This window comes from Chrysosporum bergii ANA360D (assembly GCF_029891735.1).
GTDB classification, from domain to species: Bacteria; Cyanobacteriota; Cyanobacteriia; order Cyanobacteriales; family Nostocaceae; genus Umezakia; species Umezakia bergii.
The window spans coordinates 1-48,604 of sequence record NZ_JANQDH010000117.1 but is presented as its reverse complement, the minus strand read 5'-3'; the positions used below and the strand labels follow the sequence as shown (position 1 = coordinate 48,604).

The window sequence follows — 48,604 nt, the reverse complement described above, 5'->3', positions numbered from 1 at the left end:
CGTTGTAGATGCTTGGGCGCGTGTTTCTTTAGTTGGTATTGAATTACTAGCGATCGAAGCCAGAATCGTAATTGCTTCAGTAGAAACCTACCTGAAATATGCAGAAGCTGTAGGTCTAACTCAGTCCGCAGCAGTTCCTGCATAACAGGAAATAAAATCCACAATAACAGTAGGATCACTATAAATTTATAGTGATTCTATCCAGAAACAAACTTGACAACAAATCGAGGTTAAACACATGGCAGTCGAAAAAACTAACTCTTCCTCCAGCTTGGCAGAAGTTATTGATAGAATCCTAGACAAAGGTATCGTTGTAGATGCTTGGGTGCGTGTTTCTTTAGTTGGTATTGAATTACTAGCGATCGAAGCCAGAATCGTAATTGCTTCAGTAGAAACCTATCTGAAATATGCAGAAGCTGTAGGTCTAACTCAGTCCGCAGCAGTTCCTGCATAACATGATCCACAGTTAATACTAGTTGGTTTCGGGAGAAGCTTATGGTGGCTTTAATGGAAAGAATTAGGGAAGAAAATCGCTTAATGTCAGAAGATGTAAGAAATTTTCTTTCTGGAAGAAAAAATACTAGAATTGCTCAAACCCAAGAGCAAGCAGAACAACTGCATCAGTTCAAGCAGCAACTTGAGCAAGAGACTGATGCGTTCTTAGCAGCTACAGCCCAAGCGCGCATCGCTCAAGCCCAAGCGCAAGCAGAACAACTGCATCAGTTCAAGCAGCAACTTGAGCAAGAGACTGATACGTTCTTAGCAGCTACAGCCCAAGCGCGCATCGCTCAAGCCCAAGCGCAGAGAAAGTCTCTCTATCAATTTCGTCAAGATTTGTTTGCGAGTGTTATGGGTAAATATACCCGTTAGTAAGCACTCTTAAATAAACAATTGGGCTAATATAGTCGAGCCCCTTTATCTTCCGGTTGTCAAACTGGTAATACAAGGGGTTGTGACAGTTTCAGCCAAATCTCATAAATCATACTAAATACTCCCCAAAAATTCTGGTTAGGATATGGTACAGGGAGTTAAACCTGGTTTATTTCAGCCTAGTAATTGAACCAACATCAATAATGTCAATGGTTCGTTACAATTCTCAAGAAAAGTATTTCCTAATGCCTATACAGCAGAAGGGATAGTTAGTACCGCCGTTGTACCCTTAAAGGTTTTACCTTTATAAAGACGAAAACTATTACGCATTTCTAAGTTAGTAGATTTTAGTAGGTTTTCTCAAACGGTTAACTAACAAAATTTAGTACTCTGTTTTGGTGTGAAACATTAGCAAAGTAAATTGACATTGTAAATTCATTGCCAACATTTCGTTTGTCACGAACTTTGCTAGTGTTGTTTTTTACTTACACACAATCTGTTAGCCTGATGTTAGCTAAAGTCCAACACGCTAACTCGGCAAGCTGGATTTGCTGAATTTGTGGTGCAGTTATCCTGCATTGTTTTCATTGTTACCGAAACTCTGGATTAGATCAGTCGAGAGTCAGGTTTAATTCTTTTTTTGAACAAATCATTCCCCAGCCTTTTAGGCTATAAAGTGCAAACATCTTTGATATCTAATTGATTTATGACTACTACCAATACGAATCATAAAAGAGCCGTTCTTCGTGTGCGTCCAGGAAGCTTCGTAATGACACCGACTATTGAGCAGGTAGCAACTAGGGCGTTGCGTTATCTTAAATCAGGGTTCCCCGTTCACTTACGTGGACCGGCCGGAACAGGGAAAACTACTTTAGCGCTGCATATAGCCCACTGTCTTGACAGTCCAGTAATGTTACTGTTTGGGGATGACGAATTTAAAAGTTCTGATTTAATTGGTGGTGAAACAGGCTACACTCGCAAAAAACTTTTAGACAATTACATCCACAGTGTCGTTAAAGTCGAAGACGAGTTAAAACAAAATTGGGTGGATTCTAGACTAACTTTGGCTTGTCGGGAAGGTTTCACCTTGGTATATGACGAATTTAACCGCTCGCGACCAGAAGTTAATAATGTCTTACTTTCAGCCCTAGAGGAAAAAATTCTCAGCCTACCTCCCAGTAGCAACCAGCCAGAATACCTCCATGTTCATCCCAAATTTCGGGCTATTTTTACATCTAATCCTGAAGAATATTGCGGAGTTCATTCAACGCAAGATGCTTTAATGGATAGACTAGTCACTATCAATATGCCGGAACCCGATGAGATAACTCAAATTGAAATATTAATTCATAAAACCAACATGGATTGGGAATCTGCCAATTTCATAGTGCGGTTAGTAAAATCATTTCGTCTTGCTACAGGAGCCGAGAAAACCTCTGGATTGCGGTCTTGTTTCATGCTTGCTAAAGTATGTGTAGAAAATGATATTCACGTCACACCCGAAAATCTAGATTTTCGGGAGATTGCTATAGATGTTTTGTGCAACCGCAGTAGCCTATCTATGGGCGACTCTATAAATATTTTACTGGAGTTACTTAATCCATCTCCAGCAAATATAGATTTAGAGAATGTGGTTTTTGGCGATCAAGAGGTCGATCAGGAAGTTTACAATTACTAAAGTCTGCCAAATCACGCTAAGAGCAATGAATAGGATTGAAAAAACTGCCGTTAGCTTTATTTGGCATACCAACAATAATTTGTGAACACAATTAATCGTTTTTATACTACTCAAGAGTTGAGTTATTTGTGACTTCTACCCCAATATTACCAACACGTCATCAGACAAATTCAAGTCGGAGTATTAACACATCTACTCAAGGCTCTAATTTAGCCGACATTCTCGAAAGAGTTTTAGATAAAGGTGTTGTTATTGCTGGCGATATTTCCATATCCATTGCCTCCACTGAACTCATACACATTCGGATTCGCCTGTTGATATCCTCCGTTGATAAGGCTAAGGAAATTGGTATCAATTGGTGGGAAAACGACCCTTATCTGAGCAGCAAAGCTCAACGCTTAGTTGAAGAAAATCAAGAGCTTCAACATCGACTAGAGAGCTTAGAAGCGCAGATAAAATTACTTCAATCTGCCACAGTCCCAGAGCAACCCCCATTAACATCGAATACTGAAGATGATATGGATGAAAACCAGCCGGAAGTTATGGTCATACCGGAGCTAACTCCATTAGCATCGAATACTGAAAATGATATGGATGAAAACCACCCGGAAATTACTACCCCACTGGATACGCAGATTGATGGATAATGAATGAAAACATACTAGTTATACTAGTTATCCCCATCAACTGGGTAGAGAAAATTGGATTGATTAAGGAAATTTAAAACTGTAGGTTACATCAGAGAAATGGTTTGTAATCCAGATGAAAACTCAAAGGATTTACTAACCAACGCTTCTAAGCCTAAGAATGAAGCGGGTTTAGCTCCTTTATTATTGACTGTGTTGGAGTTGGTGCGTCAGCTGATGGAAGCCCAAGTAATTCGGCGCATGGAACAGGAGTTACTCTCTGAATCTGAACTAGAACAATCATCGGAAAGTTTACAAAAGTTAGAGGAACAAATTTTAAATTTGTGTCAAGTGTTTGAAATTGACCCAGCCGAACTAAATGTAAATTTAGGAGAGTTCGGTACTCTTTTACCCTCTCCTGGGTCTTATTATCCAGGGGAAACTAGTACTCAAGGTTCGGTCCTAGAATTACTAGACCGCCTTTTGAATACTGGAATTGTTGTAGATGGTGAGGTAGATATAGGTCTAGCTCAACTTAATCTAATTCACGCCAAACTACGTTTGGTTTTGACCTCAAAACCAATTTAATTAAAATTCATCAGTGATAAATTTAAGTTTAATCTAGTGCAGCTTATGAGTCTCGGTCTTTACTTGTATGGCATTTTCCCTGAGTTGATTCCTGACACTCTGGCTATTAAGGGAATCGATGAACAACCTGTTTCTAGTCAAGTAGTTGAGGGATTTACTTTTCTATACTCAGAAGCAAATAAGGAGAAATATTTGGCTTCTCGTCGAAATTTATTAACTCACGAAAGAGTTTTAGAAGAAACAATGCAAAAAGGATATAATGTGCTTCTGCCTTTGCAGTTTGGATTAGTTGTTAAAAATTGGGAATCAATCACCATGCAACTAATAGAACCATATAAAGAACAGTTGAAAGATTTATTTCAAAAATTGGCAGGACAAAGAGAGGTGAGCATTAAGATTTTTTGGGATACTAAGGCTGAACTGCAAGCGATGATGGCATCCAATCTTGATTTGAAACAAGAACGGGACAGCATGGAAGGAAAAAGTTTAAGTATGGAGGAAGTGATTCATATTGGACAATTAATTGAAAAAAATTTGATGGCTCGTAAACAAGCTGTGATTGAGGTTTTCTCTCATGAGCTAAAGCCTTTAGCTACAGAAATTTTAGAAAGTGAACCAATGACAGAAGAAATGATTTACAACGCCGCCTTTCTCATTCCTTGGGACAGCGAATCTGTATTTAGCAAACGTGTAGAAGCAATTGACAAAAGATTTGGCGATCGCCTGCGTATTCGCTACAACAATTTTACCGCTCCCTATACCTTTGCTCAACTAACTTAATTACATACGGCTATCAGGAGTTGTCACTATGTTCATGAAAGCTTTACTACTACCAATCATGGGACCCATTGATGGAGTTGTATGGATTGCGAAAAAAATTGAAGAGCGTGCTAACACAGAATTTAATGATCAGGAAAACCTGCATAAACAATTATTGACTTTGCAGCTTTCCTTTGATATCGGAGAAATAACTGAAGAAGAATATGAAGCTCAAGAAGAAGAAATCCTTTTAAGAATTCAAGCTTTGGAAGAGCAAGCCCGGTTAGAGGCGGAATCAGAGGCGCAAGAAGAGGAAGCCTTCGGGGAAGAATCGCAAGAAACCACGCAGGTTGTAGGATATGAAGCTTTAGAGGAAGTATACCAGGCCACGACAGAATACGAACAAGAGGAAAATCAAAACTTAATCTTGTTACCCTAACATAATTAAGTAATAAAAGAAACCTACACTGCTAAGAAAATTTACAGTGCAGGACAGGAAATGTCATCAGTTTAGTATTCAATCTCAAGAACATGGTAGTTCCGCGGTTCAACAGACTCAACGACGGTATTTGGGTTTATCTTACCTGTTTTTTTAGGGTTTTGACTACCTTCAGTATGTATTGAATCATGCTGCTGACGTATTCTATGAATTGTTTTTTCCGTCTCCTCTATCTGTTTATTCAGAGTGACTAAACGTTGTTTCAAGAGGGCGGTTCGTTCTTTTATTCTGTACAATTCTTGTTTAATACGTTCCTTTTCTGTCACCATTTGATATAGTTCTAGTTGAGTTGATGCCTCAGATTTATTTCGAGGCATTGTGCTTACTTTAGGTCTGATAAGGCTGCGATTACGAACGTTTCTCATACTAAATAACTCAATGGTTTTTAGCATTATAACTAACTAAGTTTTCCTTGTAAATGTTTTTTTGAAATTATTAACAAACATAAATTTTTAAAATGGATAGTCGTCTAGGTGAGGTATATGGAATTAGAAAACCTTTACAGTTATGCTTTTTTAGAAAAACCTAGTTTACCATTGATTTTACCACAAGGTGCTGCTAGTCAAGTAATGCTAATTAATGGTAATGGTCTTTCAGCTATTGTTGAGCCAGGGATATCTCTAGAGTCGTTCCAAAATAATGATCAAAAATTAATCGAAATGGCTTTATGTCATGATCGAGTTATTTGTGAAATTTTTCAGCAGATTACAGTTTTACCTTTAAGATTTGGAATCTGTTTTCATTCTCAAGAGAGCCTGCTAACTCATCTAGAAGACCACATAAATAAATATCGCACACAGCTAAAACAAATCAGTGGTAAAACTGAATTTACTTTACAATTGATTCCTCGCAACCCAGAAGAATTACCAGTTAAGGGCAAAGGGAAAGATTATTTTTTAGCTAAAAAGCAACAGTATCAAAACCAAAAAAATTTTAGTATTGCCCAGGCTACAGAAAAACAAAATTTGATTGACTTAATCAGCAAAGTAAATAAATTTCCTGTTGTTATTCAAGAAAAAGAAGAAGAAATCAAGATTCATATTTTGGTGAATCATCAAGATAAGGATTTAATTTTAGAGCAATTTTTAGCCTGGCAAAAAGCTTGTCCACGCTGGGATTTATATTGGGGAGATTGTCTTCCTCCTTACCACTTTATCTGATAAAAATTTCAACTTTCGTAATTTATTTTTGGAAACCTCTTATGAACCAGTACGATTCACTAAACTTAGTTATGTTTAGCGGCAAAGGTGGAGTGGGCAAAACTACCATGTCTTGCAGTTTTGCTCGTTATTGGGCTAGAAATTTCCCAGAAGAAAAAATTTTGTTACTTTCCACAGATCCAGCACATTCTTTAGGAGATGTATTACTTGCAGAAGTAAAAGATGAAGCTTCACAACTAGCAGATTTACCTAATTTGAGTATCAGGGCTTTAGATGCTGAAAAACTGTTGGTGGAATTTAGGGCTAAATATAGTAAATTTTTAGAACTACTAATTGAGCGTGGTAGTTTGGCAGATGGAGAAGATTTAGCACCGGTTTGGGAGTTCAATTGGCCTGGCTTAAACGAATTAATGGGATTGTTAGAAATTCAACGTTTACTTTCAGAAAAAGCCGTAGATCGTATAGTTCTTGATATGGCTCCTTCTGGGCACACATTGAATTTGTTGGGATTAAAAGATTTTTTTGATGTAATTTTAAATTCCTTGGAGTTATTCCAACAAAAACATCGTGTAATCACAGAAAGTTTTACAGGTAGCTATCAAGCCGATGAAGTTGATCAGTTCCTGGTTGATATGAAATTTCAGTTAGCAGAGGGTAGACGACTGCTACAAGATAAAACATTCACAGGTTGCTTAGTTGTGACAGTTGCTGAACCTATGTGTTTAGCAGAAACTGAGCGATTTCTAGAAGATTTAAAAACCCTCAACATTAACTATGCAGGAATTATCATCAATCGCACCATCACAGATCCAGATATAAATGCAGACCGTTATGCAGAACAGCAAAACTTAATTGATCAGTTCTTAAAAATTGCCGATAGTCAGCCTGTTTTTGTAGTACCACAACAGCCAAAAGAACCATTGGGTCCTTTGGCATTAGATGACCTAGCAGGACAAATTCAAACAACTGACACTGTAGAACTACCACCCCCGCCACAAATTCAATGGCCAACTAGAGTTTTACCGAGCTTTACTGACTTTCTAGCCCAGGGATGTCAACTGATTGTAGTGGGTGGTAAAGGAGGAGTTGGTAAAACAACAGTTGCTGCTGCTTTAGGTTGGGGTTTAGCCAGTTGTCATCCTCAGCAAAAAGTTAGGGTAATTTCTATAGACCCGGCTCATTCTTTGGGAGATGCTTTTGGACACAAATTAGGGCATAACCCTACATCATTAACAGCTAATTTAACCGGACAGGAAATTAATTCTGATGAAATATTAGATCAGTTTCGTGCTGATTATCTCTGGGAATTAGCCGATATGATTAGTGGTGAAGGAACACAAACCAATAGTACAGTAGATATTGCTTATCTTCCAGAGGCTTGGCGGCAAATTATGTCTCAAGCTTTACCAGGTATTGATGAGATTCTATCCTTGATCACTATCATGGATTTATTAGACAGTAATCAGCAGGACTTAATTATCTTAGATACTGCTCCCACTGGTCATCTGCTACAATTTCTGGCAATGCCTTCTGCTTTAGGAGATTGGTTATCTTGGATATTTAAACTATGGATAAAATATCAAAATGTTTTAGGTCGAGTTGATTTAATTGGGCGGTTGCGGGGTCTACGTCAACAAGTAGTCCAAGCCCAGAAGAAATTAAAAAACCCAAAACACACTCAGTTTGTCGGTATAATTCAGGCACAAGGCGCGATTATAGCTGAACATATACGCTTAACAGAATCCCTGAAACAAATGGGAATTGAACAACGTTATGTGGTGCAAAATCGCTATACTCAGGGAGTAGAAATTGAAACCAGCTTATTTCCAGAACAAACAATTATTCGCCTACCTGACTTACCTAGGTCTGTGGAACCCCTTACCCGTATTCAAGGAGCTGCAAATCTTTTATTTGACTTTGATTAATCAAGTTAAAATTTAAGCTGAATGTAGCTAACAAAATATATATCTTTGTCACTTCATCTTTTAGTTGATTTTTAGGGGAATGTTATGAGTGATTTATTCAAGGGATTTGAGCAATTCATCGAGCTGGTGAAAACTTTAGAAGAAAAAATTGAAAACGGAGAAGTAAAAACTGATGTACATTTTAATACCCGTTCCTTAAGTAGTATTCCCAGAACAGGGAACATTCCCCGTACCACCAATAGAAGTAGTGATGTTGGTAGTAGCAGAATTCGTACTCCAGCTTCTCCTGTTGACCCTGGTTCATCTGAACCAGATGTAAAACCTGAAGCTAATTCAGGAATGAGTCTTAAAGATGTGGGGGGATTGAGTCAAGAACTCAAAGAACTCAAAGAACTGATTGCTATTCCTTTAAAACGCCCTGACCTTTTAGCTAAACTCGGACTAGAACCCACACGGGGCGTACTGTTGGTTGGTCCTCCTGGTACTGGCAAAACACTGACAGCGCGTGCCTTAGCTGAAGAATTGGGGGTTAACTACATTGCTCTGGTGGGACCAGAGGTCATCAGTAAATATTACGGTGAAGCGGAACAAAGGCTGCGGGGCATTTTTGAAAAAGCTGTCAAAAATGCTCCTTGTATTATTTTTATTGATGAAATTGATAGTTTAGCCCCAGACCGGAGTGCAGTAGAAGGAGAAGTGGAAAAGCGTTTGGTAGCGCAATTATTAAGCCTGATGGACGGGTTCTCTCAAAACCAGGGAGTGATTTTACTCGCGGCTACTAATCGTCCCGATCATCTTGATCCGGCTCTACGTCGTCCGGGTCGGTTTGACCGAGAAATTCAATTTAGGGTTCCTGACAGTAATGGGCGTAAGGAAATTTTGCAAGTCCTGACCCGGACTATGCCCTTGGATAATACTGTTGATCTGGATTTCATTGCCGAGCGCACCGTGGGATTTGTAGGGGCTGACTTAAAAGCTGTGTGTCAAAAAGCAGCTTACATGGCTTTGCGTCGTCAAGTCCCTTCTATTGAAATGCAAATTCCAGAAAACATTGCAGTAGAACAGGCTGATTTTTTACAGGCTCTCAAAGAAGTCAAACCAGCAGTACTCCGCAGCATGGAGGTTGAAGTTCCCCATGTGGAATGGGAAGATATTGGGGGGCTGGAAACCATTAAGCAAACCTTGCGGGAATCTGTTGAAGGCGCTTTGCTATATCCAGAACTATACAAGCAAACAAAAGCCAGAGCGCCTAAAGGGATACTGTTGTGGGGTCCACCGGGTACTGGTAAAACATTATTAGCCAAGGCCGTGGCCTCCCAAGCCAGAGCTAACTTTATTGGTATTAATGGACCGGATTTACTTAGTCGTTGGGTGGGAGCTAGTGAACAGGCGGTACGGGAGTTATTTGCTAAGGCACGGCAAGCAGACCCCTGTGTAATATTTATTGATGAACTTGATACATTAGCCCCGGCAAGAGGGACTTATAGTGGTGATTCGGGAGTTAGTAACCGGGTTGTGGGGCAATTACTCACTGAGTTGGATGGTTTAGAATCGGGGTCAAATATTTTGGTAATTGGGGCTACCAATCGTCCTGATGCTATAGATCCGGCTTTGTTAAGAGCGGGACGGTTAGATTTACAATTAAAGGTGGATTTACCGAATTTAGAGAGTCGGCTCCAGATTTTGCAAGTTTACAATCAGGGAAGACCGTTGTTGAATGTGGACTTGGAACATTGGGCTAAGATGACCGAGGGCTGGAATGGTGCTGATTTAGTATTACTCTGCAATCAGGCTGCTGTGGAGGCAATTCGCCGTTTTAGGTCTCAAGGGGAAACGGATACTGCTGCTATCAAGATTACTGTTGATGATTTCCAATCTTCCTATGAAATTTTAAAGCAGCAACGTACAGTTTAACAAAACAATTCACCTGCCCTTACGGCAGGTGAATTGCCACAAGATCAGAATTAAGGGACAGCCTACTTGATAGCTAATAATTCAACGTCAAAGAGTAAAGTAGCGTTGGGTGGAATCACACCACCAGCACCACGGGAGCCATAACCTAACTCTGAGGGAATGATTAACTGACGACGACCACCTACTTTCATAGTGCTTAGTCCTTCGTCCCAACCTTTTATCACTTGTCCGACACCGATTTTAAACTCGAAGGGACTATTGCGATCGCGTGAACTATCAAACTTAGTACCATCTTCTAAAGTTCCTGTGTAGTGGACTACAACTCTTTGTCCCGGTTCAGGAGTCGCCCCTGTTCCCTCTTCTAGTTCAATATATTTTAGTCCAGATGGGGTGGTGACGACGTTGGCATCAGACATAGTATTACTCGCAATCAAGGTTTGGTTTTTAGTCACAGTGGTGGGTGCTGATGTAGTCTCGTTAAAATTACCGGTGGTAGCAGAGTTGACTTGATTGCCAACTTGTGCTATTACCAAAACTACAACACAGATCAGCATTAACCCCAGGCTGAGGAAAATTGATTTCAAAATGAGTCCTCCCTAATGAGGCAATCTAACATTTTTCAGATTACCAACAGGACACAATTTAGTTTAAATCAGAAAAGACCTGTTAACGCCAAAGTTTATTTTCTAAATCACGCACTTGACGCTCTAAACGGTCAATTCTACCCCGTAGTTCATCCACTTCAGATTGACGAGCCACTCCGAAGTCCTGCATAACATTCCGCATTTGTCGTTGCATTTGTTCTTCCCAGTTGCCCTGATCTGACCGTAATTGCTGCATAACGTCATCTATTACCGCCTTGGCTTGCTCAGGATTAAGTTTACCATCCTTAACCAACTCATCGCTGACTTGCCGCATTTTTTCTGCTACTAGAGAAGTTGTACCAATACCAAGCATCATTAATTGTTGCAACCAGTTGTTACTATCCATACTCCCTTCCTCTTGATGATTTTCCACTAGCTGACTCGGCCTCTTAAGTGTATGTAATCAAGCTATGCTGGAAAAGTGGTCATTTTAGCTTACATCTCTATTTTGGCAAATTCGTAAACATAGAGGGGGAATTAAAGACCGTGGTTGTAGAATTACTTAAGGTTCAGGTGGCTCCAGAAGAACGAGAAAATTACATCCGGAAGGATGCAGAAATTTGGACAGCAGGGCTGGCTAAATTTCCAGGATTTTTAGGAAAAGAAGTGTGGATTAATCCCAAAGACCCCACAGAAGTGATTTTTATCATTCGTTGGGCAACAAAAGAACAGTGGAAAGCCATACCTTTAGAATATTTACAGGTAATTGAAGAAAAGTTCAACCAGACTGTGGGAAAATCCTACCCCATTGTTGAATCAGCCGAATTTGAAGTATTTACACATTCTGAGTCATGAAAATGATTTGAAAGTTGTAGCATAGAAGTCTAGCATCAATTTTTGATTTTTTTATTTTTGAATATATATGTCTGCTACACCTCTTGTTTCTCAGGTTGATTCAGTCCAGTCAGAACTAATTTCTCCTCTCCTAGGCGCTTCCGTTACCGAGTTAACCCTGTGGGTACAGCAGCAGGGACAACCCGCTTATAGGGGTAAGCAACTGCACGACTGGATTTATCATCACGGTGCGCGATCGCTGGCTGATGTTTCTGTCTTTCCTAAACAATGGCGTGCTGAAGTTGCAGCAGTTCCCATTGGCCGTTCAACTATACATCATCGTGCTGTTGCACCTGATGGCACGATTAAATATCTCTTAAAACTCTCTGATGGTCAAACTATTGAAACTGTTGGTATTCCCACTGATAAACGCCTGACAGTTTGCGTTTCTACTCAGGTGGGCTGTCCCATGGCCTGTGATTTCTGCGCTACTGGTAAAGGTGGCTACACCCGCAACCTGCAAAAACATGAAATTGTGGATCAAGTGTTGACTGTGCAGGAAGATTTTCAGCAACGAGTGACCCATGTAGTGTTTATGGGTATGGGTGAACCTTTGTTGAATACTGATAATGTTTTAGCATCTTTGAAATGTTTAAATCAAGATGTTGGGATTGGACAGCGATCGCTTACTGTTTCTACAGTTGGTATTCGCGATCGCATTCGTCAATTAGCCCAACACCATCTACAAATTACTTTAGCGGTGAGTTTACACGCACCTAACCAAGCACTCAGAGAGCAACTCATCCCCAGCGCCCGCCCTTATCCTCTAGAAGATTTGTTAAATGAGTGTCGGGAATATGTGGAAATAACTAAAAGACGCATTTCTTTTGAATATATCCTTTTGGCTGGATGCAACGACTTACCAGAACACGCATTGCAACTGGCAAAATGTCTCCGGGGCTTCCAAAGTCATGTGAATTTAATTCCCTATAACCCCATCCAAGAAGTTGACTACAAGCGACCCAACCGCGACCGCATTCAAGCTTTTCTTAACGTCCTCAAGCAACAAAAAATTGCCGTTAGTGTCCGCTATTCTCGTGGTTTAGAAGCTGATGCCGCTTGTGGACAACTTCGCGCTACTCAATAGGTTTTTAATTCACCTTAGCACTCAACTGTTTCTTCAGATTAATACCTGGGGCATAAGCCTCAATTACCTTGCCAGTTAAGCTGCAATTAATCATTAAGTAGTCGCAACTTGGACATTGTGTCCGAGTTACTTGACTATCAAAAATATAATGACGCTCCGCTTCACTGCCACAATTTGGGCAGTGAATTTTTTGTATGACATTCATTTTTTAACCCCTGGTTGTAATTATTTCTTATTGGACAAAATGGCAAATTAAATCGGCAAAAAAAAATTATTTTCTTAAGGTCAACCAACAGCCCTGAGCTTGGCTAATTGATTTTTTTATTAAAATTTTAGACTTGCTGAGATTTCCATTTTTTGACCTTTGTTACATTATCTCTAATTTAACTTAAAAATATCATCTTTCTTTAGATATATAACTTAATTTTATATTTACACAATACTTATGTTTATAGTGATCCCTATGCTCAATGCCCTGAGATAACTTGATTTTATGGTTATCTGGGACATCTTTTTAAATCTGTTATTGTATTGAAAAATTAACAGATTTAAAATACTGTATCTTTGGTAACAAAACTTATGATTTTAATATTCTGTTAATATTTTGCTAGAAAACTGGCTTTAGTCTTTGTGGTTGGGATGGAAATAACTGTAAATTTCTTCAGCTAACTTAGCCCCAATACCTGGAACCTCAGCAAGTTGTGCGGGTGTAGCTTGTCGGATATAATCAACAGAGCGAAAATGCCCTAAAAGCTGCTTTTGGCGATGGTGTCCCAAGCCGGGAATTTCATCTAAACGCGATCGCTTTAATTGCTGACTACGTTGCTGACGATGAAAACTAACAGCGAATCTATGGGCTTCATCTCTTAACCTCCGCAACATCTGTACCCCTGGTTGTTCTACATCAGTGTTTAAAGGTTGAGATTCTCCTGGTAAAAAAATTTCTTCTCGCTGCTTCGCTAAACTGATAACTCGCAAATCTGCTAATAAATTCATCTCTTGCAAAACAGCAACAACAGAGGATAACTGTCCCTTACCGCCATCAATCATAATTAAATCAGGCCAATCAGGATTACCCACCCTGGGTAAGTGCGGATCTGTGCTATACTTACGAAATCGCCTGTGGATAACTTCCGCTAAACTGGCAAAGTCATCTGAGTGTCCGGCTGTAACTGTAGGATTTTGAATTTTGTAATGGCGATAGTGCTGTTTACCAGGTAAACCATCAATAAATACAACTTGGGAAGCTACAGCATTTGACCCCTGAATGTGGGAAATATCATAACCTTCCATCCGGTGGGGTAAGTCCGGTAAATCGAGAATAGCGGCTAAATCTTCCATAGCTTGATAGTTGCTATCCTCTAATTTCTGCATTCTTTGTAATTCATACTGAGCATTGCGCTCCACCATATCAATCAATTCTGCCTTAGTTTGGCGCTGGGGAGCGAAAATTGTCACTTTTCTCCCCTTACGTTGAGTCAAGACATTTGCCAATATTTCTGCATCTGGTAACTCATACTGGACCAAAATCTCCGTGGGAATTTCCACAGCCTCAGCAGTTTGATAATGTTCTTCTAAAACTCGTTGTAATATCGCTCCTGCTTCTGCTTGGGTATCGGCCATAAATGCCAAACGTCCCACTAATTTACCAGCACGAATCTGAAATAATTGTATACAAGCCCGTTGCGTGTCCCTGGCCAGTGCTAAGGCATCCCGCGAAACTGTATCATCTGGTAAAGAAACTTTTTGATCAGCCGTTAAGGATTTTAAGCCTGTAATTTGATCGCGTATCTGGGCGGCTAGTTCAAAGTTTAACCCTTCGGCTGCGGTTTGCATTTTTGTAGTCAGGATATCAATTAATTCTTGGGTTCGTCCTTGAAACACCATGGCCACTTGCTGCACAGTTTTACGGTATTCTTCTGGTGAAATCAACTGTTGACACACACCCGGACAGCGCCTCAAGTCATAATTCAAACAGGGACGGTCTTTGAAAAGTGGTTGGGGTCTTTGTCGCAATGCAAAAATGCGTTTAGATATGCGTAATATTTCTCGTAATAGACCTGTATCAGTGTAAGGTCCATAAAACTTATCTTTAGGTTTACCTATTTGGCGTTTGCGGGTGATGAAAATTCGCGGATAGTCTTCCGACCAAGTAATACAAACATAAGGATATTTTTTATCATCTTTGAGTAAAACGTTAAAATATGGCTGATGCTGCTTGATTAAGTTGGCTTCTAAGGCCAAGGCTTCCGCCTCAGTATCGGTGACAATAAATTCAATTTCTGTCACCTGCTGAACCATTGTAGTTATACGATGGCTTTTGTGATTGCTATCCCGGAAATAGGAACGAACACGCGATCGCAGTTTCCGTGATTTCCCTATATATATAATGCCATCACTAGCGTCCCGCATTAAATAAACCCCTGGTTCCGGTGGAATTTCAGCGAGACGATTTTCCAGTTTTTCTGGATATTTAATCAGTGGTAGTGTTTGGGCAGATAGAGTCACAGCTAAATTTAGGTAATTTTACAAATATACCCTTCCTTATCTTAACGTGAGTTCGATGAACCCCCCTCTGCTCAAAATGTTATTTCTACACCTGATTAGTTTCTTGTTAATTCTCAATTTTTTTTGTCAAATCAAATTCCTCTATCCAAGCACAACTATCTCGAGAACTGCATATACGTATTAATACGTATAAAACCCTATCTGGTCAGTTTTTTGAACAATTAAGATTGTGTGAATAAATAAATGAATCACACCCAAGATTTTCGGAAGAATTAGAGTATAATTCATGATTAAATTTGCCAAAAAAACACGATGAAAACTCAAATAGGTGCAATCACAATTGGTTTTACTTTGCTGCTGACAGCCCAAAAGAGCATGGCTGCACCACTCACTCTTTATGATGGTACATCCGGTGTTACACCAGACAAATACTCATCATCACCGTGGTTCAATTTTGGGAATGCAAATCCTATTCCCCCCAGCACTTTGGCCACACACTCTGCTAACAATAGTCTCACAACCTTAGATTCGACTGCCGCTAACAGTATATATGCTGGTTACAGTAACTATAATGTTACTCTTGATGTTTCAAATCCTAGCATTCTTACACCCACCACTACAGTCAACCCATCATTTCCCACGTTGGATAGGAATGCAGGTTACCAACTGACTTTTAAAGTGAAAATCAACCAACAAGAGAACGAAGGAACCAATGGTGATTTTCGTGCAGGTTTTAGTGTTCTTGCTTTGAGTAGTGACCAACAAGGGATAGAAATTGGTTTTAGGAACACCGATATTTTTTCACAGAATAATTCCTCTTTTAATTCAATTGGTGAGAAAGTAGATGGTGTTGGCAATTTGCTGACCAACTTGACTACTTATAACTTGAACGTTGCTGGTGACTCCTATACATTAACTAGCGGTAATACCATACTTTTAAACGGCTACCTACGGGATTATACCTCGGCTACCGGGTTTGGAGCAGATGTTTATAGAGCAAGTAACTTCATTTTTCTCGGAGATAACACCACTTCTGCAAAGGCTAACATTGACCTCAAAGAGGTAACTCTAAGCACCAACACTGCTACAGTACCTTTTGAGATTCCAGAAACTGTTGGTATTAGCGTATTAGCTATCACTGGTGGCTTAAGCTATTGGCGCAGAAAGAACAGGTTAAAACAGTTAAAAATTAACACTTAAAAATCTAAACCGTAATCAGTGGGTCATGGGGCTACCGTGTACACACGAATATAGTGGTTCCCTTTGATTAGTGGAATTGCTCGTAGAAGTAGGGAACAGGGAATGGGAAAAAATGAATAACAGTATACGGATTTTTGTTCAAGAATCAAATAGGAGTCCTTTAGAAGAAACTTCCTATGACTGAATCACAAAAGCTATATGGCTCCTCTAGTTTTAAATTGCGCTTTGTAGGATATCTACTATTAATAATGTCGATCCTTGACTTTATTGATATTTTGACTCCCTTTCAATTTATGAATCCTGTTTGGGAATTTCAAACTATAGGCGCATTAGTACAACACTCTCCTCTGCTGTTAATAGCATTAGTATTTATTTTTGTAGGAGGAAAAAATTACCGTCATAAATTTGAAGGTTATTTGTTGCAGTTTTTATCTTGGGGATCTCTCTTAGCTGGAATTTTATTAATCTTACTCATACCTTTAGGTATTACTAATACTTGGCGGATTAACCATCAGAATAATGTGCTGATAACTGATCAGGGATATCAACAACTTGCTCAAGTGCAACAAGTTAAAGAAGTACTAACTCAGGCAAAGTCTAACCAAGACATAAATCAGATTTTCAAAAATTTAAACCCTAATGGGAATATTCCAGAATTTAAAAATGCCCAAGAGGTCAGAAGTCAACTATTATCTCAAATTCAACAGATAGAAACTAATGTCAATAATCAAACTAGAGCAGCACAAGATAATAACCGCAAAAAACTGATTAAAAGTTCTGTAAAATGGAATTTGGGCGCTTTAGTATGTGCTAGTGGCTTTATTTGGATTTGGTATTCTGCACGCTGGCCCCGTTTAGTTAAACGAACATAGCAACTAACTAATAAACTGAGCAATTCTTTCCACAGCAGTTAATAACAAAGGTGGTTCATGTACTAAAGCAAAGCGGACATATCCTTCTCCGCATTTACCAAATCCCGCCCCTGGAGAAGCTGCTACACCAGTTTGTTTAACTAACTCAGTACAAAATCCCACAGAATCTTGATACCAGGGTGCTGGTAACTTAGCCCAAACATACATTGTGGCTTGGGGGATGGGAACTTGCCAACCGATTTGATGTAAAGCAGTAATAAACGCATCACGGCGTTTACGGAAAGTATTGACAACCTCTGTAACCCCCACTTGAGGTCCGGTGAGAGCCGCCATGGCACCGTTCAAGATGCCCCGATACTGATTAAAATCAACAGCTGCTTTAACTTGGCGTAAAGCTTTAATTAACTGGGCATTACCGATGGCGTAGCCTATACGGAAGCCCCCCATATTGTAGGACTTAGAAAGGGTAAAAAATTCAATAGAGATATTCTTGCCGGGGTCGGCTTGCAGCACCGAAGGTGCTTCGCTAGTTTCGGTAAATACCAAATCTCCATAGGGGAAATCGTGAACTAGGACAATATCATGTTGCTGACAGAAAGCTACTGCAGTTTGGAAAAAAGATAAAGGAGCCATGGCCGCAGTGGGGTTATGAGGATAGCTCAACACCATCAGCCGCGATTGAGCCAAAACATCCCCAGGAATATCAGCAAATACTGGTAAAAAATTGTTGTCTGCCCGTAGTGGCATAGGATAAATTTGACCACTAGCCAAATAGACTCCCCCAGCGTGGGAGGGATAACCCGGATCTTGTAACAAAGCAAAATCTCCTGGGTTGAGCAGTGCTAGAGGTAAATGGGCAGTACCTTCCTGGGAACCAATCAGGGGCAGTACCTCAGTTTCCGGGTTAACCGTGATCCCAAATTTTTTTTCATACCAATCGGCTGCTGCTTGGCGAAATGCCTGAGTACCATGGAATAATAAGTAGCCGTGGGTACTGGGGTCATGGAGAGATTCGGCAATAGCCCTGATGACGTGGGGACGGGCTGGTAAATCAGAAGACCCTAAAGACAAATCAATTAACTGCTTACCTGCTGATAAAGCCATAGCCTTGGCTCTGTCCATATCAGCAAATACATTAGATTGCAGGGGTTGTAAACGTTTAGCAAACTGCATATTAGTTATGAGGTATTGACATACTCACCGACATTCTAGGTCGGTGATTCTTAACGGTTTACCGCAACTTCTTACCAACCCGTTTAAAGTCGCGCTGATGCCCCATGCCGACTATTTGTATTTTATGTTGGTATATCAAAAATGGCAAGCTATAGGAACCAAAAAAAAGCCGTCCTAGAAGGACGGGGCTTGTACCTCATTCTTTTGGTCACTACCGCAGGTGGACTAATTACTACTCTAAGTGGGTAGCTAAAAACTCAAGTAATTTATCCTTGCCAATAACTCCCTCAATAGATGCTAAAAGCTCCCTTCCCCGAACTAATATCAAAGCTGGTACTCCTTCTACTTCGTACTGTTCCACTGTTTCGGGATTGGGATCTACTTCCATTTTGACAACTTTCAGGCGATCGCCGTACGTGTTGGACACCAGCTGAATGAGTGGGGTCATCAATCGACAAGGACCACACCAGGAAGCCCAAAAGTAAACCAGCACAGGCTGCTCGGCCTTCAATACTTCGGTTTCAAACTCACTATCAGTTATGCTGATTACACCCTTACTCATGACAGTCTCCTCATGGTGGCATTCATCAAAGTTCACACACAATACTGTATATTAAAAGTGCTGAACATTGTTAGTTTAGAGCATCAAAAGCTATGAGGTAGTCTGGGCATCTGACCCGCTATGATTGTGCAAATAGTAATGCAAAATCCCACAACCTACAGCTGTGGGACTCGCTGAGTGAAAAGACAAGACCTGCCGGCTATGGCATCATCACATTCAATTACATTTGATCCAACTGCCTTTTTAGCGCTTCCAATTCCGAGTCAACCACTTGATTAGGTTTAGAAGCAGTGCTTTCTTTTGGCGGTGGTAGTTGGGCTTGGGGTTCCGGACTAGGCTCGAGCATTTGTGCCTTCAACGCTGCCAATTCATCATCAACATCGCTACTTTCCAGACGGGCAAACTGAGTTTCTAAATCTGCCCCTGCTAACTCTGCTCCGGCTTGAGCGCGAGCTTCTTGCATCAGTACTTTTTCTTCCATCCGCTCAAATGCTGCCATAGCACTGCTGCTATTCATCCCGCGCACCATACCTTCTAGTTGCTCTTGGGCTTTAGCAGAAGTAATCCGAGCTTTGAGCATTTCTTTTTTGGTCTTAGCTTCGGAAATTTTGCTTTCTAGCTGGACTAAGTTCCGCTTCAGGGTTTCTACTTGAGCAGTTTGCTGATCTAGGCTAGTTTTCAGCGCCAGAGCCGTATCGTTATGGGTTTTTTTGCGTTCTAGGGCTTGTCGCGCCAGGTTTTCATCGCCCTTTTGTAGAGCTAATTGGGCATTGCGTTGCCACTTGTTGACTTCATTTTGATTATCATTGTACTGTTTCTCAGTTCGTTTTTGGGCAGCGATGGCCTGAGCTACTCCCTGACGCAACTTTACCAAGTCTTCCTGCATTTCCAGGATGGCTTGTTCTAGTATTTTTTCTGGATCTTCAGCTTTATTCACCAAATCGTTGAGGTTAGCACTGACTACTCGTTTAATCCGATCAAATAATCCCATAATTTTGTTTTCCTTGTAGACTTTATGCGCTTGGTGGTACGGTTCGCTTTTTTACTATTTAATATAGCAATCCTACCCCAATGGTGAGAAAATACGTAGATAAAAATCCTGGTTTTATAAGCATTTGACGCTGCTTGAACTCTCACGTATCATTTAGGATTACTATAGCTTCCTGTAATCATTCCGGTTTGGTTCAGTACCTCCCGACACCCGCTATTTTTTAAGATATATTCTAACTTTGATAATTGCCCACTGTTTAAGATTCTTGATTTTTAGGTAACTTTTGTGGCGGTGCATTTTCAATGGGATGGAAAACCTGTTGTTTCATGGCTGCTAGTTCGGTGTCGATATCACCAGCAGATTCTAGGGAATCAAATTGTTTTTGTAAATCGTCTGTACCCAATTGAGCAATGGCTTCTGATTCTGCTTCTAGTTGCAAAACTTTATCTTCCATCCGCTCAAAGGCATACAGGCTACTGGAGGGGGAACTACTATCCAACATATCCTGAAGTCGGACAGAAGCTTCAGCTGAACGGGCGCGAGCTATGTACATATCTTTTTTAGTTTTCGCTTCGCCAATTTTTAATTCTAGCGATCGCATATCCTTCTTCAGTCTAGCCACCACATTATTTTGCTCCTGGATTTGACTATATAGAGATGTAGCAGTTTTTTGATATGCTTTGCGTTTAGTTAAAGCTTCCCGTGCTAAAACTTCATTTCCCTGTTGTAATGCCAACTGAGCGCGGCGATACCATTCTTCTGAAGTAGATTTCGCTGCTGCTGCTTGTCTTTCAGTGCGTTTTTGAGTAGCGATGGCTTGTGCTACCCCTTGTCGCAATTGCACCAAGTTGTCCTGCATTTCGTTCACTGCTTGTTGCAGGATTTGTTCTGGATCTTCGGCATTGCCTAAGATACTGTTAACGTTAGCGCGAATTATCCCCTGGATACGCTTAATCAGTTCCATATCGGCTCTCCATTCATTTTTTGTTCACAGCGCTTCCCGCCAGACCAGGGACGAAGGAGTGAAAAAAATCAAAACCCCCTCATTGACTGGATGTTTTTTTTCATCCTATCCTAAATTTTTACAATTCATTGTTGCTGAATCCTGGCTTTGAGTCCTTGAGACTGTAGCTGTTTCACCCTTTCTCGTGCTGCTTCAGGGGTTTTTAATGCACCCAGATATATCAAAGTTTGTCCGGGTGATAAATAAGCATCGGGAACTACTTGTTGTGCTGTAGACAGAGCGCCATCGCCTTGATTATCCATGACTATATGATAAAACCCATCTGTTGCTGGTTTTAATTCTGCGTTAGCCTGGGGTGGGGTTGTTGTTTTCTCTGGTAAAGGTTTTGCTGTTGCTGTTGTGGAACTGGAAGCCGTATTTACCGCTGGTACAGGCTGTGACTGTGGTAAGGATGGTTTTATTACCTCTGGGGGAGTTACAGATGGTTGAGTCATGATTGGTCTGGGTGTTGGTTTAACCTTGGGTTGTAAACCAACTATGTCGGTGGGGTTTCTGACTTGGGGAAATTCTTTCGCTGCTAAATTGGGATACTTGGTTATAAATATTTCTTTTGTTTCCGACTGAGGTTGAGCATTATTATCTACTTCTTTGGTGTTTTCCTCTGTGTTGGCGGATGAATCCCCAGGCAAGAACCTACTTAAATAAGAATTAGGATTGAACACCAAGTAACCCAGGGTGACACTGGCTACTAATAGCAGTAAAATGGATCCGATACCCAAAGGCGATAGCAAACTATCCTGAGAATGACTTGGCTTTTTTGGGGACTGTTGTTCATCTGTTAAAGTTCGCAGCAGTGCCTCACTTGATTCCAAGTATTCATTTGGTTGTGAGGCATGATCATTCTCAGCATTAACCACCGCAGGCACAATGCTACTGGCTGAATTAGTTGATGGTGAGTTAAAGTCATCAACTTCAGTGTTAGTTGCGGTTGGGTTCTCTTCCGGAGTCTCATTCAACAGCCATGCAGGCTGAGAGGGTGTATTTTTGTTGAGTAATGGAGGTGCAACTTTGTCCATGGCTGGGTTATCTGGTAAATCTGGGGGTTGTTGTGGTATCTTAAATCCAATTTTTGTGCGTCGGTATCGAGCTAATTCTTGATCTATGGGTACTTCTAAACTGGCCAGGGCTGCGGCTAATGCTGGCTTTATCCCAGATGTTTTCAATGATTTAGTGCCGGAATTTATCAGGGGATTTTGATTCATGATCTGCCTCACATCAAGACTACTGTATTAACTTAAAATCAATTAAGCGCAATCAATCAGGAAAATTGTTTCAAACATACACAGACAACAAAAGTCTATCTAAAGATGTCGTTGAAATCACTTAATCATATTTTAGGCGTTGTCAAGCACCAAGCTCAATGGCAAAAACACCCATTTCAGCGCTTACTGGAATTATGGCCAAATATTGTCGGCAAAGTGGCCGCTAACCATACGCGACCATTATCAATTCAGCGTGATGTTTTGCTGGTGGCAACTTCTAGTGCTGCTTGGGCGCAGAACATGACATTTGGACGGACAACTCTGCTGTTAAAGTTAAATCAAAATTTGTCTTCTCCTTTGGTAGATATTCGTTTTTCTGCCAAAGATTGGCAGCCCCTTCCAGATTACTTACAGCAAAAAACTTTTACCCCCCAGGAACATCCGAGTTACTTGGCTGATCTTGGTGGTTGTCTTGATCAGGTTACACCCACTATTGAGAACCCCAATACTGCTTTTGCAGCTTGGGCTAAAAAAGTGCAAGAGCGATCACATGGCTTACCTCTTTGTTCTCAGTGCCAATCTCCCACCCCGCCTGGTGAACTTCAGCGTTGGCAGGTGTGTTGTGTTTGTGCGGCCAAACAGTTTAATTCTTCAAAGACATATAACTAAAGGAGTAAATGGGGCTAGTGATGGTGAATAATCTAGGGCAACTGACTACACATACCATACCAGAGTTGTCAATTGTGAATTTGATTTAAATCCAAACTGATAAGTTTATCCTTGATCCCCAGCTAGTTTTAGTTAAAAATTTCTGTGTATGTACTATTGTGATTATTTACATATATAACAAGAATCTAAAAAGATTGTAAAGTTTATTTTTTTGTGGGGATCGCTGAAACACAGGTAAAATAATGACTTTTTGGTAAAATTACCTCTTTATATATAGGAGGAAAATACAAGAATGCAAATCAGCCATAAACTGCATTCAAGATGAACCCAAATGAAAGCCATTAAATCCCCAACATCTGCCTGTCGCTATTGTCGTCATTACCAGCCAGAGGGTCGCCGAGGCGGAATGTGTCAGCAGTTAGGAGCAAGAGTACAAGCTGGTTGGAAAGCTTGTTCTTTGGCGCTTCCACCTTTTGCACCTTCTTGGGAAACTTTGGAAGATGCTTGGGGTTTACCAGATGCAACCAGAGTTTTACACTCTTCAGAATCTTTGCCCACAGATGGAAACAATAGTATTGTGGCCTCTGTAGAGGAAATAGTTAACTGCACCTCGCCAGAAGCTAAAACTAAGGTGATGCAAATTTAGTTGACCACCACTGGAGTCAATTTGTATAAAATAAGATCAATATTTAATATTTGTAGTGCTTTGAATTTTCACAGCTTGAAAAATCGCACCTCGTGATGGGGTGCGATTTTAACATTTTAAGGTAGCCAGGGAAAGCTGCGAAAATTGGGGGGGCGTTTTTCTAAAAAGGCTTGTTTTCCCTCAGTACCCTCTTCTGTCATGTAATAAAGTAAGGTGGCGTTCCCAGCTAGTTCTTGTAAACCAGCTTGTCCATCACAATCAGCGTTGAATGCTGCTTTCAGACAGCGAATGGCAATGGGGCTTTTTTCTAAAATTTCCTGCGCCCATTGCATACCCTCAGCTTCTAGCTGTTCCACTGGGACAATACAATTTATTAAACCCATGTCTAATGCTTGTTGTGCATTATATTGACGGCACAGAAACCAAATTTCTCGGGCTTTTTTCTGCCCTACGATGCGGGCGAGATAACTTGCGCCAAATCCACCATCAAAACTGCCCACTTTCGGACCTGTTTGTCCAAAAATAGCATTATCGGCGGCAATAGTCAGGTCACAAATTAAATGTAGGACGTGTCCACCACCGATAGCATACCCAGCTACTAAAGCAATTACTACTTTGGGTATGGAACGAATCAGCCGTTGCAGGTCTAACACGTTTAAGCGGGGCACACCTGCATGATCAAGATAACCAGCTTGTCCCCGTACACTTTGATCTCCACCAGAACAAAAGGCGTATTTACCATCAGTGTGTGGTCCCGCACCAGTAAATAAAACTACGCCAATATTAGTATCTTCACGAGCATCACAGAAGGCATCGTACAATTCAAACACAGTTTGAGGACGAAAGGCATTGCGTTTATGGGGACGGTTAATAGTGATTTTGGCAATACCATCGGTTTTATGATAGAGGATATCTTCATAGTTTTTGCCAATTTGCCAGGTGATTTGTGTCATAAGTTTATGGGCTGTTGTGTTTGAGAATTTTATCGCAGTTTTTGGGGTCAAATGGCAATATCTAACCCAAACTTCTGTAAATTCTCTTTTCTCCATTTAGCATCTAATTTCCTATTTGTCCTGACTTCTAACACTCTAATTCCCTGATTTGGTAGCAGTTTTAAGTTTTCTTTTAACTGTTGCCAGTCAGTAATTAACTGATGCTGTACATTATATGTAGCACATAACTTAGCAAAATCTATATCTTGGGGGGTGGCGAAAAATTCTCCAAAAGGTGGGTCAAATTGCGCTATGGGCAACATTTCAAAAATCCCCCCACCATTGTTATTAATTAACACAATTGTCAAATGTCCAACAAATTTATTTCTAATTAAAAATCCGTTGGTATCATGTAATAAGGCTAAATCTCCTGTTAACATCACACTACTTTGCTGGTGATGTGCAATACCTAAAGCGGTGGCAAGTGTGCCATCAATACCATTTGCACCTCGGTTAACATAAGTTTTTATACCTAAATTATTTGGTTTCCAGAAAAATTCCACATCCCGCACTGGCATACTATTAGCAATAAATAATGGTGTGGCTGATGGCAGACTTTGGGACATTAACCAGGCTGCTTTACTTTCAATTAATTGGTCTAATTGTACAAAAGTTTCATCAATGTTTTTTCTGATTTTTACTTCAACTTCACACCATTTTTGTAAATAAAGCTCTGTTTGATGATTCCTGCTTTCTCTTTGGTAATCTATATCTTCTACACATATCCTTAAATGTGTGGTTCTTCCATGTAAAGAGTCTAAATTATCATAGCTACTATCTATGATCCAGCGTTGGGCGTTGGTAGTAGATAGCCAGTTACGTAATTCTTTACTGGTGGGCATTTCACCGATTTGAATTACTATTTCCGGGGTTAGTTCTTGGGCAAGTTGCTGATTACGTAAAATGATGTCGTAGGTGGAAATTAAATAGGGGTTGAGGTTAGCATAATTTCTCACCGGGGAAAGTCCCTCAGCTAAAACTGGCCAGTTCAGTGTTTGAGACAAACGGGCGATGGCTTGACAGTATTTCTCTGGTTGTTGGGGCTGGGCTACACCAGCAATGATTATTCCTCGTTGAGATTTTAACCACTGTTGGGGAAGAGAAAATGGCGAAGGGGGTACTGGGTTAATTTTGGCTATACCTGCAAAAAAGTCTTGTGAGTGGAACTGTGACTGTAAATTACTCAAATCAATTCCATCAGGAATGGGGGCGAGGGGGTCACGAAAAGGAATGTTTAAATGCACTGGACCTGGTGTAGGAAGTTGACAGCGTTCCCAAGCGTGAATGATGGTTTGTCGCAGATAACACAGCATTCCCATGTCTGGCCATGGTGTGGCTAATTCTGCTTGCCAGTTTGGGTAATTACCATATAATTTAACTTGATCTATGGTTTGCCCCGAATGGCAATGTCTCAATTCTGGTGGTCGATCGCTAGTTAGCACTAACAATGGGATGCGACTTTCTTGGGCTTCAATGATGGCTGGGTAAAAATTCGCTGCTGCTGTTCCGGAGGTGCAAACCAATACTACAGGTAGCCCAGTGGCTTTAGCTCTTCCCAAGGCAAAAAAGGCCGCTGAACGCTCATCGAGAATAGAAACAGCTTCAATGTCAGGTATTTGCTGCACAAAGCTCACTACTAAAGGTGTAGAACGTGAACCAGGAGACATGACCACACAATTCAATCCCAGGCGCTTTAGTGTTTCGGTTAAGATATAAGCCCAAAGTTGATTAAGATTTTTATAGGCAAATGGTATTAAATCAAGCATGGCTATAAAATAATAATTTTAAATTTTTGATTTTGAGTTAAATTCAATTTAAAATTTCTCTGGTAAGGTTCAATGTCCGATTTACTTTTCAGGTCTTATGGATTGCATTCATTTAACCAATATTCGCTGCTATGGCTACACTGGGTATCTACCAGAAGAACAGGTATTAGGGCAGTGGTTTGAGGTGGATGTGAAGTTATGGTTAGATATCTCCACAGCTGCCAACACTGACGCAATTGAAGACACTGTAGATTATCGCAGCGTCATTAACTCAGTACAACTTATCGTTAAAACGGCTAAGTTTGTTTTGGTGGAAAAGTTGGCGGGTACTATCGCTGATTCTCTTCTGCAACAGTGCGATCGCGTCACACAAGTCCAGGTGATTGTCAGTAAACCTGCTGCACCTATTCCAGATTTTAGCGGCAGAATTAGTATAGAACTTACTAGAACTAAAACTAGGTCTAACCTCTAAATTGACACTCCCCACGCTATCCGAGGGGATTCCAGCGTCACTGACGTTCCTTCATTGTAGAAATTTCTGCAAATCAGCTTGGACTGTTGGCTGTTGAATATAAACTGTTGCCGCTTCAATTAAATTATTGATATTCTCTTCACTGGCATCATCCATATCATCACTTAAGCGTTTACCGGTTAACTCCCTATCTAGCTTGAACTGCAATCGTAAAACCCGCTCTTGAATAATTTGATTGGTAATGTACTCATGAACAATTGAAGAAGAATCCAACAAGATACTAATAAGCGGCTCTATCCATTGTAGAACTCCCCAGCCTTGGGCTTTTTCAAATGGTATGAGTCGGGTCATTTGTCCCGTACCTACGGAGAGAACGCTAATATCTTCCAATTTATTGCCTAATCTTATAGCTTCTGCCACAGCACAGCTAGAAGGGTTATTGGCAGCAACACCACCATCAATTGCCGAGTATATGCTCTTAATTGAGTAGCCGGAGGTATGATCGGGAATGTTTTCCCAGGGCGAATCTATCACAGCTAGTCTTTTTGCGCCTTGATAATTTTTTATGGTGCGAGTTTCACCTTGGGCTGTGCCACTTGTTATGGTAATTTTTGTATTATTATATATATTATTAATTGGATCTGCCTGGCAACATAATGTTATACTATCACTGGTTGCACATTGCACCGTGCCATTGATTCTTCTATCTAATCTATGTGCTGGGAAAACAGTCGGGGCTGAGGCGGAACAAACACAGGCTTCCCATAAAGGTACATTGCTGGAACACGTATCTTCACGCCAGCTTTTAAATACTATTGGTTGCCTGGTCAGGGTATCATAAGAAATAATCAATAACAAAGGATTGGTAATATCTAATATTTTGCTAGTGCCTAAACTTTCTTGTAGGACTTGAGCTAAACCATGAGCAGAAAACTTAGGCGCAGATAAGCCGTGTTTGAAGAATAAAGGAAATCGCCGCCATGAATAATGACTTTTGTAGGGAAAGATCCTGATGCCTTTTTGTTTATATATGTCAATAATTTCTTGGGCGGTGAGTCCGATGGCGATCGCACCTGCTAATATTGACCCGGTGGAAGTTCCGGCAATTAAGTCAAAGTATTTATTCAACGGCTGATTAATTTGTTTCTCTATAGCAGCTAGTATTGTGGCGGAAATCACTCCACGAATACCCCCACCGTCTAAACTCAAAATCCGAAACGCCATATTTAACTATACTCCCTATAACTCCTAAATCTAGGTTTAACATGAGTAAACTGGGGATTGTAACGGTAAATTTACCAGTAATGTTTTTTGATGGCCATTTTTATAATCGCCAACAGCTAACCCCCTTGTCTGAAGCCATTAGCGCTGCTCGCCGTTGATATTTCGGTCACATATTAGAACTCTACCACATCAGCCCTATTTTTTCTGGTCTTTTCCCCCCACTGGTTGGCAAATTGCTGGTATGGCTTAATCCTGATTTAAACTAGGATTTACCCAATTGATATTGTTTCCATTTTTCCTGCTGATGCTGCCTTTTTTCCTCCGTGAGACTATCAAAACAGTGGGGACAAGAAATACCTTCTTCATACTGGGGAGAAGCTTTATCTTTCTCAGCAATGGGATATCCACAACAAAAGCACAATTCATGAGTACCTAACTCCAACCCATGACGGATGGCTACCCGGTCATCAAATACAAAACATTCGCCTTCCCATAAACTTTCCTCTGCTGGTACTGATTCCAAATACTTCAAAATACCACCCTTGAGGTGATAGACTTGTGCAAAGCCTTGGGATAGCATCAGAGATGAGGCCTTTTCACAACGAATCCCCCCGGTACAAAACAAGGCGACTTTTTTATGTTGATTGGGGTCAAGGTTATTACTCACATATTCCGGGAACTCTCGGAATGATTTGGTTTTTGGGTTTTGTGCGTTTTTAAAAGTACCAATATTCACCTCATAATCATTACGGGTGTCAATGACAATCACTTCCGGGTCAGAAATCAAATCATTCCATTCTTGGGGACTAACATAAGTACCCACCTGATTATTTGGGTCAACTTCTGGTAGACCCATGGTGACAATTTCTGCTTTTAAGCGCACCTTCATGCGTTCAAACGGTTGTATATCAGTGTATGACTCTTTGTGTTCTAAATCTGCTAAACGGGGATCCGAACGCAAAAACGCCAAAACCGAGTCAATTCCTGCACGTGACCCCGCGATGGTTCCGTTAATACCTTCCGCGGCCAATAAAATTGTTCCTTTGATACCTTGTGATTGACAGTAAGACAGTAGGGGGTCTTTTTTGTCCGCAAAATCGGGCATTTTGACGAATTTATATAGTGTCGCCACCACCTCAATATTTTCTTGCATTATTTCTTGAGTAATGATATGATGGTTGAGTCATGCAGTTAAAATTACTGTTTTTATTTGATGGGGGTTTAGCTCAGTTGGTAGAGCGCCTGCTTTGCAAGCAGGATGTCAGCAGTTCGAGTCTGCTAATCTCCATGATTAACCACGTTGAAACACCACTGAAAGATTATTAGCCGGCATGGAATAAATTTCTTTTAAACTGAGGTACTGGCTGTTAGCTGCGGCGATGACATCGGTCAGGTCACGCACACCCCAGTCAGGGTTTCGCGCCTGTAAAGATTGATCAAAAGTGGCATTACTAGGTGCAGTATGCTCTCCGTTTTGTTTAAACGGCCCGTATAAATAGAGTATTCCACCAGGGGGCAAAATTCGACCAGCACCAGCCATTAGCCCCAAACAAGTTAACCAAGGTGAAATGTGAATCATATTAATATTAACAATAGCTACAATAGATAAATCAGGTAAAGTATCTCTCTCTACTGTCCAAATCGGCATACTAGCATCAAGTTCCAAAGGCGGATCAAGATAATCTGATGGTTCTTGTTCAGCCCAGGCGTTAATACTAGCGAGCAATAACGGATTTTGTTCAGTAGGTAGCCATCGACGGGGACTAAGACGGGGTGCAAAATAAACTGCGTGTTCACCAGTCCCACTAGCCACTTCCAAAACCGTACCACTTGGGGGCAGCACTTGTGAAAGCACCTCTAAAATAGGTTGTCGATTGCGTTGCGTAGCCGGCGCGTATTGTCGCGCATCTTCTGGTGTGTTCATATCCCAATTAAACAGCATTTAACTATTTCTATACAAATATAGCTAATTTTCCCGAAGTGAGGTACATAGTCTTAGGGAAGATGCCGGCAATACAAGACTTATTATTATTGACATTTGTATCTCACGTATTTAGGAAATGCTATTTCACTCTATTCATAGTGGAAAAAAAAACAAAAATTTAGCCATTTTTAGAGCCGAATACAATGGCTGTATTGCTTGTATCGACTTGGGTAAAATGTCTTGTATATTCACGGAAAGATATTACCTATAACTACTGTATACTGGTGGCAATTTAAATCAACAAGGATAATAAAATGCCTGAAAATAAACGAAGTTGGTTGATTCCTGCTGTTGGTGCTGCTCTTCTGGTGTCCGGGGGGGTGGGCGTTTATATATACTTCAAAACTCCATCTAGTGATAGCTCTACTCCTTTAGGCAGTGCTAAACTAGTCCCTTCTACAGCACTGATGGCGACTTATATTAGCACAGATCCACGAGCTTGGGCAAAGTTGCAAGACTTTGGCACTCCCTCGACGCAAAAGTTAATAGGACAGGGACTTGAAGATTTTCAACAAGATTTGTTTGGGGAAAGTAATATTTCATATAAACAAGATTTACAGCCTTGGGTTGCTGGTGTGATGGTGGCTATGCTACCCCCTGATCCTACTCAAGGTATACAGGAGCAGTCAGAACCTAATATTTTGATGGTGTTGGGTATCAAGGATAAATTGAATGCTTTGAATTTTGCCAATAAATTAAAATCTCAAAAAGGTGTTAAGGTTCAGGAGTCTGACTACAAAGGTGAAAAAATCACAGAATTAACAGAAAATGGCACTAATACATATAGTGCGATTTTGAATAATAATCATGTGGTGTTAGCACCGGAAAGACAAGCCGTAGAACAGGCGATTGAAACTTTTAAAGGACAGCCTTCTTTCGCTAGTAAAAAAAATGCCAGGACACTGCTCACTGCTAATGCAAATGTAAGGAATGTTCTGGCTCAGGTCTATGTACCAGACTATGCAGCAATGGTACAAAATTTATTAGCTGCAAGTCCAGAATCGGATTCATTACCACCACAAACGCTGAAACAGTTACAACAAATAAAATCTATGGTGGCTAGTGTTGGGGTTGATGATCAAGGGGTGCGGATGAAGGCGATCGCTAATTTAGATCCACAGCTAAACACATTGGATTACCAAACCACCCCAGCAAAAATAGTTAATCAATTACCTGTAGATACCTTGGCTTTAGTAACAGGTAACAGTATCAATCGTAGCTGGTCAGCTATAGTAGAACAGTCGGAAGATTATCCCGAATTTAAGGCAGTATTACAACAACTGCGGGGACAACTCAACTTTGTGAATATTGACCTAGATAAAGATGTGTTTGGATGGATGGACGGAGAATTTGCTCTTGCTACCATACCATCGAGTCAAAGTGTTTTACCGGATGTGGGGGTGGGAGCAGCATTATTATTAACAACCAGCGATCGCTCCACAGCATCAGCTACTTTTAGTAAATTGGATAACCTAGCGAAAATTCAACAAATCAACGTCACTACCAAAAACGTTGACGGTAAAGACATCACTCAATGGCAAATACCCGGACAAGGCTCTTTATTATCTCATGGTTGGCTGAATCAAAATACCGCATTTGTGGCGGTGGGTGATACTGTGGCTGAAACCATAGCCACCAATAACAGCCCTAAACTTCATAGTAGCGACACCTTCAAAGCTGTAACTGGTTCACTGCAAAAACCCAATACTGGTTACTTTTATCTAGATGCAGAAAAAACAACATCCCTAGTGAATAGCTTTGTTAGCCAATTCCAAACCATACCATCTGAAGCCAACACTATCTTGAGTAGTATTTATGGTTTTGGTGTCACCGCCTCTAGCCCGAATAAATCTACGGCTCAATTGGAAATGTTATTGGCTCTGAAGCCGAAAACTGCTCCCTAGGGCAGAGGGCAGTTAAACAAAGTTAAACAATATTATTATGTGCTTATAGACTAGCCGGGGGTAATTGTGTCATAAGTAGAAAAGGCTGTAAAACCCAAAGGAAACTTATGACTGCTGCTGCAACAACTGCTCCTGGTTTAGTCTCCCGTTTGGTAAATGGTATCTTAGCTATCAAACCTTTAGCTAACTTAGCCAAGCATCAAGCTAGACAAATGATGATTAAGCGGGCTGAAAAAATAGGTGTTCCCTGGACACAAGAAGTAAAAACATTACAAGCCCGTGACTGGACACAAGAATTAGCTGAAGTTGAGAATCCTCAGCTTTGTTATCCAGACTATTACCTCAATTCCTTTCATGCTTACGAACAGGGTAATCTTAGTTGGCAAGCTGCATTTGAGCAAAAACCTGCGGCTCATGCTGTCCACGCTAAGATTTTAGAAAATACTGATGCCCAGGGTGATGCTAAACTACGTCAAAGTTACCATGATATTTTGATTAAGTCCTTGGACCACCCTCCCCAAGATATCTTAGATGTAGGATGTGGTGTAGGACTCAGCACTTTTGCCCTTCAAGAAATATATCCCCATTCTCAAATTACTGGTTTAGATTTATCGCCCTACTTTTTAGCTGTTGCTTATTACCGTAATCAACAGCGTCAAGGCCAAATTAATTGGCTTCATGGGGCGGCTGAATCTACCGGATTACCAGATGCTTCTTTTGATTTAGTTTCTATTTTCCTAATGTGCCATGAGTTGCCCCAATCAGCAACCAGAAATATTTTTGCCCAAATGCGCCGGGTGCTGCGTCCAGGTGGTCACTTGGCAATTATGGACATGAATCCCCAATCGGAAATTTACCAAAAAATGCCTCCTTATATTTTAACTTTGCTGAAAAGCACTGAACCTTATTTAGATGAATATTTTGCCTTAGATATTCACCAAGCCTTGCTTGAGGCTGGTTTTCAAATTCCCACTATTACCAACAATACCCGCCGGCACCGTACTATAATTGCTCAAGTTTCTAACTGAGATGGTATTGGGTAAAAGTCCAGCGCTTTTTTTGATAAGATGATAAATCTAATTTGTTCAATAACGATTTTCCTATGAGCAAAGGCACGCTGTTTGATAAAGTTTGGAACTTGCACACCGTGGGAATACTTCCTTCAGGGCTGACGCAACTATTTATTGGGCTGCACCTGATTCATGAGGTCACCAGCCCCCAAGCCTTTGCTATGTTGCGGGAACGAGGTCTCAAGGTGCTGTTTCCACAACGAACTGTAGCAACAGTAGATCATATAGTACCTACGGATGTACAAGTCAGGCCTTTTAGCGATCGCTTGGCAGAGGATATGATCGAGGCTTTAGAAAAAAACTGTCAAGAAAATAATATCACTTTTCATAATATCCGTTCTGGTAATCAAGGTATAGTCCATGTTATCGCCCCAGAACAAGGACTCACTCAACCGGGAATGACTATCGCTTGTGGAGATAGCCACACATCCAGTCACGGCGCATTTGGTGCTATTGCTTTTGGTATTGGTACTAGTCAAGTGCGGGATGTTCTCGCCTCCCAAACCTTGGCTTTATCTAAACTCAAAGTCCGCAAAATAGAAGTTAATGGCACTTTAAACCCTGGTGTTTATGCTAAAGATGTGATTCTGCACATTATCCGTACCCTTGGGGTCAAAGGTGGGGTGGGTTATGCCTATGAATATAGCGGAACCACTTTTGCACAAATGAATATGGAAGAACGGATGACCGTTTGCAATATGTCTATCGAAGGTGGTGCAAGGTGCGGTTATGTTAACCCGGATCAAATAACTTATGATTATTTACAAGGTAGAGACTTTGCCCCCAAAGCTACAAAATGGGATCAAGCTGTGGCTTGGTGGGAATCTATCAAGAGTGATGCTGATGCTGAATATGATGATGTTGTAGTGTTTGACGCTGGGGATATTTCCCCCACAGTGACTTGGGGAATTACACCCGGTCAAGGTATCGGCATTAATGAACTGATTCCTACACCAGAACAACTACCAGAAGAAGACCGATTTGTGGCGGAAGAAGCTTATAAATATATGGATTTGTATCCCGGTCAACCGATAAAAGGCACAAAAATTGATGTGTGCTTTATCGGTAGTTGCACCAATGGCAGAATTAGCGACCTGCGAGAAGCGGCAAAAGTTGCCCAAGGTCGCCGGGTGGCGGAGGGAGTGAAAGCTTTTGTAGTCCCTGGTTCGGAACGGGTGAAGCAAGAAGCGGAAGCAGAAGGACTGGATCAAATCTTTCGGGAAGCTGGTTTTGAGTGGCGGGAACCAGGATGTTCTATGTGTCTGGCTATGAACGCGGATAAACTCCAGGGTAGACAAATCAGCGCCTCTTCTTCTAATCGCAACTTTAAAGGCAGACAAGGTTCATCTTCTGGTCGCACCTTACTCATGAGTCCGGCTATGGTTGCCACTGCGGCCATACAAGGGCAAGTGTCTGACGTGCGGGAGTTAGTGTAATTTGTCTGGGATGGGCTAGTCAAGGCTGAGTAAAAGTGGAAATTTATGGTGAGCGAAATTAAAAAAGTTTCAGGGCGCGGTATAATCCTATTGGGGGATGATATAGATACAGATAGAATTATCCCTGCCCGCTATTTAAAAGCCATCACCTTTGATGGATTGGGTGAAGGGGTATTTATCGACGATCGCAAGGTGTTAAAAGGTGAACACCCCTTTGATCAACCCCAGTACCAAGGAGCTAATGTTTTAATAGTTAATCGTAACTTTGGCTGTGGTTCATCACGAGAACACGCACCCCAAGCGATCGCTAAATGGGGTATTCAAGCTTTAATTGGTGAAAGTTTCGCGGAAATATTTTTTGGCAATTGTGTGGCCATGGGTATACCTTGTGTTACAGCCGATGCAGCTACAGTGAAAAAGCTACAGGAACTAGTAGCAGCTAACCCCCAAGCACCCGTAACGGTAAATTTAGAAACTTTAGCAGTGCAAGTTGGTGACTACACCACTAAAGTATCCATGAGTGAAGGTAGTCGCAGCACTTTTATTAGTGGAACATGGGACGCTTGCGGTCAATTAGTGGCTAATGCTGACCAGGTTCGCTCAACTGCTGCTCAACTGCCTTATATGAGTTGGGCTTAAGTACCATTGTCATTTATTCAGGACAACAATTTCCCCTCTCTGGTTAAATGTTATCGGTTCTACAAGATGATGATTTTTATTTAAGTAGCGTAGCAGTCCCACAGTGCGAAAATATTGGTCAATTTCAGGAATTCCCTGTTTACTTAAATGTATGGGGATAATTTTACCATCCACTAATTCACCTTGGGAGTTTAGCTTGACTTCTAAGATCATGGAGTATGCAGTTTGAGCTTTTGTGGATAAAGTCCGATAACCCAGAAAGTTACCCAAAGAATAAGCTATGAGTTTCCCCTTATAGATTTCCATAGCTCTGGGAACGTGGGGCCCGTGTCCTATAACCAAATCTGCCCCTGTATCTATCATCGTCCTGGCAAACTGGATAGAATTACCCCGGTTTTCACCATAGAAAAACTCGGGTTTATTTTTTACATGAAGGGCTGCGGTTCCTTCCGCCCCAGCGTGCATAGATACAACCACAATATCAGCATTATTTTTAGCTTCCGCCACCAGTGCTTGGGCTGCTGTGAGATTGTGAATGGAGTTATACATACCATAGGGGGCAAATCCGATCATGGCCACGGCCATATTATTGGCCTCTAGATAAAGAATTTGATTTTTATGACCTAACGAAGCAATACCAACTTTTTTCAGGTTTTTAACAGTATCTTGAAAACCCCTAGAGCCAAAGTCCATAGCATGGTTATTTGCAATGTGAAAGACATTAAAGCCCACATCAGCAAATAACTGGGCGTAGCTAGGCGGAGAGCGAAAGGCAAAAACTTGTCCCCGACTGATATCCTTGGTAGTGTAGGGATAATTGGTAAAAGTGGTTTCTAAGTTACCAAAAACAATATCAGCTTTTCGCAAATAGCCTCTTACAGACCTGGGTAACAGTTGATCTGGAGATGAGGGCAGTCTATAGTTAGGAAAATTAGTTCCGGGAATAATATCGCCAACGGCTTTGATGGTCAGGGTATCTAAAACGGTTTGCTGGGGCGTTGGTGTGGATTCAGGTTCAGTCACCAGGGCGGTTGCGTCTGATACTTGAATTTGTACAAACAAACGAATGAATATTCCTATACCAATGCCAACACCAAAACAGGTGCTAACAAAACCAAATGACAGTAATTGCACTACTCTTTGATTTGCCATTGTTTACTCCTCACACAATGGCATCATTTTAACTCAATTATCCGTATTTTAGCTATAGGTATGTGTGATGAGTAAGGAATCTAAACAAAAATTAAAACGGAGAGGGGGGGATTCGAACCCCCGTTGGGTTTCCCCAAAACGCATTTCGAGTGCGTCACCATCAACCACTCGGACACCTCTCCAGGTAGGTATTGAATTGAGACTAATGCACATCCCCAGACATTATAGCATCTATAGGGAGTTAATAGCTAAGTGAGAACTAAATTATCTCGATGAATCACAGTTTCAGCACCTACAAAGCCCAAAATTGTGGAGATTTCCTGAGAGTGACAACCGCGAATTTTCTCTAGTTCTTGGCTGCTATAGTTAACAAGTCCTCTGGCAATTTCGTTTCCTTGGTGGTCACACAACTGCACAGCTTCTTGAGGCTCAAACTCTCCTTCTACTGATTTAATCCCAGCTGCTAATAATGATTTTCCAGCTTGGGTGATGGCAGCGATCGCTCCTGTATCCAAGTATAATTTTCCTGTAGGTACTAAACCATAAGCTATCCAACGTTTACGGGCTGAGGTTGGTTCTGGCTGTGGTTGAAAGTGAGTGCCTAGGGGTTCTCCTTGTAAAATTCTTTCTATGTTGTCAGGAAATTTGCCTTGGGTGATGACGGTACGAACTCCCGCAGCCACAGCAATTCTAGCCGCGGAAATTTTAGTTAACATTCCACCTGTACCCCATTGAGAACCTGGCGAGGTGGTTTGTAGTTGTAGTTGTGTTAATTCTTTGAGGTTATTTACCAAGGATATGGGGCGAGCATCAGGGACGGAACGGGGGTCGGCTGAATATAACTGATCTACGTCTGTGAGGATAAATAACCAATCTGCTTCTACTAAACTAGCTACCAATGCCGACAGGGTGTCATTATCCCCAAATTTTAGTTCTTCCACTGCCACTGTATCATTTTCGTTGACCACAGGAATTACCCCTAGTGCGAGTAGTTCCTGAAAGGTATTGTAAACGTTGAGGTAACGGTGGCGTTCTACTAAGTCGCTGCGAGTGAGCAAAACCTGAGCAGTTGGTTGATTTAATGTAGTAAATAAGTCTTCATATATCCGCATTAACCGTCCCTGCCCCACTGCGGCCACCGCTTGTTTCAGGGCGATGGTTTTGGGACGTTGTGTTAAGCCTAACCTGGCACAACCTACTCCCACGGCTCCAGAGGAAACTAAAATCACTCTATGACCTTGTTGTTTGAGATGACAAAGTGTTTCTGCTAAGTTAGCAATGGTGGAAAGGGCTAGTTGTCCGGTTTCTGGTTTGGTCAGGCTAGAAGTGCCGATTTTGACAACAATTGTCTGAGTCATTGGTGCTTGGGGAGAAAATTTGTAAAGCGCCGAACCCTCTATAGGTGAAGGCCGACGCTCTACGGGTTTATTTTTCTCTATTATGAACTAGGGTCTTTATTAAGCTGACCCCATATTATTAATTTATATAATGCTCTAGGTTTGCATTTTTGGCATATTTCTTAACTATTTCTTTAGATTTAGTTTTGTCCTGATTTGTCAAGTTTTGTGAATTTTCCTTTCTTTAGGAGTAATAGAGGCTCCCAAAATTTCTGATAACCAAACTTCAAAATTGCGGATGGGATGAGAGCGTAGGGCTGCATCGGGATGGACGATGGGATCTACTAATATAGTGAACATTCCTAGACGATTACCCGCTATAATATCGGTAAACAAGCGATCGCCCACCATTCCCACTTGGTGTGGTGGTAGATTCATCCCAGTGAGTGCGGCTCTAATTTTACGTCGTGATGGCTTGGCTGCACCCAAGTAATAAGGCAAGTTGAGGGAGCGGGCGATACCACCGATCCTAGACTGACTGAGATTATTACTTACTAAACATAATTCTGTAGAAATACGCATTTCTGCTACCCATTGTTGTAGTTCTGGTGAGGCTTTTCCTACTGTCAAGGGTACTAGGGTTTCATCCACATCTAAGACTAGCCCCTTCAGCCCGTATTGTTGAATAATATCGGGTGTTAGGTTTAAGACAGAACCTTCTAAAATCAAGTCAGGCTGTAAGAGCTTGTTCCAAGTCATGGTTTTTCATCGAGACTAATACATAAAAATTATATAGCAGTCCTAAATAAGTATTTACTTCTCCCCGCAGTGAAAGCCTGGGAATTTAAATATCAATTAGGATTGCTATAAATGCTTGACCGAAACAGTCTTGAGCAAAAAACTAATGTGAATTTTTCATTTATTCGACCTCGTTAAACAGATGTTCTTCTAACAGAGGTTGTACTTTTTTAAATTCCTCTGGAGAAAGTAATTGCGGTTCACCCGTGGTGGAAATGCGAGCAAAAAACAGCAGAGGGTCGATTGGTGTATAAATGGCATATTCTTGTTCTTTGTCATAAAAGCTAGCAAGAAGCTGTAATTGTTCTGGTTCCAAATCTGTCCCTTCATCTTCAATTTCCAAGGTGAAAATTTCTGATTCTTCCACTGCTGGCAAATCCCCAGCCACCGTGAGAGCGTAGGCGGTATGCTTGAGTATGAGATTTTGTTCAGCTAAGACAGCTTGAGCGGTGGCAAAAATATGGTCAATGACAGCATCATCATCTACCAAAACCGCTTCTTCTTCCTCATCTTCACCTTGCCAAGCAAAAATCTCTATGGGTGAGTCTACAGGGAGTAGTAAAACATATTCTTGTCCATTGACCGAGAGGGAATCTTCCACATAACAATCAAGGGTTCGCCCTGTGTCATCGGTCAGAGTGATGGAACCTGCATGAGCATGATCATTTTCTTCAGGAAATGGAGAGGAAAACATAGCCAAAGTGTGAAACTTTATAAATACCAGCAGATAGATAAATTTCCTTACTGTTTCATGACCAATAAGTCAAAAGAATAGCGTCAGAAATCAATACTAGGTTTGGTGATTCAATTCAGAATATCATGTAAAAAGGTATCAATACTCTCAAACTAGCACCGCTTTATCAAACTCGGCTCGCCTGGTGTCCAGCCATTGCTGCAAAATTAAAGATGCTGCTTTACGGTCAATTAAACCTTTATGGCGTGATGGGGAGCGATTTTCAGCTATTAACAGTTGCTCGGCTTGGAAAGAAGTTAATCGCTCATCTACAAATTCCACTGGCAATTCCAGTGCTTTTCCCAGTTTTTTGGCAAATTTTTGCACTTGACGAGCCTGGAAACCCAGAGTCCCATCCATGGAGTAAGGTAAACCAACTACCAGAACTTGCACCTGACGCTCATTGATTATGTTGCGGATGTGTTGGATATCTCGCTCAAAAGATGTACGCTCAATAGTGGTAATTCCTGTAGCAATCAAACCCGTACCGTCGCAACCCGCTACGCCGATCCGCTTGCGGCCGAAATCTAATCCCAATGCTGAAATAAACGGTTGTGGTTTGTCTTTGGTTGTCAAACTAATTCTCCTGTCTTTGATCTGTTGATTCAGGAATGGGTAATGGTTCCATACTCAAATTTTCGCACCTAAAGTTTATGGATTCGGATTTACTTGGGGTTGATCCGTCTGAGGCTGGTTGTTTTTTTGGTTTTGACCATGACATTCCCCCTGGTACTGGTTTACGAGAAGGTTGTAAACCTTGCAGCACTCCAGTCCACTGAATTCCATCTAAGGAAACAATTTTCGACTCTCGTATCTTGTGCCACACAGAGCGAGACATAACCAGGGTATGTTCTATGCGTTGTGCGCCAATGCGCTCTAAGTACTCTTCTCGCTCTGCTTGATAGTCAGAGGATGCTAGTTGTAAAGCTTGTTGGGGGAAATCTTGCACAATCCGAGCTAGTTGGGAAAGTAGTTCTGGGTAAAGCCAAGTATAAGCGGGGTGAACTGTCAGCGTGGCCACATGGGGGGTTTTACCTTTACGGTCAAGTTGCACCTGAAAATAACCAATGGCTGCTTTGCGTTGGGGTTCAAAAACGTAGCCACTGACTACTTCTGTTTTGCTTACCCACTGCTTAACAGCATCAGTTACAGCGCCAAATAAACTGGTTTTAAAGTCGCGAGTGTTGCGATCAAATACTTGACGTACTAAAGGCGGCATTGAGGCCGTATCTAATTGATAGAGTAACTGGGCATCAGCATTACTAACAGGTAGAAGATTAGGCAAATCTGGCTCTGTTTGGGCTAATTCTGTTAGTAATTCCGGTTTAATTTCCCAGTAGGTCATTTCTGCCAGACGCTGAAATCCATTCTGCCGATACAGCGCCAGGGCATCTTTATCATTAACATTAACTTCTAATACCCAAGTCCGGGCTTCTAAAATTGACTCAAAGCAATGGCGCAGCAGTTGGGAGCCGGTTCCTTGCTTTTCTAAGGATTTGGCCAGCATGACTCGATCAATCCGCCATGTACTACGTGTGCGGTTGAAAGGTGACACTTGTATCATCCCTAATAGCGATCGCCCCTGTTCTGCTACGTAGGCACAGAAACTATACTGTAGGGGGTTGGGAAACCAGCTTAAAAATTTGAGGAATCCATACCAACGCCGTAACCACTGCATTTGGCTGATGGCCAGTTCAGCTTCTTCGGGAGTCAGGGAGGGTAATGAGTCTTGAGTGATTTGTTCTATTCCGTCCAAATCCCGGTATTGGGCTGGCCGGATGACAACGCTGAGGTTTCGAGGTAGTAATGATGTCATTTTAATTTCTGCTGCCATTTAGCCTTAACTTACTGGGTCAGAGGAGGTGTTGCAATAATTAATTTTAACTGTTTTGCCCTTTTAGCTTATGCTCCCAAAGGGTGATTTTTGTCACTACACACAAAGATATAGTATCTAACCAGCTAAAAAGTAGCCAAGCTGATGATCATCAAAAGTGTTGATTGAATCTAGTGTTATTTTATGAGAATTTGGCTGTGTTAGGGAAGGTAGAAATATTAATAATTACTTATACAGTTTCTGTGTAAAGATGGGATAACATTATGTAAGCAAACGTACAGGACGCAAGGAACAATAAAAATAATTCCAGAAACTAGATCCCCTTCCTTTGTGGCTGAGGAAGGGGAGTTGAGCGATATTGATGCAAATATCCTACTAACTGATTACACTACCGCGATTAACCTTGTCGGGAAACAAGCTTTTCAAAGTCAGCTTGGGTTTGGTGTAACAGTTGCTCTCGGCTATCTTCAACTGTAAGTGTCTGCTTGAGGGTTGGAACCAGATTGCGGGCTTGTAGAGTCATGTGAAGTTGCAAGTGGGCAACATATTCGCTGAAGTCTTCACTGGTTAGAGTTGCGCCCTGTGAGATATTTGATTCCATTAACTGTAGGTTCTCCTTTCTTAATTTTCGGCTGTGTGTTCACACCATAGAAAACTATCATATTCTGTTGCATAGCCTGTTAATTTACCATAAAGTTTAACGGTTTTTTTTATTGTGGATGTGAAGCCGCAACCTGATGATGTTTGTCCAGTCTATGTTTACCACCAGAAGTGTTGAATCCTGCAACAAAACTTCACAATTATTGCACCTTCAATTAGTGAAATTGTAGATTGACGGTCAGTGGATGCAATACTCGGTTTTTCAATGTGATCTCACCCCCACCCAGTATGCTAAACTGCGATTGCCTACGGCACTGGCGGAGCCAATCGCGCCTTGCCCACCTCATCTCAAATTTTGCGTCAACCAGTAGGTGTTTTATTGATACATATAAAAAAACTGTCCCCAACCCTGACTACATCTACATTTCCAGCCCTCATACTTAAAATGAGGTTGACGCAACTCCCCAAACCCTTGTTCTTCCAACCTTTTAGGTTTTTTTTCAGATTCCCCTTGACAAATCATTTCCTGAAAAGCTATATTATCTTTAGATTGACGGAACAGAACCTTGAAAACCAAATATGTCAACCCTTCCAACCGCGGGCAGTCACAATGACACTTAATCCCTATCAGGGATTGAAACGATTCACAACGGGGCGATTCACAAGGGGGCGATTTGTCACAATGACACTTAATCCCTATCAGGGATTGAAACAGGAATTAGGGCTTGAATGGGATCAGTTGAATGAGTCACAATGACACTTAATCCCTATCAGGGATTGAAACAATTGAAAACCGTTTGGAAACCCATTCGGGAACCGTCACAATGACACTTAATCCCTATCAGGGATTGAAACTGCCATTCCGCACTACTAGCTTGCTCCCCCGCTATTTCAGTCACAATGACACTTAATCCCTATCAGGGATTGAAACGCTAGGTAATGTTCAGATTGGGGGAGTTAATGCTGGATGTCACAATGACACTTAATCCCTATCAGGGATTGAAACGCATATGGGAATAACCTTAGAAATTGATACTACAGAAGTCACAATGACACTTAATCCCTATCAGGGATTGAAACGGAGCTAAAGCGTGATCATTCTTTTGACAATTTCTGGTCACAATGACACTTAATCCCTATCAGGGATTGAAACGCAGCGAATTGTCCTTTGAGCGTTCTTACCTCGAAGTCACAATGACACTTAATCCCTATCAGGGATTGAAACAAGGGGTGATAGTAAAAAAAATAAAAATATTTTTTGTCACAATGACACTTAATCCCTATCAGGGATTGAAACCACACAGAAACCAGCGCAACCTGGTATATCGACAGTCACAATGACACTTAATCCCTATCAGGGATTGAAACATACCCGGTGATGTTGGTGGAAAGCAGGTAACCAAAATGTCACAATGACACTTAATCCCTATCAGGGATTGAAACCATACACCTTATAGGGCTCGCACACGCCCAAGCCGGGTCACAATGACACTTAATCCCTATCAGGGATTGAAACGCGTATATTGTATATCCAATGTGAGGCACAATAGAGTCACAATGACACTTAATCCCTATCAGGGATTGAAACAAGGAAGTTTTTACCTGCACTTCTTACGGCGAAGTCACAATGACACTTAATCCCTATCAGGGATTGAAACGCGTATACTGTTTGTATATCCAATGTGAGGCACAAGTCACAATGACACTTAATCCCTATCAGGGATTGAAACCAATACAGATGTAGTTTCTTTTTTGTTTCCAGAGTCACAATGACACTTAATCCCTATCAGGGATTGAAACAGCAGTAATAACGACAATTTCAAGATTACAAAATGTCACAATGACACTTAATCCCTATCAGGGATTGAAACTTGCATATTTTAAACCGAAACGAATACCCATAGGAAGTCACAATGACACTTAATCCCTATCAGGGATTGAAACTTGATACTCAGCCTCAATGCCCACAAACCCTGATTCTGTCACAATGACACTTAATCCCTATCAGGGATTGAAACAAAGCATACCCCAACGAGCTTGGCCGCATTAATGGGTCACAATGACACTTAATCCCTATCAGGGATTGAAACCACTACCCGTGCTTCTATCGAGCTTCTCATCCAAAGTCACAATGACACTTAATCCCTATCAGGGATTGAAATTTTATGATTTTTAATTCTTACCATATTTCAGACCAATAGACAATTTCTGAGGCTGAACTATCAATAGCTACGCCGTAGCTATAACCATGATTCCATTTGAAACCGGGGCTACCTCTGTCTTTAGCATCTAATACTAATATTTCATAGGTGGGGGGAAATGATTCCCGCCCAGAATCACTGGTGTAAAAGAATGTTGTGGGTACACCGTTGGCTAGGTTAGCGTGATTGTTGGTATCACCACCTTGGTATTGGTGTTGAGCAGTTTTTCTATATTGTGAAAGTAAGTCTTGAATTGTGTGTGGTGAGTTTTTGAGTCTGAGTTGTAAAAAACTGCCCTGTTGTCCAATTCCAGAATAATAGGCGATACGGACGTTTTTACTGTTATGAGGTAACTGCTCAGGAAAATGTTGGATGTGGTGGTTATTAGCCCATAGTTGCTGACGAATTTCTTGGTAGCGTGATTTGTCAGTTATGACTTGAATTTTGTTGCTACTCAAAGCTTTGGTGAGAAAAAAATTTTTGCTAACAATACCCAGACTACCCAGGGAAAGTAAGGCTATCATAGCTAGTTTGAAAAGAGGCGATCGCGGCATAGAGTTGGGTAATGCTAAATTTTCTAGTCACATACCCAACTACTAAACACCGTTAACAGAGATAGGAAGCAAAACTTTGCCTAATCTGGGCAAATATCAAGTAACTGTAAAATGCTGGTGATTTGATTTGTTTTGCTAACCGTAACATGATTAGCAACATTAAAATTGGTAGGATATACCAAGGGACAGCACGGGATAAATGTTCAACCATTCTAGGTCATCTTCCAAATCCCTAACCTCTTGCTGGATGCTAGTATCGATTTGATTTCGTACTGCTGGAGTAATACTGGGACCATAGGTAGGTGTAATATCTATTTCTGGGGAACCAGTAAACATCACACCTAAATTAAAAGAAAATCCCCAGCGTCTACCGGGTTTTACTGCATTTCCCCAGCCAATACCCACATAAGGCGCGACACTATTGGGAAAGGAAACCTTAGCGTCAACTGACTGTAAATCATTACTGGTGTAAGTGTCGTTACCAATTGTAATACTGTTATTGGTTGGTGTGCCTTGGCCTTTGATATTATTATCTTGAAATACCAAGCCTCCTGTTAGACGAAAACCAGAGTTTTGAAAGGGGTGGTAGTCAATGACAGTGGAAATATTGGATAAGTTAAGATCCGCTTTGTAAGTTACATCTGTTTCTGTAATATCTGCCCCTACACCAAGGCCGTTTATCCCCACCCTGGCATTAAAGTTAGGGGTTATTGACTTGGTTATGGAAGCTCCTACACCCAAAGTACTTACTTCTGGAGTAATTGCCAAACCAATGCCTTTATTCACAGGAGTTTTACTTGTTTCCTCTATGGGTTGAACTTCTATTCCTACAGGAGTTGTGGGAGTTGGTGTTGTTGAGGGGGGGCTGGTTTGAGTACAGCGAGAGTTCAAAGGATAATCTTTACAAAATTTATTTACATCAATGGGTCTTTGGGCTATTGGTTGTAAGTCAGCAGCGCTGTGGGAAAAGGTTCCCGTTTGGGGATTTATTTCGCTTATTTGAGATGTAGCAATTACCTCTTGCGCCAATACTGGTTGACTAATGGCTAGTCCCATCCCCAAAGTAGAAGTTAATGCCCACATAGCGTATTTTACTGGAAACTGGCTGATCATTTTCGTTACTCCTCACTTAAGAAATTAAGTTTTTATGCTCACTACAGATACTCAAAACGCTGCTGTGAAATACACACCTATCAAACTTGGCTGTCTTAGGAGTTTATTTGTCTAATTTGAAAGTTGTATTTTTACAATTTGCAGCTATTCACCACAAAACCAGGTATACTACATAACAGGTCTTTAGTCAATATAAAAATTTAAAATGTATAAAAAATTAATAATGTGATGTTAATTATTAACGGTATGAGCCGACAATCATCCCAGCCAGTAAAATAAAACCAATCCAGACATTTTGGCGAAACATCTTACTATACTCGCGGTTAGGTAGGTTGTGCTTTCTTAAACGTAAACACTGCCAACTCCAGCCTATGGTAGCCATTGCTAGGCTGACCCAAAAGGCTAAACTTAGGTTAGTCAAGATACCTAAGCAAGCTAGTAAAAAAATTGTAAATAAAAAGAAAATACCAATGGCTGTAGGGGCGTAATTACCAAAAAATAAAGCGCTGGAATTAACCCCAATGCGTCGATCATCTTCCCGATCGCTCATAGCATAAACTGTATCAAATCCCAGTGTCCAGAATATAGTCGCGCCCCACAGTAGCCAAGTGGGTTGAGAAAGATTCTGTGTTACAGCACTCCAGCTAATCAAAACGGCAAAACCCCAAGCCAGGGAAAGGACTAGCTGGGGTACTGGAAACACCCGTTTTGCACCTGGGTATAGTATAATTACTGGCACAGCCGCCACAGACAGCCAGAAACTTAAAGGGTTAAGATAGAAGGCGAGGGCTGCTGCACACAGTAGGGAAACAAGAGCGACCACAATTCCGACTTTGATAGACAGGGTGCGAGAAGCAAGGGGACGGTTTCGTGTTCTTTTTACTTGTGGATCAATATTTCTATCCCATAAATCGTTAACTACACAACCAGCAGCACTGGTGGCTAGAGTACCCAAGACAATTATGACTACTAAAGGTAAAGGCGGTTTTCCAGAGGCTGCTAAAAATACAGCCCAAAGGGCAGGAATCATTAAAATTAACCGTCCTTCTGGTTTATCCCACCGCAAAAGCCGGATAATAGTTAGCCATACAGGCTCAGGTTTGCGATCGTCAGGATTGAGCATGGAAATCAAGTAATAACTGGAGATAGATGAGTTTACACATCTTTACATCTATAGAATAACGTTATTTGATGTTGGTAAAAGCAAAATCTTTAACTGGCGTTGTCTACAAGATGCTAGAGACTAGGATTTTTACTCATGAGTTGCTCAATTTGTAGGGATTAGGGTAAATATTCTGAGAATATATAATTTAATACATAGATTGATCAAGCATCTGCCAGTGCTAAACATACCAACTCCCCACCTCTTTATAGTTCTTCCTTCACTGAGAGAAAAATAGATGCTGGATTTAGTTTCAGCTGACTGGGAAAGTGTGGATACTCAACCAGTCCAGCAAAACCGGATGATTGCTGCCATTGATTTGGGAACAAATTCCCTACATATGGTAGTGGTAAAGATTGACCCAAATCTGCCATCCTTTAGTATTATTACCAAAGAAAAAGAAACCGTTAGACTTGGTAATCGTGATATTACCACTGGAGAACTTAAACCAGAAGTCATGGATAAGGCTATTGGTGTTCTCAAACGGTTTCAAGAAGTGGCCAAAACCGCCAATGTAGAAACAATTATCGCTGTAGCAACTAGCGCTGTGCGAGAAGCCCCCAATGGGAGAGATTTTTTGCAAAGAGTACAACAAGAGATAGGTTTAAGCGTTGACTTGATTTCTGGTCAAGAGGAAGCGCGACGCATCTATTTAGGTGTACTGTCGGGGATGGAATTTAACAACCAACCTCATATTATTGTAGATATTGGTGGTGGTTCCACAGAATTAATTTTGGGGGATAGTCAAGAAGCCCGTACTCTGACCAGTACAAAAGTTGGTGCAGTCAGACTCACTGGCGAGTTCATCACCACCGACCCTATCAGTGATGCTGACTTTTGTTACCTGCAAGCCTATACACGGGGGATGTTAGAACGTTCCGTGGAAAGTGTGTTAGCAAATACCCAGTTCGGTGAATCTCCCCGTTTGGTGGGAACTTCAGGTACTATTGAAACCCTAGCAATGATTCATGCACGGGAAAATTTAGATACTGTCCCTTCTACCCTGAATGGCTACCAGTTCAGTCTCAAGGATTTGCGGGATTGGGTAAGTCGCCTGCGGAAAATGACTCATTCAGAAATTTCTCATATACCTGGTATGCCAGATAAGCGGTCAGAGGTAATATTGGCTGGCGCTGTGATTTTGCAAGAGGTTATGACTTTGTTAGGGGTGGAATCAGTCACGCTGTGCGGACGCGCCCTGCGGGAAGGGGTGATAGTAGACTGGATGCTAACTCACGGTTTGATTGAAGATAAACTGCGTTATCAAAGTTCAGTACGTCAACGTAGTGTTCTCAAACAGGCTCACAAGTATCATCTTAATTTAGAACACAGCGATCGCGTGGCCTTATTTGCTTTGAGTTTATTTGACCAAACTCAAGATAAATTACACAAATGGGGAGAAAGTGAGAGACGCTTGTTATGGGCTGCGGCAATATTACATAACTGTGGACATTACATCAGCCATTCATCTCACCACAAGCATTCCTACTATCTGATTCGCAATGGTGAATTACTGGGTTATACAGAAACCGAGATTGAAATCATTGCTAATCTAGCACGTTATCACCGCAAATCCCCACCTAAGAAAAAACACGAAAGTTACCGTAACTTAATAAACAAACAGCATCGACAAATAGTTAATCAATTGAGTGTCCTGTTAAGATTGGCGGTGGCATTGGATAGGCGACAAATTGGGGCGATCGCCAGGGTAGAATGTGAGTATGCTCCTAATAGCCAGGAATTGCAAATGTTGCTTTTTCCTTCTCGACCTCATGATGACTGTGCCTTAGAAATTTGGAGTTTAGATTACAAAAAACCAGTTTTTGAGGATGAATTTAAGGTGAAATTAGTGGTTAATTTAAAACACTCTCCTGCCTAGATATAGCATTTCTTCAACAGGTGAGAGTCTTGTCTAGCGGGCATCTTGCCAGTTAAGGATGTACCTCACTCGGGCAAAATTCGCTATATTGTATAGTTTACACGAAATATTTGCGTGCGTTAGAGCCTGTTAACGCACGTCCATAAATCCGGGTAATAAACAGATTTTTTTCACCCAGCCTAGTTGCGTGTTGAGAATCAAGATTCACCCAAGATAACAAACCCATGAGTGAAGTAAGAGCCAATTACGATGAATCATGGAAAGAAGTATTAAACGAATACTTTGACAGTTTCCTGTACTTTTTCTTTCCTAGCGTCCATCAG

The 48,604-nt window shown here is 41.2% G+C and carries 49 protein-coding genes, 2 tRNA genes and 1 CRISPR repeat array; of the genes, 25 read left to right on the top strand and 26 right to left on the bottom strand.

The window, feature by feature from the left end:
- The 8 genes from gvpJ to NWP17_RS17135 form a co-directional block, all read left to right on the top strand.
- The coding region (gvpJ, locus tag NWP17_RS17170) for a gas vesicle protein GvpJ (protein ID WP_280656091.1) at positions 1–145 on the top strand (145 nt) is incomplete at its 5' end.
- Between the two features lie 93 nt (positions 146–238).
- On the top strand, positions 239–454 hold the full coding sequence (gene gvpA / locus NWP17_RS17165; RefSeq protein ID WP_045871251.1) for a gas vesicle structural protein GvpA: 216 nt from the start codon (positions 239–241) through the stop codon (positions 452–454).
- 41 nt (positions 455–495) lie between these two features.
- Positions 496–870 (top strand): gas vesicle protein GvpC, encoded by a 375-nt coding sequence (gvpC, locus tag NWP17_RS17160; RefSeq protein ID WP_280656087.1) that lies wholly within the window; start codon positions 496–498, stop codon positions 868–870.
- Between the two features lie 769 nt (positions 871–1,639).
- Positions 1,640–2,548 carry a gas vesicle protein GvpN gene (gene gvpN, locus NWP17_RS17155; RefSeq protein ID WP_280656086.1) on the top strand — a complete coding sequence of 303 codons (909 nt, stop codon included), beginning with the start codon at positions 1,640–1,642 and terminating at the stop codon, positions 2,546–2,548.
- Positions 2,549–2,676: 128 nt separating this feature from the next.
- Positions 2,677–3,195 carry a gas vesicle protein gene (locus tag NWP17_RS17150; RefSeq protein WP_280656085.1) on the top strand — a complete coding sequence of 173 codons (519 nt, stop codon included), beginning with the start codon at positions 2,677–2,679 and terminating at the stop codon, positions 3,193–3,195.
- Between the two features lie 99 nt (positions 3,196–3,294).
- On the top strand, positions 3,295–3,762 hold the full coding sequence (locus NWP17_RS17145; protein ID WP_280656084.1) for a gas vesicle protein K: 468 nt from the start codon (positions 3,295–3,297) through the stop codon (positions 3,760–3,762).
- Positions 3,763–3,807: 45 nt separating this feature from the next.
- Positions 3,808–4,542 (top strand): gas vesicle protein GvpF, encoded by a 735-nt coding sequence (gvpF, locus tag NWP17_RS17140; RefSeq protein ID WP_280656083.1) that lies wholly within the window; start codon positions 3,808–3,810, stop codon positions 4,540–4,542.
- Between the two features lie 28 nt (positions 4,543–4,570).
- On the top strand, positions 4,571–4,960 hold the full coding sequence (locus tag NWP17_RS17135) for a gas vesicle protein GvpG (RefSeq protein ID WP_280656082.1): 390 nt from the start codon (positions 4,571–4,573) through the stop codon (positions 4,958–4,960).
- A 71-nt stretch (positions 4,961–5,031) separates the two neighbouring features.
- Here NWP17_RS17135 and NWP17_RS17130 read toward each other — a convergent pair whose 3' ends face one another.
- Positions 5,032–5,385, bottom strand: a complete 354-nt coding sequence (locus NWP17_RS17130) for a hypothetical protein (protein WP_280656081.1) — start codon at positions 5,383–5,385, stop codon at positions 5,032–5,034.
- 117 nt (positions 5,386–5,502) lie between these two features.
- Here NWP17_RS17130 and NWP17_RS17125 point away from each other — a divergent pair, with 117 nt between their 5' ends.
- The 3 genes from NWP17_RS17125 (at position 5,503) to NWP17_RS17115 (ending at position 10,019) form a co-directional block, all read left to right on the top strand.
- Positions 5,503–6,180: a GvpL/GvpF family gas vesicle protein gene (locus NWP17_RS17125; RefSeq protein ID WP_280656080.1), complete on the top strand. Its 678-nt coding sequence runs from the start codon at positions 5,503–5,505 to the stop codon at positions 6,178–6,180.
- Between the two features lie 41 nt (positions 6,181–6,221).
- Positions 6,222–8,105, top strand: coding sequence for an ArsA family ATPase (locus NWP17_RS17120; protein ID WP_280656079.1), 1,884 nt, complete (start codon positions 6,222–6,224; stop codon positions 8,103–8,105).
- A gap of 84 nt (positions 8,106–8,189) precedes the next feature.
- Positions 8,190–10,019, top strand: coding sequence for an AAA family ATPase (locus tag NWP17_RS17115; protein WP_280656078.1), 1,830 nt, complete (start codon positions 8,190–8,192; stop codon positions 10,017–10,019).
- A 62-nt stretch (positions 10,020–10,081) separates the two neighbouring features.
- On the opposite strand, the gene NWP17_RS17110 is transcribed toward NWP17_RS17115, so the two are convergent.
- Positions 10,082–10,603, bottom strand: a complete 522-nt coding sequence (locus NWP17_RS17110) for an FKBP-type peptidyl-prolyl cis-trans isomerase (RefSeq protein ID WP_280656077.1) — start codon at positions 10,601–10,603, stop codon at positions 10,082–10,084.
- A gap of 82 nt (positions 10,604–10,685) precedes the next feature.
- Positions 10,686–11,009 (bottom strand): phasin family protein, encoded by a 324-nt coding sequence (locus NWP17_RS17105; RefSeq protein ID WP_280656076.1) that lies wholly within the window; start codon positions 11,007–11,009, stop codon positions 10,686–10,688.
- A gap of 140 nt (positions 11,010–11,149) precedes the next feature.
- On the opposite strand from NWP17_RS17105, the gene NWP17_RS17100 reads away from it, so the two are divergent.
- Together NWP17_RS17100 and rlmN are read left to right on the top strand one after the other, a co-directional pair.
- Positions 11,150–11,458: a TIGR03792 family protein gene (locus NWP17_RS17100; protein ID WP_280656075.1), complete on the top strand. Its 309-nt coding sequence runs from the start codon at positions 11,150–11,152 to the stop codon at positions 11,456–11,458.
- A gap of 67 nt (positions 11,459–11,525) precedes the next feature.
- Positions 11,526–12,584, top strand: a complete 1,059-nt coding sequence (rlmN, locus tag NWP17_RS17095) for a dual-specificity RNA methyltransferase RlmN (protein ID WP_280656074.1) — start codon at positions 11,526–11,528, stop codon at positions 12,582–12,584.
- Between the two features lie 4 nt (positions 12,585–12,588).
- Here the strand turns inward: rlmN and NWP17_RS17090 are convergent, their stop codons facing one another.
- Together NWP17_RS17090 and uvrC are read right to left on the bottom strand one after the other, a co-directional pair.
- On the bottom strand, positions 12,589–12,789 hold the full coding sequence (locus NWP17_RS17090; RefSeq protein ID WP_280656073.1) for a replication restart DNA helicase PriA: 201 nt from the start codon (positions 12,787–12,789) through the stop codon (positions 12,589–12,591).
- 416 nt (positions 12,790–13,205) lie between these two features.
- Positions 13,206–15,092 (bottom strand): excinuclease ABC subunit UvrC, encoded by a 1,887-nt coding sequence (gene uvrC / locus NWP17_RS17085; protein WP_280656072.1) that lies wholly within the window; start codon positions 15,090–15,092, stop codon positions 13,206–13,208.
- Positions 15,093–15,404: 312 nt separating this feature from the next.
- On the opposite strand from uvrC, the gene NWP17_RS17080 reads away from it, so the two are divergent.
- Together NWP17_RS17080 and hpsJ-A are read left to right on the top strand one after the other, a co-directional pair.
- On the top strand, positions 15,405–16,292 hold the full coding sequence (locus NWP17_RS17080; protein ID WP_280656071.1) for a choice-of-anchor Y domain-containing protein: 888 nt from the start codon (positions 15,405–15,407) through the stop codon (positions 16,290–16,292).
- 176 nt (positions 16,293–16,468) lie between these two features.
- Positions 16,469–17,164 (top strand): HpsJ-like protein, cyanoexosortase A-associated, encoded by a 696-nt coding sequence (gene hpsJ-A / locus NWP17_RS17075; protein ID WP_280656070.1) that lies wholly within the window; start codon positions 16,469–16,471, stop codon positions 17,162–17,164.
- Between the two features lie 3 nt (positions 17,165–17,167).
- Here the strand turns inward: hpsJ-A and NWP17_RS17070 are convergent, their stop codons facing one another.
- The 5 genes from NWP17_RS17070 to NWP17_RS17050 form a co-directional block, all read right to left on the bottom strand.
- Positions 17,168–18,337, bottom strand: coding sequence for an LL-diaminopimelate aminotransferase (locus NWP17_RS17070; RefSeq protein WP_280656069.1), 1,170 nt, complete (start codon positions 18,335–18,337; stop codon positions 17,168–17,170).
- 232 nt (positions 18,338–18,569) lie between these two features.
- Positions 18,570–18,899, bottom strand: coding sequence for a thioredoxin family protein (locus NWP17_RS17065; RefSeq protein WP_280656068.1), 330 nt, complete (start codon positions 18,897–18,899; stop codon positions 18,570–18,572).
- Positions 18,900–19,119: 220 nt separating this feature from the next.
- Entirely contained in the window at positions 19,120–19,890 is a 771-nt protein-coding gene (locus NWP17_RS17060; protein ID WP_280656067.1) for a PspA/IM30 family protein, read from the bottom strand.
- Positions 19,891–20,146: 256 nt separating this feature from the next.
- Complete coding sequence (locus NWP17_RS17055) at positions 20,147–20,854, bottom strand: PspA/IM30 family protein (protein ID WP_280656066.1); 708 nt, start codon at positions 20,852–20,854, stop codon at positions 20,147–20,149.
- Between the two features lie 125 nt (positions 20,855–20,979).
- Positions 20,980–22,116 carry a hypothetical protein gene (locus NWP17_RS17050; RefSeq protein WP_280656065.1) on the bottom strand — a complete coding sequence of 379 codons (1,137 nt, stop codon included), beginning with the start codon at positions 22,114–22,116 and terminating at the stop codon, positions 20,980–20,982.
- A 105-nt stretch (positions 22,117–22,221) separates the two neighbouring features.
- Between NWP17_RS17050 and NWP17_RS17045 the strand changes: the two genes are divergently transcribed.
- Together NWP17_RS17045 and NWP17_RS17040 are read left to right on the top strand one after the other, a co-directional pair.
- Positions 22,222–22,785, top strand: a complete 564-nt coding sequence (locus tag NWP17_RS17045; protein ID WP_280656064.1) for a DciA family protein — start codon at positions 22,222–22,224, stop codon at positions 22,783–22,785.
- 331 nt (positions 22,786–23,116) lie between these two features.
- Positions 23,117–23,431: a hypothetical protein gene (locus NWP17_RS17040; RefSeq protein ID WP_280656063.1), complete on the top strand. Its 315-nt coding sequence runs from the start codon at positions 23,117–23,119 to the stop codon at positions 23,429–23,431.
- A gap of 116 nt (positions 23,432–23,547) precedes the next feature.
- Here NWP17_RS17040 and menB read toward each other — a convergent pair whose 3' ends face one another.
- On the bottom strand, positions 23,548–24,384 hold the full coding sequence (menB, locus tag NWP17_RS17035) for a 1,4-dihydroxy-2-naphthoyl-CoA synthase (RefSeq protein ID WP_280656062.1): 837 nt from the start codon (positions 24,382–24,384) through the stop codon (positions 23,548–23,550).
- Between the two features lie 47 nt (positions 24,385–24,431).
- Complete coding sequence (gene menD, locus NWP17_RS17030; protein WP_280656061.1) at positions 24,432–26,189, bottom strand: 2-succinyl-5-enolpyruvyl-6-hydroxy-3-cyclohexene-1-carboxylic-acid synthase; 1,758 nt, start codon at positions 26,187–26,189, stop codon at positions 24,432–24,434.
- Positions 26,190–26,286: 97 nt separating this feature from the next.
- On the opposite strand from menD, the gene folB reads away from it, so the two are divergent.
- Positions 26,287–26,661, top strand: coding sequence for a dihydroneopterin aldolase (folB, locus tag NWP17_RS17025; RefSeq protein WP_280656060.1), 375 nt, complete (start codon positions 26,287–26,289; stop codon positions 26,659–26,661).
- Positions 26,662–26,712: 51 nt separating this feature from the next.
- Here folB and NWP17_RS17020 read toward each other — a convergent pair whose 3' ends face one another.
- The gene (locus tag NWP17_RS17020; RefSeq protein WP_280656059.1) at positions 26,713–27,885 is read right to left on the bottom strand and encodes a patatin-like phospholipase family protein; all 1,173 of its coding nucleotides are present in this window, start codon (positions 27,883–27,885) and stop codon (positions 26,713–26,715) included.
- A 262-nt stretch (positions 27,886–28,147) separates the two neighbouring features.
- Complete coding sequence (trhO, locus tag NWP17_RS17015; RefSeq protein WP_280656090.1) at positions 28,148–29,041, bottom strand: oxygen-dependent tRNA uridine(34) hydroxylase TrhO; 894 nt, start codon at positions 29,039–29,041, stop codon at positions 28,148–28,150.
- A 59-nt stretch (positions 29,042–29,100) separates the two neighbouring features.
- Between trhO and NWP17_RS17010 the strand changes: the two genes are divergently transcribed.
- Positions 29,101–29,173, top strand: a tRNA-Ala gene (locus tag NWP17_RS17010).
- A gap of 3 nt (positions 29,174–29,176) precedes the next feature.
- Here NWP17_RS17010 and NWP17_RS17005 read toward each other — a convergent pair.
- On the bottom strand, positions 29,177–29,809 hold the full coding sequence (locus NWP17_RS17005) for a DUF938 domain-containing protein (RefSeq protein ID WP_280656089.1): 633 nt from the start codon (positions 29,807–29,809) through the stop codon (positions 29,177–29,179).
- A 314-nt stretch (positions 29,810–30,123) separates the two neighbouring features.
- Between NWP17_RS17005 and NWP17_RS17000 the strand changes: the two genes are divergently transcribed.
- From NWP17_RS17000 to leuD, 4 genes are all read left to right on the top strand, one after another.
- Complete coding sequence (locus NWP17_RS17000; protein WP_280656058.1) at positions 30,124–31,773, top strand: DUF3352 domain-containing protein; 1,650 nt, start codon at positions 30,124–30,126, stop codon at positions 31,771–31,773.
- 107 nt (positions 31,774–31,880) lie between these two features.
- A complete protein-coding gene (locus NWP17_RS16995; protein ID WP_280656057.1) occupies positions 31,881–32,801 on the top strand; it encodes a class I SAM-dependent methyltransferase in 921 nt (306 codons plus the stop codon).
- A gap of 74 nt (positions 32,802–32,875) precedes the next feature.
- Positions 32,876–34,279, top strand: a complete 1,404-nt coding sequence (leuC, locus tag NWP17_RS16990) for a 3-isopropylmalate dehydratase large subunit (RefSeq protein ID WP_280656056.1) — start codon at positions 32,876–32,878, stop codon at positions 34,277–34,279.
- Between the two features lie 45 nt (positions 34,280–34,324).
- Complete coding sequence (gene leuD / locus NWP17_RS16985; RefSeq protein ID WP_280656055.1) at positions 34,325–34,918, top strand: 3-isopropylmalate dehydratase small subunit; 594 nt, start codon at positions 34,325–34,327, stop codon at positions 34,916–34,918.
- Positions 34,919–34,927: 9 nt separating this feature from the next.
- Here leuD and NWP17_RS16980 read toward each other — a convergent pair whose 3' ends face one another.
- The 8 genes from NWP17_RS16980 to NWP17_RS16945 form a co-directional block, all read right to left on the bottom strand.
- Positions 34,928–36,070: a CapA family protein gene (locus NWP17_RS16980; protein WP_280656054.1), complete on the bottom strand. Its 1,143-nt coding sequence runs from the start codon at positions 36,068–36,070 to the stop codon at positions 34,928–34,930.
- Positions 36,071–36,167: 97 nt separating this feature from the next.
- Positions 36,168–36,252, bottom strand: a tRNA-Ser gene (locus NWP17_RS16975).
- 66 nt (positions 36,253–36,318) lie between these two features.
- A complete protein-coding gene (gene proB, locus NWP17_RS16970) occupies positions 36,319–37,428 on the bottom strand; it encodes a glutamate 5-kinase (RefSeq protein ID WP_280656053.1) in 1,110 nt (369 codons plus the stop codon).
- 198 nt (positions 37,429–37,626) lie between these two features.
- Positions 37,627–38,166: a YqeG family HAD IIIA-type phosphatase gene (locus NWP17_RS16965; protein ID WP_280656052.1), complete on the bottom strand. Its 540-nt coding sequence runs from the start codon at positions 38,164–38,166 to the stop codon at positions 37,627–37,629.
- A 160-nt stretch (positions 38,167–38,326) separates the two neighbouring features.
- Complete coding sequence (locus NWP17_RS16960) at positions 38,327–38,899, bottom strand: DUF3727 domain-containing protein (RefSeq protein ID WP_280656051.1); 573 nt, start codon at positions 38,897–38,899, stop codon at positions 38,327–38,329.
- Between the two features lie 147 nt (positions 38,900–39,046).
- Positions 39,047–39,514 carry a Holliday junction resolvase RuvX gene (gene ruvX, locus NWP17_RS16955; RefSeq protein ID WP_280656050.1) on the bottom strand — a complete coding sequence of 156 codons (468 nt, stop codon included), beginning with the start codon at positions 39,512–39,514 and terminating at the stop codon, positions 39,047–39,049.
- 1 nt (position 39,515) lies between these two features.
- Positions 39,516–40,772: a GNAT family N-acetyltransferase gene (locus tag NWP17_RS16950; RefSeq protein WP_280656049.1), complete on the bottom strand. Its 1,257-nt coding sequence runs from the start codon at positions 40,770–40,772 to the stop codon at positions 39,516–39,518.
- 397 nt (positions 40,773–41,169) lie between these two features.
- Positions 41,170–41,373, bottom strand: a complete 204-nt coding sequence (locus tag NWP17_RS16945; protein ID WP_280656048.1) for a hypothetical protein — start codon at positions 41,371–41,373, stop codon at positions 41,170–41,172.
- A gap of 229 nt (positions 41,374–41,602) precedes the next feature.
- On the opposite strand from NWP17_RS16945, the gene NWP17_RS16940 reads away from it, so the two are divergent.
- Positions 41,603–41,743 (top strand): CRISPR-associated endonuclease Cas2, encoded by a 141-nt coding sequence (locus NWP17_RS16940; protein WP_280656088.1) that lies wholly within the window; start codon positions 41,603–41,605, stop codon positions 41,741–41,743.
- A 233-nt stretch (positions 41,744–41,976) separates the two neighbouring features.
- Positions 41,977–43,534: direct repeats of the CRISPR family, unit length 37 nt; unit sequence GTCACAATGACACTTAATCCCTATCAGGGATTGAAAC.
- A gap of 17 nt (positions 43,535–43,551) precedes the next feature.
- Here NWP17_RS16940 and NWP17_RS16935 read toward each other — a convergent pair.
- The 3 genes from NWP17_RS16935 to NWP17_RS16925 form a co-directional block, all read right to left on the bottom strand.
- Positions 43,552–44,127 carry a hypothetical protein gene (locus tag NWP17_RS16935; RefSeq protein ID WP_280656047.1) on the bottom strand — a complete coding sequence of 192 codons (576 nt, stop codon included), beginning with the start codon at positions 44,125–44,127 and terminating at the stop codon, positions 43,552–43,554.
- 159 nt (positions 44,128–44,286) lie between these two features.
- Positions 44,287–45,240 carry a hypothetical protein gene (locus NWP17_RS16930; protein WP_280656046.1) on the bottom strand — a complete coding sequence of 318 codons (954 nt, stop codon included), beginning with the start codon at positions 45,238–45,240 and terminating at the stop codon, positions 44,287–44,289.
- A gap of 238 nt (positions 45,241–45,478) precedes the next feature.
- Complete coding sequence (locus NWP17_RS16925) at positions 45,479–46,363, bottom strand: 4-hydroxybenzoate solanesyltransferase (RefSeq protein ID WP_280656045.1); 885 nt, start codon at positions 46,361–46,363, stop codon at positions 45,479–45,481.
- Positions 46,364–46,640: 277 nt separating this feature from the next.
- Here NWP17_RS16925 and NWP17_RS16920 point away from each other — a divergent pair, with 277 nt between their 5' ends.
- Positions 46,641–48,281: a Ppx/GppA phosphatase family protein gene (locus NWP17_RS16920; protein ID WP_280656044.1), complete on the top strand. Its 1,641-nt coding sequence runs from the start codon at positions 46,641–46,643 to the stop codon at positions 48,279–48,281.
- The last annotated feature ends 323 nt before the right edge of the window (positions 48,282–48,604 follow it).

What these genes read in the sequence shown, in the direction of transcription:
- gvpA (WP_045871251.1), top strand. Translation starts at nt 239, where the DNA reads ATGGCAGTCGAAAAAACTAACTCTTCCTCCAGCTTGGCAGAAGTTATT.
- gvpC (WP_280656087.1), top strand. Translation starts at nt 496, where the DNA reads ATGGTGGCTTTAATGGAAAGAATTAGGGAAGAAAATCGCTTAATGTCA.
- gvpN (WP_280656086.1), top strand. Translation starts at nt 1,640, where the DNA reads ATGACACCGACTATTGAGCAGGTAGCAACTAGGGCGTTGCGTTATCTT.
- NWP17_RS17145 (WP_280656084.1), top strand. Translation starts at nt 3,295, where the DNA reads ATGGTTTGTAATCCAGATGAAAACTCAAAGGATTTACTAACCAACGCT.
- gvpF (WP_280656083.1), top strand. Translation starts at nt 3,808, where the DNA reads ATGAGTCTCGGTCTTTACTTGTATGGCATTTTCCCTGAGTTGATTCCT.
- NWP17_RS17135 (WP_280656082.1), top strand. Translation starts at nt 4,571, where the DNA reads ATGTTCATGAAAGCTTTACTACTACCAATCATGGGACCCATTGATGGA.
- NWP17_RS17130 (WP_280656081.1), bottom strand. Translation starts at nt 5,385, where the DNA reads ATGAGAAACGTTCGTAATCGCAGCCTTATCAGACCTAAAGTAAGCACA.
- NWP17_RS17125 (WP_280656080.1), top strand. Translation starts at nt 5,503, where the DNA reads ATGGAATTAGAAAACCTTTACAGTTATGCTTTTTTAGAAAAACCTAGT.
- NWP17_RS17120 (WP_280656079.1), top strand. Translation starts at nt 6,222, where the DNA reads ATGAACCAGTACGATTCACTAAACTTAGTTATGTTTAGCGGCAAAGGT.
- NWP17_RS17115 (WP_280656078.1), top strand. Translation starts at nt 8,190, where the DNA reads ATGAGTGATTTATTCAAGGGATTTGAGCAATTCATCGAGCTGGTGAAA.
- NWP17_RS17105 (WP_280656076.1), bottom strand. Translation starts at nt 11,009, where the DNA reads ATGGATAGTAACAACTGGTTGCAACAATTAATGATGCTTGGTATTGGT.
- rlmN (WP_280656074.1), top strand. Translation starts at nt 11,526, where the DNA reads ATGTCTGCTACACCTCTTGTTTCTCAGGTTGATTCAGTCCAGTCAGAA.
- NWP17_RS17090 (WP_280656073.1), bottom strand. Translation starts at nt 12,789, where the DNA reads ATGAATGTCATACAAAAAATTCACTGCCCAAATTGTGGCAGTGAAGCG.
- NWP17_RS17080 (WP_280656071.1), top strand. Translation starts at nt 15,405, where the DNA reads ATGAAAACTCAAATAGGTGCAATCACAATTGGTTTTACTTTGCTGCTG.
- hpsJ-A (WP_280656070.1), top strand. Translation starts at nt 16,469, where the DNA reads ATGACTGAATCACAAAAGCTATATGGCTCCTCTAGTTTTAAATTGCGC.
- NWP17_RS17070 (WP_280656069.1), bottom strand. Translation starts at nt 18,337, where the DNA reads ATGCAGTTTGCTAAACGTTTACAACCCCTGCAATCTAATGTATTTGCT.
- NWP17_RS17065 (WP_280656068.1), bottom strand. Translation starts at nt 18,899, where the DNA reads ATGAGTAAGGGTGTAATCAGCATAACTGATAGTGAGTTTGAAACCGAA.
- NWP17_RS17060 (WP_280656067.1), bottom strand. Translation starts at nt 19,890, where the DNA reads ATGGGATTATTTGATCGGATTAAACGAGTAGTCAGTGCTAACCTCAAC.
- NWP17_RS17055 (WP_280656066.1), bottom strand. Translation starts at nt 20,854, where the DNA reads ATGGAACTGATTAAGCGTATCCAGGGGATAATTCGCGCTAACGTTAAC.
- NWP17_RS17050 (WP_280656065.1), bottom strand. Translation starts at nt 22,116, where the DNA reads ATGAATCAAAATCCCCTGATAAATTCCGGCACTAAATCATTGAAAACA.
- NWP17_RS17045 (WP_280656064.1), top strand. Translation starts at nt 22,222, where the DNA reads ATGTCGTTGAAATCACTTAATCATATTTTAGGCGTTGTCAAGCACCAA.
- NWP17_RS17040 (WP_280656063.1), top strand. Translation starts at nt 23,117, where the DNA reads ATGAAAGCCATTAAATCCCCAACATCTGCCTGTCGCTATTGTCGTCAT.
- menB (WP_280656062.1), bottom strand. Translation starts at nt 24,384, where the DNA reads ATGACACAAATCACCTGGCAAATTGGCAAAAACTATGAAGATATCCTC.
- menD (WP_280656061.1), bottom strand. Translation starts at nt 26,189, where the DNA reads ATGCTTGATTTAATACCATTTGCCTATAAAAATCTTAATCAACTTTGG.
- folB (WP_280656060.1), top strand. Translation starts at nt 26,287, where the DNA reads ATGGATTGCATTCATTTAACCAATATTCGCTGCTATGGCTACACTGGG.
- NWP17_RS17020 (WP_280656059.1), bottom strand. Translation starts at nt 27,885, where the DNA reads ATGGCGTTTCGGATTTTGAGTTTAGACGGTGGGGGTATTCGTGGAGTG.
- NWP17_RS17005 (WP_280656089.1), bottom strand. Translation starts at nt 29,809, where the DNA reads ATGAACACACCAGAAGATGCGCGACAATACGCGCCGGCTACGCAACGC.
- NWP17_RS17000 (WP_280656058.1), top strand. Translation starts at nt 30,124, where the DNA reads ATGCCTGAAAATAAACGAAGTTGGTTGATTCCTGCTGTTGGTGCTGCT.
- NWP17_RS16995 (WP_280656057.1), top strand. Translation starts at nt 31,881, where the DNA reads ATGACTGCTGCTGCAACAACTGCTCCTGGTTTAGTCTCCCGTTTGGTA.
- leuC (WP_280656056.1), top strand. Translation starts at nt 32,876, where the DNA reads ATGAGCAAAGGCACGCTGTTTGATAAAGTTTGGAACTTGCACACCGTG.
- leuD (WP_280656055.1), top strand. Translation starts at nt 34,325, where the DNA reads ATGGTGAGCGAAATTAAAAAAGTTTCAGGGCGCGGTATAATCCTATTG.
- NWP17_RS16980 (WP_280656054.1), bottom strand. Translation starts at nt 36,070, where the DNA reads ATGGCAAATCAAAGAGTAGTGCAATTACTGTCATTTGGTTTTGTTAGC.
- proB (WP_280656053.1), bottom strand. Translation starts at nt 37,428, where the DNA reads ATGACTCAGACAATTGTTGTCAAAATCGGCACTTCTAGCCTGACCAAA.
- NWP17_RS16965 (WP_280656052.1), bottom strand. Translation starts at nt 38,166, where the DNA reads ATGACTTGGAACAAGCTCTTACAGCCTGACTTGATTTTAGAAGGTTCT.
- NWP17_RS16960 (WP_280656051.1), bottom strand. Translation starts at nt 38,899, where the DNA reads ATGTTTTCCTCTCCATTTCCTGAAGAAAATGATCATGCTCATGCAGGT.
- NWP17_RS16950 (WP_280656049.1), bottom strand. Translation starts at nt 40,772, where the DNA reads ATGGCAGCAGAAATTAAAATGACATCATTACTACCTCGAAACCTCAGC.
- NWP17_RS16945 (WP_280656048.1), bottom strand. Translation starts at nt 41,373, where the DNA reads ATGGAATCAAATATCTCACAGGGCGCAACTCTAACCAGTGAAGACTTC.
- NWP17_RS16935 (WP_280656047.1), bottom strand. Translation starts at nt 44,127, where the DNA reads ATGCCGCGATCGCCTCTTTTCAAACTAGCTATGATAGCCTTACTTTCC.
- NWP17_RS16930 (WP_280656046.1), bottom strand. Translation starts at nt 45,240, where the DNA reads ATGATCAGCCAGTTTCCAGTAAAATACGCTATGTGGGCATTAACTTCT.
- NWP17_RS16925 (WP_280656045.1), bottom strand. Translation starts at nt 46,363, where the DNA reads ATGCTCAATCCTGACGATCGCAAACCTGAGCCTGTATGGCTAACTATT.
- NWP17_RS16920 (WP_280656044.1), top strand. Translation starts at nt 46,641, where the DNA reads ATGCTGGATTTAGTTTCAGCTGACTGGGAAAGTGTGGATACTCAACCA.